Source organism: Streptomyces aurantiaciflavus, assembly GCF_049808595.1.
Taxonomy (GTDB): domain Bacteria; phylum Actinomycetota; class Actinomycetes; order Streptomycetales; family Streptomycetaceae; genus Streptomyces.
In genome coordinates this window covers 57,672-114,604 of the sequence record NZ_JBNCAQ010000011.1, presented here as the reverse complement: position 1 = coordinate 114,604, position 56,933 = coordinate 57,672, and the positions used below count along the sequence as shown (strand labels likewise).

Here is a 56,933-nt window from a genome sequence, read left to right as displayed (position 1 = left end):
CGGAGCTGGTGGCGGCGGAGTCGGTGTGACGTCCCGGGCCGGCGCAACGCTTGGTGAGGAGAGGGCACACGGCCGGAAAATCCCTGGCCAGAGCTTGAGGTGTTCATAGGATCTGTGGGCCGAGTGTGAGCCGGTCGATGGTCCGGATCACTTGTATCGGACACCTTTGGCGCTGAAGATGGGCATCCGAAGATTTCCTCCCCGTTCTCCGCAACCGTGCGGAGAGCGGGGAGCGTCTTTGCCGTCACCCTTCGGGGTGTGCGTGAGCTGTGATCCCGGCGCACAGGGGACGCCGTGATCCGGGCGTGGGGACGCCCGTACATATGGGATATAGGGGAAGAGCGGGACACATGAGGGCATGTGAGACGCCGTCATTGCTGCTGCCGGCCGGTACGAGACGGGCGTCCGGTGAGGTGCGGGAAGCGAGACAGGCGTCCGTTGCGCCGTGCTGCGCGAAAGTGACGTCCGACGCGTACAACCCCCACGGGGGGAAGCGTGTCCAACTGGCGTGGCAGAGGTACTCGAATTCAGCGCGGCAACCCGCGGTACGGCCCTGCGGCCGCCCCGCGCCGCCCTCCGGCCCCGCCTGGCCGGGGCGCCCGGTGGCATGCCGGTGATCGCGCCCATGCCCGCAGCGCGGCCCGCCCGCATACCCAGCCAGCGTGACAGCGCTGAAGACGTCGTGGCGGCGGGTACCACCGTCGACCACCTCACCGAGACCTACCGGGCCCACTACCGCTCACTGCTCGGTCTCGCCGCACTCCTCCTCGACGACACCGCCTCCTGCGAGGACGTCGTCCAGGAGGCCTTCATCCGCGTCCACTCCGCGCGCAAGCGCGTCCGCGACCCGGAGAAGACCCTCGCCTACCTGCGCCAGACGGTCGTCAACCTCTCCCGCTCCGCCCTGCGCCGCCGCATCCTCGGACTGAAGCTGCTGTCCAAGCCGATGCCGGACATGGCCAGCGCGGAGGAGGGCGCCTACGACCAGCTGGAGCGCGACTCCCTCATCAAGGCGATGAAGGGCCTGCAGCGCCGCCAGCGCGAGGTCCTCGTCCTGCGCTACTTCGCGGACATGACCGAGGCCCAGGTCGCCGAGACCCTCGGCATCTCCCTCGGCTCGGTCAAGGCGTACGGCTCACGCGGCATCGCCGCCCTGCGCGTCGCCATGGAGGCGCGGGCGTGAGCGGGCGAGCCGAGGGAGGGGACGGGCGTGAGCGGCCCGAGCCGGGCGCCGGCGGCGATCCGCTGCACGGGCCCGAGGCGCCGCCGCACAAGCAAGAGCCGAAGCAATCGCACGCTGGGAACGGAACCGTGAACCACCACCTCGACGACCAGAGCCCCGACGGGCTCGACTCGGACGAGCTGGCATTGCGCCGGATGCTGCACCAGGCGGTCCAGGACATGGAGCCGCGCGACGGGACGCTGGACCACCTCCGGCACGCCGTCCCGGCCCGCCGGGCCCGCAAGCGGCAGGCCGCCGTCGGCATGGCGGCCGCCGCGCTCTTCGTCGGCACCGCCGTCCCCGCCCTCTGGCACGTCTCGGGCGCCGGCGACGCCGACGCCAACCCCGCCATGGCCGGCCAGGCCTCCGAGGCCCAGGGCGGCGCCGGTGAGGGCAAGGTCCCCGACGGCGGCTCCTCCGGCAAGGCCGGCGGCTCGGCCGGACAGACCGGCGCGCCGGGCGGGGACACCACCAAGAGCGACGGCCCCGGCAAGGACCCCGGCGGCACCGACGGCTCCTCCAGCGCCAGCGACCAGGCCTCCCCCTCCGCGCCCGCCCTCCCCGCCTGTACGCCGTCCCAGCTCGGCCAGTCCACCGCCGACGTCCAGGTCCCCGACTCGGCCGGCATCGTCTACGGCACCTTCCGCGTCGTCAACGTCTCCGGCAGCGGCTGTGTCGTCGGCGGGAAGGTCTCCGTCACCCCCACCGCCCAGGGCGCCGCCGACCCCACGAAGATCACCGTCGTGGAGCACACCTCCGGCGACGCGGCGGCCGCCCTGCCCGACCCCTCCCTCTACGTCCCCCAGCTGTCCCTCGCCCCCGGCTCGGCGTACGACGTCAAGTTCGCCTGGGTGCCCTCCGAGACCTGCCCCACCACCGGCGGGAACGGCGGCGGCGACAGCGGCGGTTCGGCCTCCCCCGACCCGAGCCCCAGCGAGCAGGCCGGCCCGACCGGCGGCACCACCACCGGCACGGACAGCACCTCCACCCAGATGCTCGTCGAGGACGGCACGGCCGACGGAAGCGTCCAGGTGACGTACGCCGCCGAGGGCGGTGTCCCGACCGTCACCGCGACCGTGCCGAACGCCTGCGCGGGAGTGATCTACCGGACGGGTGTGCTGGCGTCGTCGTGAGCCGCTTCCCGTGACGGGCCGGTCTCCGGCTCCCCGTCGGGGACGATCCCCAGCTCCGCGTCCCGCGCGAACTCCACCTCGCGGCGCAGCAGCCGGAACCACATGAACACCACGAACCCGGCGAAGACGAACCACTCGCCGGTGTAGCCGAGGTTCTGGAACGCCTTCAGATCCAGACCCGTGCCGGTCGGCGCGGTCGCGGGCACCGCCGTCATCCCGGAGTCGGCGGTGTCGAGGGTGACCCAGGCGTCGTAGAGGTCGTAGGACACCAGATTGACCAGCGAGGCCGCGCTGATCGCGGCGGTCTGCCCGGCCGGCAGGCCGCCCCGCGCGCTCACGCCGTTGTCGCCGGGCGTCTCGGACGCCTGGAGGGCGCCGGTGACGGTGACCTCGCCGGCCGGCGGGGCCGGGGCCTTCGCGGTGTCGGCCGTGCCCGGCAGGAAGCCGCGGACCACGGGGAGGGCCTTGCCGGTGTCCGTCCGCAGCAGGGTCAGGACGTAGAAGCCCCGCTTGCCGTCGAGCTCGCGGTCGGGGACCAGCAGCTGCTCGCCGTACCGTCCGCTCGCCGTGACGCGTTTGCCGGACGTGGCCTTGTCCACGGGCAGCATCTCGGTCAGCGGGCGCGCCGCCTCCGTGCGCTCCGAGGAGGCCTGCTCCTGAGCGGTGCGGTGGTCGTCGACCCGCGACTCGAACCGGCTCAGCTGCCAGGACCCCATGAACAGGCAGAAGGGGATGGCCAGCAGCACGAAGACGTTGATCCCCCACCAGCGGGGCGTCAGCAGGAACCGGTACACGCCCTCCACGGTACGGGGCGGGGGTGGGGGAGTGGTTTGCGGGGTATGCGTGGGCGCCACGACACCCGTGCACCTGTACTCGTCCACAGGCTGGGGACCTTGGTGCTGCATTGTCGGCCGGGGCGGGCAGTATGGGCCCATGAGCGAGAGCAACGGGTCCGCCGCCCCGCAGCGGTACGAGGAGATGCCGGACTGGGAGAAGCGCTTCAGGGCGCCCCGGGTGTCGCTGCCCGACTGGGCGGAGGACGCGCCGGACCGATCCCTGTTCGTGTCCAACGCGACGGGGACGTACGAGCTGTACGCCTGGGACCGGTCCACGGGTGAGCAGCGTCAGGTGACGAACCGGGCGAACGGCACGACGGACGGCGTGCTCTCCCCGGACGGCGCGTGGATCTGGTGGTTCGACGACAAGGACGGCGACGAGTTCGGCGTCTGGCGCCGTCAGCCGTTCGAGGGCGGCGAGGACGAACTGGCGACGCCGGGTCTGGACCCGTCGTACCCGGCGGGCCTGGCCCTGGGCAGGGACGGCCGTACGGCGATCGTGGGCCGCTCCACGGACGAGGAGGGCACGACGATCCACGTGGCCCGCGTGGGCGAGCCCCCCTTCGAGCTGTACCGCCACCGCGAGTCGGCGGGCGTGGGCGACCTCTCCCACGACGGCTCCCTCATCGCCGTCGAGCACACCGAGCACGGCGACGCGATGCACTCCGCGCTGCGCGTCCTGCGCCCCGACGGTACGACGGTCGCCGAGCTGGACGACACCGACGGCGGCACCGAGGAGCTGGGCCTGGAGGTGCTGGGCTTCGCCCCCGTCGACGGCGACACCCGGCTGCTGATCGGCCACCAGCGCCGGGGCCGCTGGGAGCCGCTGGTGTGGGACGTGGCGACCGGTGAGGAGACGGACCTGGCGCTGGAGCTGCCGGGCGACGTCAGCGCCGAGTGGTACCCGGACGGCTCCGGCCTCCTGGTCGCCCACAGCTTCGAGGCGCGCAGCGAACTGTTCCGCTACGACCTGGCGAGCCGCGAGCTCGTGGAGGTGCCGACCCCGCCCGGCACGGTGTCCGGGGCGACGGCCCGGCCCGACGGCAGCGTCGAGTACCTGTGGTCCTCCGCCGCCCGGCCGCCGGCGGTCCGCTCGACGACCGGCGAGGTGGTCCTGGACCCGCCCGGCATGAAGTCCCCCGGGTCCGTCCCGGTGGAGGACGTGTGGGTGGAGGGCCCCGGCGGCCGCATCCACGCGCTGGTCCAGAAGCCGGAGGGCGTCAGCGGTCCCCTGCCGACGGTCTTCGACATCCACGGCGGCCCCACCTGGCACGACAGCGACTCCTTCGCGGCGGGCCCGGCGGCCTGGGTGGACCACGGGTACGCGGTGATCCGCGTGAACTACCGGGGCTCCACGGGCTACGGCCGCGCCTGGACGGACGCGCTGAAGCACCGGGTGGGTCTGATCGAGCTGGAGGACATCGCGGCGGTGCGGGAATGGGCCGTCTCCTCGGGCCTGGCCGACCCCTCCCGTCTGATCCTCACCGGCGGCTCCTGGGGCGGCTACCTCACCCTGCTCGGCCTCGGCGTCCAGCCGGACGCGTGGACCGTGGGCATCGCGGCGGTGCCGGTCGCCGACTACGTCACCGCGTACCACGACGAGATGGAAGCGCTCAAGGCCATGGACCGGACGCTGCTGGGCGGCACCCCGGAGGAGGTCCCGGAACGCTTCGAGGCGTCCTCGCCCCTGACGTACGTCGACGACGTCAAGGCGCCGGTGTACATCTCGGCCGGGGTGAACGACCCCCGCTGCCCCATCCGCCAGATCGACAACTACGTCAAGCGCCTGGAGTCCCGGGGCGCCGTCCACGAGGTCTACCGCTACGACGCCGGACACGGCTCTCTGGTGGTGGACGAGCGGATCAAGCAGGTGCGGCTGGAGCTGGAGTTCGCGGAGCGGCACCTGCGGGGGTAGTGGGGGCAGCGGGGGTGCGGAAGGGGGGCCGGGCCACTTCTTGTCCGAGCGAGTGGGGTGACGGGGCGGGAACGGGCCCGGGGTCCGGAGGGCCGAGCGTCCTGGCGGGCCGAAGGGGCAGGCCCCCTGGAGGTGCGGCGGGCAGGGGGCGGAGGGCAGGTGCGGCGGGGGCGAGAACCAGCGGCCCCCTACACTCCCGAAGTCCTCCGCCTGCGTCCCAGCAACTCCGCCAGCCCCCTGCGCGTGGCCGCCAGCACCACCCGGTCCTCGCTCTTCAGGACATACGGGTCGGGCAGGTCCCACACCAGCCCGGACCCACCCCGCCCTTCCTCCCCCGTGTCCAGCGCCAACACCCTCCAGTACCCCGCCCGAAACGCCTCCCCGACCGTCTTCCCGGCCAACTGCGGGTACCCGCCGACCTCCAGCGCGGCGAACAGCAGCACCCGCCGCTCCACCGGAATCGCCCCCAGGATCTGCCGCCCCATCATCGCCCCGGCGAAGGAGGGCGCCGCCAGATGGGACACGCTCCGGCTCCGGGTGAGCGCATGGGGATGCGCGGCCCGCAGGGTGCGGTACACGGCGGTCGCGAAGTCGTCGTCGTACAGCCGCAGCACCACCCGCAGATCGGGCCGCAGGGACCGCGCGTACAGCGAGGCCTCCAGGTTCGTCGTGTCGGAACTGGTCACCGCGAGCAAGGCGTGGGCCCGCCCGATCTTGGCGGCCTCGAGGACCCCCTCCTGCGTGACGTCCCCCAGCACGACCGGCACCCGCAGTCGCCGCGCCACCGCGACGCCGCGCGCCTCGGGCGTGGCCTCGACGCACACCACCGGGATGTCCAGCTCCCGCAGTCGCGTCAGCACCCGGGTGCCGATCTTCCCCAGACCGAGCAGCACGACATGCCCGCCCAGCCCCCGAGGCGGCTTCCGCAGGGCCCCGGCCCCGCGGAAGGTGCCGAGCGCCTCCAGCACGGCCGCCAGCAGCACCGGCAGCAACAGCAACCCGACCAACCCGGACAGGAGTTGCAGTACCTGTCGCTCCGTCGACGCGCCGAGCGCCGGGTCGTTGATCGCGAACAGGTCCAGCAGCGTCAGATACACCGCCCCGAGCGGATGGACCCCGGTCACCAGCCACAACGCCACTGCCAGCGCGATGACACACCCCACCAGCCCGGCCAGCGACCACCGCAACCGCCGGGAGAACAACGAGGCGAACGGCGCCACGAACCCGGCCCCGCGCCCCGTCGGCAACGCGGGGCCGGCCGCGTACGACACCTGTTCCAGGACGACACGGCCCCGTCCGCTCGCGGCGGCCACCGTCGCCGCGTCCGGCAGCAGTCGCGGCCCCTGCTCCCCGCTGGTCTCGGAACCGTCGGCGAAGGCGGGGTCGTTGCTCGTCGCGGAGAGCAGCGCGAGGGTGGCCAGTCCCGCGTCGGCCGCCCGGCCGGGGCCGGGCGCCGGGCGTTCGACGGCCCGCAGCAGCAGGCCGTCCGTCTGGACGACCTTGGTCGTGCCGGCGACGGCGGTCGCGGCCAGCGCGGGCGCGGCGGTGTCGGCGTCGGAGAGCACGGTCGTCGACGCGTCACCGGCCACGGCGTCCCCCGCCGCGTCGCCCGCGGCACCGCCCACCGCCAACGCGGCCGCCTGGTCCAGGAGTTCCTCGATGTGCTGCCCCAACCGCCGGTTGTACAGCCGCAGGACGAGCCGCAGCCGAGGATTGAGCCGGCGGGCGGTGAGGGCGGCGCGGATGTTCGTCTCGTCGTCGTCGTACACCAGCGCCAGGGCGGCGGCCCGTTCCACCCCGGCCTCCGCGAGCACGGCCTCGGTGGGCTCGGCCGCCTCCAGCACCCGCCCGGCGCCGGCGGTTTCACCGGAGCCGGAACCGGAACCGGAACCGGAGCCGGGTCCGGAGACAGAGGCGGATCCAAAACCGGAGCCCGTGCCGCCACCGGCGCCCGCCGAACCGTTACTGCCGTTGCCCGCCGCCCTGTTGACGGCCGCGCTCACCACCCGGTCCAGCCACGCCGTCGACACCGCCCGGGCGCGCCCCGCGACCGGCGGCGGTACCGCGCGCTCGGAGGGCGGTACGACCAGCGTGACCTGCTCCTCGTACACCTGCCGCAGCTCGGCGGCCAGCCGGTGCGCCAGACCGTCGTCGCCGCACACCACCATGTGCGCGCCGGCGTCGCCCGCCGGCGCACCCTGATTCGGAACGCTCCCCACGAGGGAGAAGACTGCCCCACCGTGACGCGTGGTTCCAGAAGTGCGCTGAACGCGGGGGGTCTTCCGTCCGTATGGGAGGGGAGGCAGTGGCAGGGAGAGGACACACACGGAACCCGGAGGTGCCCCGCGTGGCCATCACCAAGGCGCCCCCGCACGAGAAGGGTGTCCGGGAAGACGAACCCAGGGGTCCCCGGCGTCTCACCTCACCCCTCGCCCTGACCTTCCTCCTGCTCCTCATGGTGCTGCTGCAGGGCCTCCTGCGCCGTGCCCTCTCCGCACCCGTGATGCAGAGCTGGACGACCGTCTTCGTGGCGGTGGTCGTGCAGGCCCTGCCGTTCCTCGTCCTGGGCGTCCTGCTGTCGGCGGCGATCGCCGTCTACGTCCCGCCGTCCTTCTTCGCCCGCGCCCTGCCCCGCCACCCCGCGCTGGCGGTCCCGGTGGCGGGGGCCGCGGGCGCGGTGCTGCCGGGGTGCGAGTGCGCGTCCGTGCCGGTGGCCGGCGCGCTGGTCCGCCGGGGTGTCACCCCCGCCGCCGCCCTTGCCTTCCTCCTCTCCGCCCCGGCCATCAACCCGATCGTGCTGACGGCCACGGCCGTAGCCTTCCCCCGCGACCCCGAAATGGTCCTGGCCCGTTTCGTCGCGAGCCTGCTCGTGGCCTGCGCGATGGGATGGCTGTGGCACCGCCTGGGGCGTACGGACTGGCTGCGCCCGCCGACGCACGCGCCGCACGAGGGGCAGAGCAAGGGGGCGGCCTTCTGGGACTCGGTGCGGCACGACGTGATGCATGCGGGCGGCTTCCTCGTCGTGGGCGCCATGGCGGCGGCGACCCTCAAGGCCGTCGCGCCGGAGAGCTGGCTGCGCACGGCCGCCGACAACCCGGTCGTGGCCGTGCTGGCGCTGGCCGCCCTCGCCGTGGTCCTCTCCATCTGCTCGGAGGCGGACGCGTTCGTCGCGGCGTCCCTGACCCAGTTCTCGTTGACGGCCCGGCTCGCGTTCCTGGTGGTCGGACCGATGGTCGACCTGAAGCTGTTCGCGATGCAGGCGGGCACCTTCGGCCGCGCCTTCGCCCTGCGCTTCGCCCCCGCCACCTTCGCCCTCGCCGTCGTGGGGGCGGTCCTGACCGGGGCGGTGCTCCTGTGAACCGCCAGGCCCAGGCGGCGGTCCTGTTCCTCCTCGGCGCCTCCCTCCTGCACGCCGGGACCACCGACCTCTACCTCCGCTACGTCAAGGCAGGCCTGCAACCCCTCCTCCTCGCCTCCGGCGCCGTCCTGATCGCGACGGCGCTGGCGACGGCCTGGTACGAGTGGCGCAGGTCCAGGACGCTCCGCGAGCAGCAGCGGCAAGAGCAAGAGCAGAAGGATCAGGAACGGGAGCAGCACCAGCACCCCGAGCCCCGCGTCTCCTGGCTCCTGCTCCTCCCCCTCCTCGCCCTGATCCTCGTCGCCCCGCCGGCCCTCGGCTCCTACAGCGCGAACCGCACCGGTACGGCCCTGCAGGAGCCCGTCGCCTACCCGGCGCTGCCGTCCACCGGCACGCTCCGGCTCGGCGTGGCCGACTACGCGGGCCGCGCGGTCTACGACCGCGGCCGCGGACTCACCGGCCGCCGTATCGCCGTCACCGGCTTCGTGGCCCTCGACCACGACGGCACCCCGTACCTGGTCCGGATGGCCCTCAACTGCTGTGCGGCGGACGCCCAGCCGGTCAAGGTGGGGCTGGCCGGCCGGATCCCCCCGGTCCTCCAGCCGGACACCTGGCTCGAGGTCACCGGCACCTTCACCCCTCGCGTGACCCGCGACCCGGTCAACGACGGGCCGATCCCCTGGATCGAGGTGACGCGGGCCGAGCCGGTTCCGGCGCCCCGGGATCCGTACGACGAGACGTGGAACAACTAGCCGGCGGGCCGGTCGTCGTCGGCGGGCGGCCCGTCACCCCTCGCTAAAGCTCTGCTCAGGACTGGTACGGCTGCTGCTGAGGCTGCCCGTGCGCCTGGCCGCCGTAGCCGCCGGCGCTCTGCACCTGCAGCTGTTCCGCCTGCTCCTTGGTCACCTTCTGCTCGGCGCCGCAGAAGGTGCACTGCGTCATGTACTTGGTGGAGACCGGGAACAGCGGCACGAAGAACAGGGTGAACTTCGTGACGCGCTTCCTGAGCGTGTGCGCGGCGGGGTTGCCGCAGCGGCCGCAGACCAGCGTGAGTATCGCGAGCTGGTACAGGTAGCCCTTGGTGCCGAAGATGATCATGTGGTCGGTCCTTCCCGTTCGGTGCCCGGGGGCACATTGCCAGTCAACGGCAATCGGGAGGCCGGTGCCGTCCGGAGGGCCGGGTCTCCGCTGCCGAGAAGCTCATTCAACAGGGCCGGGGGGGGGGGGGGGGGGGGGGGGGGGGCGCCCGCCCCGGCCCCCCCCCCCCCCCCCCCCCCCCGCCCGCGCGGGCGACAGGGCCGGCGGGCGGCGCCGACCGCCGGCGCGGCCCCCGGCCCTGTCGCCCGCGGCTCTGGATAGCTGACGGTCCGTCAGATATGGTCCCCCTGCCGTACCGCTTCGAAAAGGGGTGAGCGCGATGGAGACCCGTCCCCAGAGCCCGCAGCCGCCGGGGGCTCCCCGCTGGGCCGCGATGTTCTACGACCCGGCCTCGGCGTCCTGGCGCCTGGCCGCCGAGTCGCCCGACCGAACGCCCGTGCTGTACGCGATCGGCGAGATGGCCCAGGTCAAGCGGGCGCGGGGCGACGAGGTGGCCGTCGCGCTGTGGGGGCCGCAGGACGGTGCCTGGCGGCGCTTCGACGCCTCCGCCTCCACCTCCGATGCTGTCCCCGACGCGGCGCCCCGGCCGCCCTCCTCGGAGGACGCCGTGCGGCCCGCCCCGGGCAAGCTCGCGGAACGCATGGAGGACCGCCGGCACCAGGTGCTCATGGCGGGCCTGAGCAAGGCCGGCCTCTACGACCTCGCCCCCGACGACGTCACGGCCGTACGGACCCTGGTGGACCGGCTGGACGAGACGACGCTGCGCCGGGTCGCGCACTGGATGGCCGTGGCCGGTTCCGGCCGGTAGCCGTCGGCCCGCCCGGTTGGGCGTGCGCCGCGCAGGGCAGTCACGTCCTGATGGTCTCCAGGGACACGGCGGTGACAGGAGGACGCATGAAGGTCTCCGTGGACCCCCACCTCTGCTACGGCTCCGGCGAGTGCGTCTACCGGATACCGTCCGTCTTCACCACGGTCGACGGCTTCGGAGCCGTCCTGCCGGGCCGCGAGGACACGGGCGGCGACCCGGAGGTCCGGGAGATGGCGGAGAGGTGCCCGTCCCAGGCCATCGTCGTCGAATAGGTGGGTCCGGGAGCGCTCAGTCAGCGGCCGGACAACGCCACCGCAGGGAGGCCAGCGCCCTCGCCCGCGCCTCCACGACGGCCATCCGGGCGTCGCGCTCCGCGGGATCGGTGTGCGCCGCCTGTCCCGTGACCTGCCCCTCCCACTTCCGGTACAGCAGCCCCACCTCCCGCGAGAACCATCCGCGGCTCACCGAGTTGAGCGCCAGCAGCAGCCCCGTGTCCTCGGAGGCGGGCAGCGCCATCCAGCCGCCGAGGGCGAGCAGCAGGTCCCGGCGTACGCACAGGGTCGCGGGGTGCACCTGGGCCCGGAAGTCGTGCGCCTTCCAGTGGTCGAGCACGTCCCCCCGCTCGATCGGGCCGTCGAGGGGATCGCCCGGGAAGCCGGCCGTCGAGCCGTCCGGGAGGAGGTCCAGGGCGCGGGAGGTCGCCCAGCCGAGGGCCGGGTCGGCTTCGAGGGCGGCCAGGTCGCGGTGCAGGGCGCCCGGCGTGAGCCGGTCGTCGGCGTCGAGGACCTTCACGTACTCGCCCTCGGCGTGGGCGAGCGCGATGGTGCGGGCGACGCCCGGACCGCCCGGTCGGCCCTGACGGAAGGTCACGCGTGGGTCGTCGGGGACGTGGGGTCCGACGGCGTCCGTCGTGCCGTCCTCCTGGATCACCCAGTGCCACTCCCAGCCGTCGGGCAGGTCCTGGCCGCGCAGTGACGCGTAGGCCTCGGGCAGGTAGGGGGCCGACGGGGCGTGGACGGCCGTGACGACGATGACGCGCCGGTTCACGGCGGCGCTCACCACCTTTCCAGGTGCGTGACGAAGAGCAGCTCGGTGCGGTCGCCGGGGAGGGTGACGTCGGAGACGTCGACCACGCGGTCGTCGGTGTCGTGCGACGTCTTGCGGAGCACGATCACCGAGGAGCCGTCCGGCAGGTCCAGTTCCCGTGCCTCCTGAGGCGTCGGCGGGCGGACGGTGAGGCGTTCCTCGACGCGGGCCACCTCGATGCCCACGGTGGAGAGCTGGTGCTGCGTGCCCCCGGGCCACGGCTCCCTGGTCTCGTCGAGGAGGCCGGGGTTCGCCGCGATCAGGTCGCGGAGGAGGTAGGAGGTCACGAGGTCGAAGGGCGCGCTCTCGGCCGCGTACCGGGTGCGGTAGGTGCGTTCGAGGAGTGCGGTGCCCTCCGGGACGCCGAACGCGTCCGCGAGGTGCCGGGGCGCCTCGATCTCGCGGTACCTCGCGTGGAAGACGAGGTCCCGGGAGTCCAGGCCGGTGTCGCGCTCCGTCGCCCCGGTCCCGGCCCGCTCGGCCCGTGGCGCCCGTGCCCGGTCCTTCTCCCACTGGTGCCGCAGGTTGTCGCGGACCGCCGGCCTGCGGGGACATCGGACGACGTCGCCGCCGCCGCTCTGCTTGTCTGGCACCGGCCCAGCCTACGACGCACGCGAGAGGCCGCCCTCCCACCGGAGGACGGCCTCTCGCGACGCTCACGCCCGGCCGCTGGCGACGGGGGATGCACCAGCGACCGAGCTGTGGCCAAGGCTAACAAGGCCGGTTGACCGGTGGGAGTGGACTGCTCGGCTGCATCGAGCCGATGTGACGCGGATCACTCCACTGCGGCTCGTCCGTCACTCCCCGCACGGCGGCTCGTACGAGAGGCGCGGCAGGTACTCGTGCCACTTGTCCTGCGTCAGAACGCCCCGTGTGGTCGAACAAATGTGCGCGATCGCCTGGTTGACGTCGAGGTTCCACAACCGGACGGTGTCCGTGCCGCTCGACACGCCGAGCATGTCGCTGGTGGGGCTGAACGACAGGAAGTTGCCGGTCTTGGCGTTCGGGCTCATCGACCGGCCGATGGGGGAGGCGTCGGACGGCTCGCCGACGTTCCACAGCCGCACCGTGTTGTCGTTGCCGCCGCTCGCCAGGGTGTCGCCGTCCTTGCTGAACGTCAGGGACACCACCGACTCGGTGTGGCCGGTGAGGGGCCGGTCCAGCGGGGCGGCGTCGAGGGGATCGGTGACGTTCCAGAGCCGGACCGTGTCGTCGTCGCTGCCGCTGGCCAGCGTGTGGCCGTCAGGGCTGTAGGCCAGGGCGTTGACCGGTCCGAGGTGACCCCGGAGCGGGGCGCCGAGGAGAGCGGGACGGCGTGGGTCGGTCACCCTCCACAGACGTACGGTGCCGTCCGCGCTGCCACTGGCGAGGGTGCGGCCGTCCGGGGAGAAGGCGAGGGCGTTGACGTAGCCCCGGTGGCCGGTGAGCGGGGCGCCGAACGGCCGGGGGCGGGACGCGTCGGCCACGTTCCACAGCTGGATCGTGCGGTCGTCGTAGGCGGTCGCCAGCGTGCGGCCGTCGGGGCTGAACGCCAGCGCCTCGGGCCCCATGAACCGGGTCCGCAGGACGAGGGGCGGCCCGTAGGAGACCGGCCGGGCCGGGTCGGCGACGTTCCACAGGTGCACCTCCCGGCTGCCCGTCAGCACCGCGAGGGTGCGGCCGTCGGGGGAGAACACCAGCGAGCGCTGGCCGCCGTCCCCGGGCATGAACGGCTCGTGCAGCAACACGGGCCGGTCGGGCGTCTCCACGTTCCACAGCCGCACGCTGCCGTCACGCGCGGCGGTGGCGAGCACCCGCCCGTCCGGGCGGAACGCCCCGCTGCGACCGATCATGTCCGACGTCGGTATCGACCACAGGCGGACCTTGCTGTCGCCGCTCCCGGTCGCCAGCGTCCGGCCGTCGGGGCTGAAGCCCAGGGCGTACATCTCGCCGCTGCTCCCGGCCAGGGGCTCGCCGACCTGCGACGGGTACGCCGGATCGCTGACGTTCCACAGGCTGGCCGTGCTGTCGGCGCTGGCCGCGGCGAGCATGGTGCCGTCGGGGTCGAACGCCACCGACCAGACGGGACCGGTGTGGCCGGTGAGCGGCGCTCCGAGCTGGCCGGCACGGCGGCGGTCGGACACGTCCCAGAGCCGGATCGTGTCGTCCGCGCTGCCGCTGGCGAGGATGCGGCCACTGGGGCTGAAGGCCACGGAGTGCACCAGATCCGTGTGCCCGGTCAACGTGTCGAGCGCCTGGGGCCGGCCCGGCTCGGCCACGTCCCACAGCCGGATCGTGTGGTCGTCGCCACCGGCCGCCAGCGTCCGCCCGTCCGGGCTGAACGCCACGGACCGTACGGCGGCGGTGTGGCCGGTCAGCGCACCGAGCGCCCTCGGCCGGGCCGGCTCGGCCACGTTCCACAGCCGTACGGTGTGGTCCTCGCCGGCGGAGGCCAGCGTCCGTCCGTCCGGGCTGAACGCGAGCAGGTAGATCGTGCCCTCGTGCCCCGTCAGGGACGCGCCGATCTGCCGCGGCCGGCCGGGATCCCGTACGTCCCACAGCCGGATCGTGCCGTCGTCCCCGGCGCTGGCGAGGGTGCGCCCGTCCGGGCTGAAGACCGCGCTGCTCACCCAGCTCGTGTGACCGGCGAGGGGCTGGCCCAGCGCCTTCGGCCGCGTCGGATCGCTCACGTCCCACAGCCGTACGGTCCGGTCGTAGCTGGCGGTGGCCAGGAGCCGGCCGTCGGGGCTGAACGAGGTGAGGTAGACGGCGCCGGTGTGGCCGAGCAGGGGCGTGGCCAGCGGGGCGTTGACGATCGCGATCAGCCGGTTGTTGGTGCCGGCGTCGTCCGGCCGCAGCTGGTGCGCCACCAGGTCCAGTTGGGCGGACAGGGACGGGTCGGTGTACTGGACGCGGTCGGCCTCCGCGACCACCTGCTCGAACACGGCGTCGTTGCGCTGCTGCCACGCGACGACGGCCGCGCCGACGGCCACCATCGCCAGGACGACCAGGGTCGACACCGCGGCCCGGCCGATCCACACCGTGCGCTTGCGCAGCCTGACGGACGCCGCCAGGAAGTCCACGGCGCTCCGGGTCAGATACGTGTCGCCGGCGGTCTTCGCCCAGGCGCGGGCCTGCTCGAGCCGGGAACCCCGGTAGAGCAGCGACGCGTCGCGGTTCGAGCTCTCCCAGGCCCTGCCGTCCTCCTCCAGCCGCTGACGCAGCAGGTTGCCGTGGCGGTCCTCGTCGATCCAGTCGCGCAGGCGCGGCCAGGCGTGCAGCAGCGCCTCATGGGTGATCTCGACGGTCTCCGCGTCGAGCGTCACCAGCCGGGCGCGCACCAGCGCCTCCAGCGACTCCTCCGTCTTGTCCGGATCCGTCGACTCCGCCGCCAGCCGGCGCCGCGTGCTTCGCCTGCGCGTGGCCTGGGTGTCCTCCCCGAGCCGCACCAGCCGGAGCAGCAGCAGCCGCGCGGCCGTACGCGCCGCCGGATCGAGGCCGGACCAGGCCCGCTCGGCGGTCGCCGCCACCGCGCCCTGGATCCCGCCGGCCGCCCGATAGCCCGCCAGGGTCAGCTTTCCCGCCTTCCGCCGCTGCCAGGTCGCGAGCAGGGCGTGGGAGAGAAGCGGCAGCACACCGGCGTCGTGGGCGCCGCGCGGACCGTCGGCGCTCACCTCCCGGACGATCAGCTCGGCCAGCCCCGGCTCCAGCTCCAGCCCCACGGCCCTGGCCGGCCCGGTCACCGCTTCGCGCAGCTCCGCGGTGGTGAGCGGCCCGAGGACCATGTGCCGGTGCTGCAGCGCGTCGGCCAGCTCCGGATGGGCGAGGCACTGCTCGTAGAAGTCGGCGCGGATGCCGAGGACGACGAGCACGGGCGCCGGGTCCCCGTCGGCGGGCGTGCAGGCGGCGTGGAGGAGCTGGACGAAGGCGCGCCGGGTCGCCTCGTCGGGGCAGAGAGTGAACGTCTCCTCGAACTGGTCCACGATCAGGACGGGCCGGGCGGAGCCCGTGGCCGGGGCGTCCCCATGCGCCCATGCCGTGACGGCTTCCCGGACGGCCCGCGCGAAGCCCGGAGCGCCGGGCCGCGTCGCCTCCCCGGCGGCGGCGACGACGGGAGCGAGCTCGGGGATCGATCGGGTCAGCTCGGCCGGCGGATCGCCACCGGGGACGAGCTGCAGCACCTTCCGGCCGGGGCCGTCCTCGTCACCCGGAGCGCCCGTCGCGACCGTCCCGCCGCCGCTGTTCTGCAGCGCGGGCACGAGACCGGCGCTCAACAGGGAGGACTTCCCGGCCCCCGAGGCGCCGACGAGCACGACCAGGCCCCCCGTCTCCTCCGCCGCCCGCAACTGCGCGACGAGGGCCTCCGTGCTGCGCTCCCGCCCGAAGAACCAGCGGGCGTCCTGACGCCGGTACGAGGCGAGCCCCCGATACGGGCACACCCCACCGGGGACGGCCGGGGTCTCAGCCGAGGGCTGCTCCTCCTCGGACGGCGCCGGACCCTCCCCGACCGGGTCGGCGACGGCGCGCTCCCACAGACGCTGCCACTGGACGAGGTCGTACAGCCCCGGGGAGACCGGCGTCGGCCGCAACCGCCGCGCGTCGGGGATCAGCACCTGCAGCACCGCCGCCAGCGCGGTGAACTGGGCGGGCACGTTCCTGGCGCGCCGCCAGTCACTGATCCGCTGGGCCGACACCCGCACGGGCCGCCCGCGCTCGTCGACCCGCTGGAGCCGGGCGACCGCCTCGGACACGCGTTTGAGCGGAGGGTTGCCGGCCTCCCTGTACAGCAGCGCGAGACGTTCCGCGAAGGCCGTGCGTGCCCCTGAGCCGGAACTCAAGGTCTCCACCCCTCACTCCCTCGCCCTCTGGTGCCCGGCTCCGGCATCCGGACCGGAAAAGTCACTTTATACGGCTGACCTGCGGTTAAGTCGGTGACCGGACACCGCGCCCTCCTCGGTTCCGGCCACAACTGGCAGGATCCCGGGGTACGTGCGCAACGCCGGACGCCGCTCGGCCGACCCCGCGTGAGCTCGGGAGATCCACGGCCCGGCCCCGTGCGACCGCCGTCGCGCCGTCCACGGATCCAGCCAATCCTCGGTCCGCCCCGACCCGGCGCGGATCGACGTCACCCGCACCGTTCGGCAGCGGTCCGCACGAGGGGAGGGACCGGTGCCGAACGGTGCGGCGTGTGGGCGCCACGGCGGGGTGACGCCGGGCGGGTACCCCTGAGGGGCCGGTGACGGTGACCCGGGATCGCTCAGGTCCGCCAGCGTGACTCCGCGGCGCGTCGCGCCAGTGCGTCGAAGACCACCGCGGTGAACAGCACCCCGCCGGTGATCATGAACTGGATCGGGGGTTCGACTCCCAGCAGCGCCATGCCCGAGGCGATCGACTGGATGATGAGCACCCCCAGCAGCGCGGACCAGGTCGAGCCGCGCCCGCCGAACAGGCTGGTGCCCCCGATGATGGCGGCGGCGATGGCGCTGATCAGCAGCATGCCGGAGCCCGGCACCTGGCTCGCCGAGGTGAGCCGTGACGCGACGAACAGGCCGCCGATCGCGGCCAGGGTCCCCGACGCCGTGAACACCAGGACCCGCACCCGCGCCACATCGACGCCGGCCCGCCGCGCGGCCTCCGCGCCGCCGCCGAGTGCGAGGACCTGCCGGCCGTAGGGAGTGCGGCGCAGGAAGAGGTCCGAGCCGACGATGACGGCGAGGAAGAGCAGGAGCGCCAGCGGCAGGCCCTCGAACCGGCCCAGGACGTGTACGGCGGTGAACGCGACCACCGCGAGGAGGGCCGTACGCGCCCAGATCTCGGCCACCGGCCGGTACGGCATCCCGACGGCGCTGCGGCGCCTGCGGTCGTGGTACGAGACGAGGAGGTACGCGGCCGTGCCGAGCGCCGCCAGTCCGTAGGTGACGACGGCGGCGCTGAAGTGGCGGCTGGTCAGCATGGCGACCAGTCCGTCCTCGCCGAAGTGGATGGTGCCCTCCGGCCCCAGCAGGTAGAGCATCAGGCCGTTCCAGGCCAGCAGGCCCGCGAGGGTGACGACGAACGCGGGTACGCCGATCCTGGCGAAGGAGTACCCGTGGAGGGCCCCGGCGGCCGCACCGCAGCTCACCGCGAGGATCACGGCGAGCCACTCCGGCATCCCGAGGTTCACGTTCAGTGCCGCGAACACGGCGCCGGCCAGACCGGCGAGCGAGCCCACCGACAGGTCGATCTCACCGATCAGCAGCACGAAGACGACGCCGACGGCGATGACGCCGGTGCCGACGATGTCCACGCTGAGCACGGACAGGTTGCGCGGCGAGAGGAACCTGTCGTTGAGGCTCTGGAAGACCACCCAGGTCACGACGAGAGCGAGCAGGGCCGGGGCCGGACCGAGCTGGCTCTCGTGCAGTCTGCGGCGCACCGCGTCGGCGGCTGCGCCGATCCGTTCGGCGTACCGGCGTCCGTCGCCGCGCCGGCCGGAGGCGGCCGGCTCGGCGTCGGTGGCGCGCGCCCGGCTCCGCCTCCCCCTCACGGCCACGCCTCCTTCGGGCGGGCCGGGCGCTGGGCGACGGCGTTGTCCGCCGCGCCCGTGATGGAGGAGATGATCTGCTCCTGCGAGGTGGTGTTCACGTCGAACACGCCGTTGTTGCGGCCGAGGCGCAGGACGGCGATCCGGTCGGCGACGGCCTTGATGTCACCCATGTTGTGGCTGATGAGGAGCACCCCGAGACCCCGGTCGCGCAGCTCTTCGATGAGATCGAGGAGCTGACTGGTCTGCTCGAAACCCAGGGAGGCGGTGGGCTCGTCGAGCAGGAGCAGCCTGGGCGAGCCGAGGAACGAGCGGGTGATCGCGACGACCTGCCGCTGGCCGCCGGACAGGGCGCCGAGCGGCACCCGCACGTCGGGGATGCGGATGGACAGGGTGTGCAGCAGCTCGCGGGTGCGGCGCTCCATCTCCACCTCGTCGAGGATGCCGAGCCGGTGGATCTCCCGGCCGAGGAAGAGATTGCCGACGACATCGAGGTTCCCGCACATCGCGAGGTCCTGGTAGACGGTCGCGATCCCCAGGACCTGGGCGTCCTGGGGACGCCTGATCTGGACGGCTCTGCCCTGCCACTCGATGACGCCCTTGTCGGCGGGACCGACCCCAGAGATCACCTTGACCAGGGTGGACTTGCCGGCGGCGTTCTCGCCCACCAGGGCGACCACCTCCCCGGCCCTGATCTCCAGATCGACGTCCACCAGCGCCTGGACGGCGGCGAACCGCTTGGAGACGCCGCGCAGCGCCAGCAGGGGCTGAGCCGGCACGGGGCCACCTCCTTCCGCCTTCGGTCATGCTCATGGGGTGAGTCCGGCCCTGTCGCAGGCGGGCCGGAGCTTCGGGGTACAGACCTGCCCGATGGTGTACATACCGTCCTTTATCACGGTGTCCTTGATGGTGCTCGCGGTCACCGGGACGGAGGGGAGCAGGACCGCCGGGATGTCCTTCGTGGTGGCGTTGTCCACGGTGCCGGTGGCGATGGACCCGACCGCCTCGCCGCGTGCCAGGGCGACGGCCATGTCGGCGGCGGCGTCGGCCGCGGGCTTGTAGGGCTTGTAGACGGTCATGTACTGCTCGCCCCGCACGATGCGACGTACGGCCGCGAGGTCGGCGTCCTGGCCGGTGATCGGGGGCAGCGGTCTGACCTCGGCGGCGTGGAGGGCGGAGACCACGGCGCCGGCGAGGCTGTCGTTGGCGGCCAGAACGCCGTCGATGTCGCCCGCGCCCAGGGCGGCGATGGCGCCGGTCATGTTGACGTAGGCGTTCTCCGGCCGCCAGCCGGCGGTGTCGTACGACTTGCCGATCTTCACCTTGCCCTTGAGGACGGAGAGCGATCCCCGCTTGAACCAGCCGGCGTTGGGATCGGTGGTGGCGCCGTTCATCATGACGATCTGGCCGCCCCGGGCCTTCGTCCCCATGGCCTGCAGGAGCGCCTCGCCCTGGAGCCTGCCGACCTGCGCGCCGTCGAAGGTGATGTAACCGGAGATCGGACCCTGCGCGAGCCGGTCGTAGGCGACGACCGGGATGCCGGCCCGGTGCGCGGCCTCGACCGACGGGCGCAGCAGCTGGGGGTCGACGGCGGCGACGATCAGGGCGTCCACACCCCTGGTGATCATGGCCTCCAGCTGCTGCTGCTGGACCGCCGGCTCGGGCGTGGCGGCGACGGTCGCCGCCGGACACTCCGCGCACAGCTGCTTCAGCCTCTTCTCGATCAGCGGCCTGTCGAACTGCCCGAAGCGGGAGGCCCCGCCGCCCGGGAGCAGCACCCCGACGGTGAGACCGCCGTCCCCCTCCCCACCGTCCTCGCCGCAGGCCCCGGCCAGGACCAGACCGGCGGCCAGCACGATCGCCGCGGAAGCACGGGTGAGGGGCCCACGCTTCACGGCCGAAAGGCCGGCGCCGAGACCCATCTCCGGTCCCCCATCGATCTGTCATCAATATGTACTACTTTGCCCCGTAACGAGAGCTTAATCCTCAAACTCTTCAAGGCCGGAAGGCGCCCCTGGCGCATCGCATCGGACGAGGCGGCCCCGGCCCCGTCGGCGGACGCCCTGGAAAGGCCGTACAGAGATCCGCGGACGGGCCCGCTCCCTCTGCCCAGAACGGCCCCCACCTGCCAAGCTCGGCTACGTGACGTACGTAGTGACCGTGGACACCTGCATCCCGGAGGGCACTCCGGAGATGGACCCACTCCAACGAGCGGGCGCCGTGGCGCTCATCGAGGACGGATTCGACTCCGTCAAGTCCGTCGAGGGACCCGACGGGGTGAAGGTCGATCTCCTCGACAGCATCGTGGCCGTCCACCCGGGCGGCGCCCTGCTGAAGGTCGTCGTGGACGCCCCGGCGCTGGAATCCGCCGAGGACGCGGTGCAGACGCTGGTGGACGAGCTGCTGGAGCGCTCCGAACCGCTGGCGGACTGGAGGATCGAACGCTGTGAGGTCGAGCTCCACCAGGGTCTGGCCAGGGAGAGCCTCGACGCGGCCGACGGTCCCGACGCCCCGCCCGACGACCCGGCCGCTCGCAAGGCCCGCCACACCGAGAGCGTGACCACCGAGAGCGCCGACGACGGCTACGACGCCGAGGCGGAAGCCACGGCCGTGCGAAAGCGGATGCTGGAGTCGGCCGACGAACTTCGTTCCTTCTCCCCCGTGATGTTCGGTGTGCCGGAGGACGGGGACGAGGCCCACGAGGACGGGGGCGAGGCGTTCGCCGTCTCGCCGGAGGGTGCCGCACTCGCCGCCGGCGCCCTGGTCCACGCGACCGACATCCTGGTGGACAAGCTGTTCGAGGACGTACAGGTCCTGACCCAGGAGGACACCAACGTCGCGGAGTGCGAGGGCCCCTTGTGGCACTTGGAGCACCTGCCCGACCGGTACGCCCTCCGCTACGACGCCCGGTTCGCCCGCCGTTTCCTGGTGACCGTGATAGCCATGACCACCCGCTTCACCGACGGGAGCTTCCGGCGGCTCAGCTGTGTGGCCGAGGAGCTCGCCCTGAGGTTCCTGCTGGGCGAGGCGACCACGACCCTGGAGCTCCACGGGCTTCTCGACGACGAGGTGTCGGCCGCCCTCGACGCGTTCGCCGGCAACCTGTACGAGGACATGGACCACGAGTGGCTCTACGACGGCTCGCTGGACGGCATCGACGAAGGAACCACCGGCACGACGCTGGGGATCACGCCCCTGGCCTTCGGCTCCTGGTTCACTCCGTTCAACGAAGGCCGATACGTCCACCCGTCCGCGTCGGACGAACCCGAGTCGGCGCTGCAGTGAGGCTTCCGGTTCTCAGACGGGATAGGCGTGGGTCTGCGTCGCCTTCACCGTCGCCCAGACCTCCGCACCCGGGTGCAGACCGAGTTCGGCGGCGGCGACCGTGGTGAGGTCGGCGGCGAGGGGGAGTTCGCCGGTGAGGCCGGCGCGGATCTGGTCGCCGTGGGTCTCCAGGCCGGCCACCTCGCAGCGCCAGAGGTTGCGGGCGCTGGAGCCGGTCGGGCGGTCACGGTGGAGGGTGACGGCGCTCGGCGGGAACGCCACGAACACCGGGCCGGACAGGACCTCCGTGGTGGTGACGGCCGGGCCGGTGTCGAGGCGGACGGTGTGACCGTCGGCCTCGCCCCGGTAGAGGTTCAGACCGACCAGCTGCGCGATGTAGTCCGTGCGAGGGTGCCGCGCGATGTCGGAGGGGGCGCCCTCCTGGACGACCCGGCCGTGTTCGACGACGACCAGCCGGTCGGCCAGGACCATGGCGTCGAGCGGATCATGGGTGACGAGTACGGCGACGGCCTCGAAGTCGGCCAGATGACGCCGGAGTTGGGCGCGGACCTCCAGTCGGGTACGGGCGTCCAGCGCCGCCAGCGGCTCGTCGAGGAGCAGCAGGCGGGGACGGGTGGCCAGGGCGCGGGCCAGGGCGACGCGCTGGGCCTGACCGCCGGAGAGGCGACGGGGCTTGACGCCGGCGTGGTCGGCGAGACCCATGCGGTCCAGCCACTCGGCGGCCTGCGCGCGGGCCTCAGCCCTGGACGCGCCCTGGCAGCGCGGCCCGAAGGCCACGTTGTCGAGGGCCGTGAGGTGCGGGAAGAGCAGATAGTCCTGGAAGACGACGCCGACGGGGCGGGACTCGGGCGGCGTACGGTCCAACTCGGTACCGTCCAGCCGCAGATGGCCGCCGGTGAGCGGGGTCAGCCCGGCGAGGGCACGCAGGGCGGTGCTCTTGCCGGCGCCGTTCGGGCCGAGCAGGGCGACCACCTCGCCGGGCGCGACGGTCAGTGCCACGTCGAGGCGGAAGGCGCCGCGGTCCACCACGAGGCGGGCGTCGAGCCCGTCCGGAGCGGCGCCGGCGTGGACGTCGTGGGTCTCGGTCATCCGGCTGTCATCCAACGATCGCGCAACCCGGCCAGCACCGCGACCGACACGGCCAGCAGCACCAGGCTGAGGGCGATCGCGGCCTCCGGGTCGCTCTGCAGGGCCAGGTAGACGGCCAGCGGCATGGTCTGGGTCCGGCCGGGGAAGTTGCCGGCGAAGGTGATCGTCGCACCGAACTCGCCGAGCGCCCGTGCCCAGGCCAGGACGGCGCCCGCCGCGACGCCCGGCGCGATCAGCGGCAGCGTGACCCGGCGGAACGCGGTGAAACGGGAGGCTCCGAGCGTCGTGGCCGCCTCCTCGTAGCGCGGACCGGCGGCACGCAGGGTGCCCTCGACGCTGATGACGAGGAACGGCATGGCCACGAACGCCTCCGCGACCACCACCCCCGCCGTGGTGAACGGCAGCGTGACCCCGAACCACGAGTCCAGCCACTTCCCGACGACACCGTTGCGGCCGAGCGCCATCAGCAGCGCCACACCACCGACGACCGGCGGGAGGACGAGGGGAAGGGTGACGAGGGCCCGTACGAGACCGCGGCCGGGGAACTCCACCCTGGCCAGCAGCCAGGCCAGCGGCACGCCGACGACCAGGCTCACCGCGGTGGCGGCGGTGGCGCACACCAGGGACAACTGGAGCGCCTGCCACACGTCCGCGCTGGTCAGCTGCTCGGGCAGGCTGCGCCACGGGGCCCGTACGAGCAGGGCGATCAGCGGCACGATCAGGAACGCCAGGCCGATCAGCGCCGGGAGGAGCAGGGGCAGCGGGACGCCCGTCCGGACGTGCCGGCGCCGCGGACCGCCCCCGAGGGTGTCGGTCGCGGCGTCGGCCTTGTCGATCGGGGTCACGGCTTGAGGAACCCGGCCTCGGTCAGGACCTTCTGGCCCTCGGCGGACCGCACCAGCGCGATGAACGCCTTGGCGGCCTCGACGTTCTGCGCGTCCTTGAGGAGGGTGATCGGGTAGTCGTTGACGGCGTCGGCGGACTCGGGGAACTCCACGCCCTCCACCTTGTCACCCGCCGCGTGCACATCGGTCTTGTAGACGACGGCGGCGTCGGCCTCCTTCAGCTCCACTTTCGTCAGCGCGGCCTTGACGTCCTGCTCGTAGGAGACCGGCGTCAGCTGGAGCTTGCTCGCCTCCAGCGCCTTCTGGGCGGCGGCGCCGCACGGCACCTCCTTGTCGCAGAGCACGACCTTCAGGCCCGACTTGGTGAGGTCCCTGAGGGAGGAGACCTTGTCCGGGTTGCCGGGCAGGGTGGCGATCTCCAGCTGGTTGCGCGCGAAGACGGCGGGCGTCCCCTCCGCGTCCCCCGCATCCGTGACGATCTTCATCGTCCTGGGGCTGGCCGAGGCGAACACGTCCGCCGGAGCACCGCCGGTGACGCTCGCGGCGAGCGAGTCGCTGCCACCGAAGCTGAAGGTGACCTTCGTACCCGGGTGCTCCTTCTCGAACTCCTCGCCCAGCGTCGTGAAGCTCTCCTTCAGCGAGGCCGCGGCGAAGACGGTCACCGTGCCGGACAGCTCGTCCGACGAGGAGGCGGAGGCGGAGGAGCCCGATTTCCCCGACGCGGAGTCCGAGCCGGACGACGAGCAGGCACTCAGGGCCAGCACGGCGGCGGCGCCCGCACCGACCACCTGCAGGGTCCGGCGGGTCCGGCGGCTCCGGCGCGCGGTACGGATCATCACGGTTCCACCCCTCCGGCCCTGACGGACGACCGTCCACGGCCTCTCGACGACCACGTCGGTCGACTTGGTCACGGCAACCGCCGGAACACCGGGCTCCAGCCTCCCCGAGGGGCACGCCGGTGACGATGCCGGAGAAGCGGTTGCGGGCCGAGGAACTGGTCTCCCGCCGGCCGCGTCCCCGATCCGGTAGGTGTGCACGGGCCGATGATAATCCCGCAGATGCAAGGAGAACCCACCTTGTGACGTGGCACAAGCTGGAACAGCGATCCATGGAGCTGGCATGTGCGTTTGCACGGAACGTGGGTCCGGGTACGGTCATGCGGGAGGTGGAAGGCCGTGAGCCAGTCCCTCGCAGCCGCCGGTACGACCGCCCGTCCGGCGGCGGAACTCGCCCTCACCGGCGATCTGCACCGTCCGGCCCGCCTGACGGTGCCCGACCTGCCGACCTGGCCGCAGCACGAGGCCGACGTCAGCTTCGAGTGCGCCACCAGCGGCATGCAGCACCACCGGTTCACCGGCCCGCTGCTGCACGACGTCCCGTCGGCGGCCGGTCCCGCCTTCGACCCCGCCCGCCGCAAGGACCGTCTGCGCTTCCTGATCGCGGTCTCCGGCACGGACGGCCACCACGCCCTGCTGTCCTGGGCGGAGATCGACCCCGACTTCGGCCGCGCCCAGGTCCTCCTCGCGGTCACGATCGACGACGCCCCGCTCGACCACGCCGGCCCCCAACTGGTCCTGCCCCAGGACCGCTGCGGCGCCCGGCACATCAGCCGCGGAGCCGGTGGAGTGGACGTCCGCCTTGGTGGTGGTGCGACCCCGGTGGACCGGCCCGAGGCGACGAATCTGCATCTGCGATCTGAATCTGGAACTGGATCGGGATCCATAACGGGATCTGGAACGGGATCTGGAACGGCCGCTGTGCGAAAGCGACGTGGCCGTCGAGCTGCGCCCGTTCCAGATCCGCCCGCCGCAGATGCGACCGGAGCGACTACTCGCGTCCCACGCCCTTCTCACCGATGTGGAAGATCCTGTGGCTGGTGCGGGTCATGTCGACGACCAGCTTGGTGGTGGTGTCGCCCCAGGTGAGGGTGACGACGGCCTCCGTGTGGTTGCCGACGGTGCCGTTGTCGGTGACCTTCCAGGCGAGCGGGACGTTCTGGGCGCGCAGGACGCCGTCGGCGTGCTCCCGGTCCTCCCAGGCCGCCAGCTCCTTCTGGAAGGCGGGGGTGAGGTAGTGGCTGCGCAGGGCCTTCTCGAGGCTGCCGCCGTCCTCGTCCAGCACCGCGTCGATGTAGGTGCCGTAGAAGTCGGCGATGCGAGTGATGTCGTCGGACGGCTTGCCGCTGACGCTGCGCGGGGCGCCGGCGGAGGCCTGGACGGTGGCGCCGAGGCCGAGGGCGACGGCGAGGACGCCGGCGGTCAGGACGGTGCGGGTCTTGCTGCTCATGTCTGTTCCCCGTTTTCGAAGGAGTGCCGACTCGCGCCGAACGGCGCTGTCGGTGGTCGGTGGGCCGCTCTCCCCACCCCCGCGGCGGAGAGCGGCCCGGTCATGCGGTCAGCGGCGCTTGTTCACGGCCGTGACGGTTGTCTTCTCGAAGGCCGGATGTCGGAGGCGCCTCAGGAGATCACCGTGCGCAGGCAGCGGTCCTGTTCCGCCGCCCCGGTACGTCGGCGGTGACCTCGCCGGCCGTTCACGAAGAGCTCAGGTGCGGCGGAAGATCGGCCGCCGCGAGGAAGCCGGGAGCCCTGGCCGCGACGTTCGCCGGTGTGGCGGGCGTCGCGCCGAGGGCAAGGCCCGTGAGGCGAGTGTGCGGAGCGCGCCTACTCGATTGCGCTTGGGCATGGGTGTCCCCCGTGGTGAGTGCATGGGTGTCGTCTGTCGCCCGCCGTCGGCTGGTCGGTCCGGCCCTGCCCGGTGCGACAGCAAGAGCATCAGCCGTCACGGTGGCCCGACGCAACGCCGGACGCCCGTCCGGCGACGGTGGAACCATCCCAGCCCATCTGACGTGCAGGTATATGGACGCCTGGGATACGGGGACATGGGGGAGGACGGGGGAACGGTGTCGAACGGGGAGGATGTCGAGCAGTTCGCGGCACTGCTGCGCCGGCTGAAGGACCGCACGGACCGGAGCTACGGCTCCCTGGCCCGGCACCTCCACATGAACACCTCCACGCTGCACCGCTACTGCGCGGGCGAGGCGGTCCCGCAGGACTACGCCCCCGTGGAGCGCCTGGCCGCCTTCTGCGGGGCGACACCGGAGGAACGCCTCGAACTGCACCGCCTGTGGCTGCTCGCGGTGACGGCACGACAGCGGTCTCGGGCGGGCGAGGGGGCGGCGGAGCCGGGAAGGGCCGAGGCGGCGGACGAGTCCGGAAGGGCCGAGGAGGCGGCGGAGCCGACAAAGGCCGAGGGGGCGCTGGAGCCGGCAGGGGGCGACCGGGCTTCGGGTCCGGACAGCCGGACGGTGCGGAGCGTGGGTGGCGGCGCGGACGGCATGGGTGGTGACGGGGGCGGCACGAGCGGCGTCGGTGGTGACGGGGGCGGCACGAGCGGTGCACCGCCGCGACGCGACGCGGGCGCACCCGACGCAGGGCCGCCCTCCCCCCTTGCCTCAAGGGCATGGGAGGCACCCCCATCCGGCGCTCCCGGACCGGGAAGTCCCGAGCCGACGGCCCAGTGGGATGCGGCCCGCTCGACCGGACGGCCCTGGTACCGCCGTCGCGGCACCGCCATCGGTGCCGCCGCGGCGACCGTGCTGCTGGTGACGCTGGGCAGTCTCCCGACGCTGTCGGCCGATCGGTCTCACGACAACTCCGCCAAGGCCCCCGGTCAGTCCCGTACGACAGGAACCGGCACGTCACACCACCCCCCTGCCACTGCGACCAGCCCCTCCCCCTCCTCCAGCCGTTCGTCGGCCTCGCCCTCCGCGGGAGTACGGGCTTCGGGGAGCCCCGAGCCGAAGGGCGGACCGTCGGCGGACACGAAGAGCGACGCCCCCGTGTCGACCGGTGTGCCGCTCGCCTGGACCGCCGACTCGCAGATCTGGCAGGGCGGTTGCGGGCACGACTACATCATCGAGAAGAAGCCGGCCCAGGTGCCCCCGCCGCCGGTGCAGCAGGACGCCGGGCTGTGGGCGGCGACGCAGGGGGCGGTGCCCGGGCGGCAGACGATGGTGCAGATCTCGGTGCAGGGGACGTCGTCCACGGCCGTGGTCCTGGAAGCGCTCGAGGTCCGTGTCGTCAGCCGCGGTACCCCGGTCACCGGCAACACGTACGCCATGGGCCAGGGCTGCGGCAGCGACCTGACGCCCCGTGAGTTCTCCGTGAACCTGGACGTCAACCGCCCGATCGCCCACGCGCGCCCCGGCAACGACCGCGGAAAGCCCGTCCCCGCGGTGCGGTTCCCCTACCGCGTCTCCGCCGAGGACCCGGAGGTGCTGCTGGTCACCGCGACGACCGAGGCCTACGACTGCGCCTGGTACCTGGAACTCCACTGGTCCTCCCAGGGCCGCACGGGCACGGCCCGCATCGACGACCACGGCCGCCCGTTCCGCACCAGCAGCATCAAGGGCCTGCCCCACTACTGGTACGGCACGAACAGCGACGGCGTGCGTCAATGGGTGCCCCTCGACTCCTAGACGGCAACGGAGCTTCTTCTGACTGCCGACGGGGTTCAGACCCGGCGGGCTCTCCGCAAGCGCGGCAAGGCGCTGGGGGCGGCAGCAAGCAGACGGAAAGGACGGAAAAGAAGGGCAAGAGTCATAGCGGTTGCTGTTTCCGCTGCTGTACGCACGACAGAGGCCCATTCACGATCACGTGAATGGGCCTCTAACCTGTGTCGGGGTGGCGGGATTTGAACCCACGACCTCTTCGTCCCGAACGAAGCGCGCTGCCAAGCTGCGCTACACCCCGATGTCGCTGCTTGTCGCGGCGACGACGTTTACTTTAGCCCACCGGTGGCTGTAGGCGAAATCCGGTTTTGGCGCGGTGGCGGGTCGGGTGGGGGCGGGCGTGGTCGAGGGCCACCAGGAGGAGCCCGAGGGCGTAGAAGGACAGGCCGATCAGGAGGGCGTTGGTGAGGGTGTGCTCGTGGCCGTGGGGGGCTGCGTCGAGGAAGGGGTAGAGGTGGCGGCCCGGTGTGCCCGGTGTGATCAGCTCGGCTCGGATCAGGGAGAACGCCAGGTAGGACAGGGGGTACAGCAGCCACAGTGCTGCCTGGTGCAGGCGCAGGCGGCCGGGTGGCGTCAGCAGCAGCCAGTCCAGGACGGCCGCCGCCGGTGTCACCGTGTGCAGGAGGTGGCTCGCGACCATGTGCCGGCCGGTGGGCGTGCCGGTCGTGGTCGGCACGGAGAACGGGGTCGCCGTGTCCGCCAGGAGCAGGTGGTACCCCAGGCCGGTGATCGTCGTGCAGAGCGGCGCCGCCCCGGTCAGGACGGAGGGGACGGGCCGGCCGGCTGTCCAGGCGCTGCGGGCCGACAGGAGGGTGACCAGTGCCAGCAGGATGCTGCTCTGGACGGCGAAGTGGCTCAGCACGCGCAGTGGGCTGCCGAGCAGCAGCGCCAGGGTGACACCCGCGGCCGCCGTGGCGGCGATCAGGAGGCGGAGCACCGCGGTCAGGGGGCGGCGTGCCGGGGGCCTCACCGCTGCGGCGGGGACGAAGGAGGGGAGAAGCGTGTGGGTCCGCCGGAGGGGCGGCAGGTCGGGGATGTCCCGGGGTATCGGGGCGGTCATGCCCTCACGCTGGGCAGGGGGGAGAAAAGGGGCCATATGGGTGGGTCCGTACGGGGGGACCCACCCGTCCCATGGGCCCCGGCCCCCTTTCTGCCTGCAGGCCCCGCCTCCCCCTTACTCCTTCTCCACCAATGTCAACAACGTCGCCTCCGGCGGGCACGCGAAGCGGACCGGGGTGTACCGGTTCGTTCCGCACCCCGCCGACACGTGCAGGTAGGCCGTACGACCTTCCGCCGTGTGCGTGGACAGGCCCTTCACCCGGTCCGTGTCCAGGTCGCAGTTGGTGACCAGGGCGCCGTAGAAGGGGATGCACACCTGGCCGCCATGGGTGTGGCCGGCAAGGATCAGGGGGTAGCCGTCCGCCGTGTACGCGTCCAGGACGCGCAGGTACGGCGCGTGCACCACGCCCATGGAGAAGTCCGCCGAGCCGGAGGGGCCGCCGGCCACCTGTGCGTACCGGTCCCGTTTGATGTGCGGGTCGTCGAGGCCCGTGAGCTCGACCGACATGCCGTCGACCTTGAGCGTGCCGCGCGTGTTCGTCAGGTTGAGCCAGCCCGCGCCGTCGAAGCCGTCGCGCAGGTCCTCCCACGGGTTGTGGACCACGCCGACAGCCGGCGGGTTGCCGTTCAGGCCGTGGCGGCCCTGGGCCTTCTCCAGCAGGTAGCGGGCCGGGTTGCGCGGCCTGGGGCCGTAGTAGTCGTTGGAGCCGAAGACGTACGCGCCCGGGAACTCCATCAGCGGGCCGAGCGCGTCGAGGACCTCCGGGACGCCCTCCGGGTCGGAGAGGTTGTCGCCCGTGTTGATCACGAAGTCGGGGCGCAGGCCGGCCAGCGAGCGCAGCCAGCGCTGTTTCTTGCGCTGCCCGCTCACCATGTGCATGTCGGAGACCTGCAACACGCGCAGGGGACGCATCCCGGCGGGGAGGACGGGGACCGTCACCCGTCGCAGGCGGAAGGAGCGGGCCTCGAAGCCCGCCGAGTACAACAGACCGGCGGCACCAACCGCCGCGATTCCTACGGGTACTGCGTATCGCGCGCGCATACGTCCATCGTGTCAGACCCACCGCCCCTTAAATGAAGCGGCGTCGGGCTGTCTGCACCTGCGACAATCAAACCCATGACCACGCTCAAGTCGAAGCTGCAGGAAGACCTCAATGCCGCGATCAAGGAGCGCGACGAGCTGCGCTCCTCGACGCTCCGGCTGACGCTCGCCGCGATCACCAAGGAGGAGGTCGCGGGCAAGGAGAAGCGTGAGCTCTCCGACGACGAGGTGCAGAAGGTGATCACCCGCGAGGCGAAGAAGCGGCGTGAGGCGGCCGATGCCTTCGCGCAGGGTGGTCGTGCCGAGTCCGCCGAGCGGGAGAAGGCGGAGGGCGAGGTCCTTGCCGCGTACCTGCCCAAGCAGCTCAGCGACGACGAGCTGAACGACATCGTCGCCCAGGCCGTCGAGGAGGCGAAGACGGCCGGGGCCGAGGGGCCGCGCGCCATGGGCGCCGTCATGAAGATCGTGAACCCGAAGGTGGCCGGCCAGGCCGAGGGCGGGCGTGTCGCCGCCGCGGTCAAGAAGCTCCTCGCCGGCTGACCCACCGGCACCTCGCCGGCTGACCCACAGGTCCTCGCCGGCGACCGTCCCAGGCCCACGCCGACGACCGCCACAGGCACCTCGTCGGCCGGCCCGGCGGACGGTGCCTGAGAACGGCGAACGGCCCCTGCCTCCTCGTACGGGAGGCAGGGGCCGTTCGGCTGAACCCCTCAGGACGAGCCGCTCAGGCGCAGGCCCGCCATCAGCGACGCCCCCCGTTCCCGTTTCCGTTGCCTCCGCCGTTGCTCTGCCCCTGGAACAGGTTGTCCGGGAACGTGATGCCGCCGTTGTTGCCGCCGTCCGACGTGCCGCCGTCGATCAGGCCGCCGATGAAGCCGTCGTCGCCGTTGTCACCGTCGTTGTTGCCATTTCCGTTGCCGTTGCCGTCGTTCCCGCCGCTGCCCTTCTCGGGAGGCTGCGGGATGTTGACGAGGTTGAAGGGCGGGGCCTCCTTGCCGTCGAGGGCGCCGGTCATGGCGTCGCGCCAGATGGGGCCGGGCGTGTCACCGCCGTAGACCTGGGAGTGGTAGACGCCGCCGATGGTGATGTCGGTCATCTTGACCTTCTGGGTGGCGCTGCCGACCCAGACGGCCCCCGAGAGGTTCGGGGTGTAGCCGACGAACCAGGCGTTCTTGCGCTCGTCCGTCGTACCCGTCTTGCCGGCGTTGTCGCGGCCGGACAGACCGGCCTGCTTGCCCGTACCGGAGTCGGTCACACCGCTGAGCAGCGTGTTGATGCTGTCGGCGGTCTTCTCGCTCATCGCGCGCGAGCAGGTCGACTTCGGGACCTCCAGCGACTTCTTCTGACCGTTCACGGTCTGGATGATCGACTCGATGGCGATCGGCGTGCAGTACATACCGCGGCTGGCGAAGGCGGCGTACGCGCTCGCCATCGTCAGCGGCGAAAGACCGGTCGAGCCGAGCGTCATCGAGGACGGCACCTCGGGGACCTTGGTGCCGTTGCCCTGGACCACGCCGAGAGCGTCGGTCATCTTCACCACCGGGCACATGCCGATGTCGGCGAGCATCTGCACGAAGTAGGTGTTGACCGACAGCTCCATGGCCTTCTTGAGCTCGTACGGCCCCTTCTCGGACTCGCTCTCGTTCTCCAGCCTGTACTTCGGCCTGCCGTCGTTGACCCACGGCTTGCCGCTGCACGTCTGGACCGTGTCCGGGTACTGCATCTCGTACGGCGCGGGGTAGGCCTGGTTTATGGGCCGGCCCTGCTCCAGCGCGGCCGCCGCCACGAACGGCTTGAACGTCGAACCGGTCGGGAAGCCGAAGTTCGAGCCGCCCATCGCCGCGTTGACCGAGTAGTTGTACTCGGTCTCGTTCTTGCCGTAGCCGTACGGCTTCGACTGGCCCATCGCGAGGATCTTGCCGGTGCCGGGCTCGACGAGCGTGGCGGCCGCGGCGACCTTGTCCGACTTGTAGACGTGCTCCTTGAGCGAGGCCTGGACGGACTTCTGGGACTGCGGGTCGAGCGTCGTCTGGATGGTGAGGCCGCCCTGGTTCCAGAGCTTGGCGCGCTCCTCCTTCGTCTTGCCGAAGACCGGGTCGCTCTTGAAGACCCGCTCGACGTACTTGCAGAAGAAGCTGGCGCCCTGCACGGCGGTGATGCAGCCGTTCTTCGGCTGGGTGACCTTCAGGCCCAGCGGGGCCTTCTTCGCCTTGTCGGCCTCGGCCTGCGAGATGTCGCCGACCTCCGCCATGCGCTCCAGCACGACGTTGCGGCGCTTGGTGGCCTCGGCGTCGTCGTTGAGCGGGTTGTACTTGCTGGGCGACTGGACGAGGCCGGCCAGCAGGGCCGCCTCGGGCAGGGTCAGGTCCTTGGCGTGCTTGGAGAAGTACCGCTGGGAGGCGGCCTCGACGCCGTAGGCCTGCTGGCCGAAGAACGTGATGTTCAGGTAGTTCTCGAGGATCTTCTTCTTGCCGAGTTCCTCCTCGACCTGGATCGCGTACTTCAGTTCGCGGATCTTGCGGCCGATGGTCTGCTGGGTGGCCTGCGCGACCTTCGTCGGGTCGTCGCCGGCCTCCTCGACGAAGACGTTCTTCACGTACTGCTGGGTGAGCGTGGACGCGCCCTGGGAGACACCGCCGCTCTGCGCGTTCCTGTTGAGCGCGCGCAGGACGCCCTTCAGGTCCACCGCGCCGTGCTGGTAGAAGCGCGAGTCCTCGATCGCGACGATCGCCTTCTGCAGGTACGGCGAGATGTCCTTGAGGGCGACGACCGTGCGGTCACGGGAGTAGACCGTGGCGATCTGCTTGCCCTTGGCGTCGAGGATCGTGGTGCGCTGGCTCAGCGGCGGCGTCTTGAGGTTGGCCGGGAGCTCGTCGAAGCTCTCGACCGAGCCCTTGGCCGCCAGGCCCAGCGCGCCGACGGCGGGCAACGCGATGCCCGCCAGCACGGCTCCCGCGAGCACACTGACACCGAGGAACTTGGCGGCCTGCTGCGTCGCCGTCAGACCGCCGCCCGAGCGCTTGTTTGGCATGAGGGCAGCCTACGTTCTCATTCGCCGGACACGCGTATATGCCTTGGCCTAAGCTGCTCCCAACTGTCACAGCAGCAGGGCTACGTATCAATACGTCCGGCGACCCCGAATCGTTCCGGAAGTTCTCCACTTTTTTGGTGGGGGCGTGCCCGAATTCGCCTTGTGTGTCATCGGGCGTCCGTTGTGACCTAACAGAACTGTCCCGTTTTGTCGGGAAGGTTGTGTATGTCGCAGGCTCACTCCCCCGGGTGATCTGCCGCTTACCCATAGTCCGTTCGGGCCATTCAAGATTGGGCCCGAAGGGGGTGTTGCGCTGTGCCCGCCTTCCGTAACGTCCTCAACTGGCGGCGGTGAATATGCCGCTGCCGCCGTGGGGGAGCCTCGATTCGGGAGAGGACGGCGCCGGTATGGGCTGGGTAATCGACTGGAGTGCGCAGGCTGCCTGCCGCACTACCGATCCGGATGAACTGTTCGTTCAGGGAGCAGCGCAGAACAGGGCCAAGGCGGTGTGCACCGGATGCCCGGTACGCACCGAATGCCTGGCCGACGCGCTCGACAACCGCGTCGAGTTCGGCGTCTGGGGAGGCATGACGGAGCGCGAGCGACGCGCCCTGCTGCGCAGGCGGCCGACGGTGACGTCCTGGCGCCGACTCCTGGAGACGGCGCGCTCGGAGTACGAGCGCGGGACGGGCATCGTCCCGCTCGACGACGACCAGGTGTACGAGAACTACGCGGCGGTGAGCTGAGGGCACCCCTCGGCTCAGTCGGCGGGCAGCTCCGGCCGGTTGGCCGCGAGCCGGTTGCCGATGTCCCGCAGCCCCGCGAGGTCATGGACGTCACCGGGCAGCGCGGCCACTTCGGTCACCGCCACCTCGGGGTGGAGCGCCGTGAAGCGGTCACGCGTGCGCTGCTCGCGGGAGAGCAGGTGCATACGGTCGGCGTGCAGCCTCAGCAGGCCCGCGGTGAGCTGATCGGCGCTGTGATCCGCCTGATCCGTGTGGTGGTCAGTGCTGCGATCAGTGCTCCGGCCTGTGCTCTTGTCGCCCGCGTCCGTGGTTCCGTCGACGCCCGGGGGGTCGGGCTCGGAGCCGGGTGCGGGTGATGCTGCGGAAGATTCTGAACTGCCGTACGTGTCGGGAGAGTTACGAAGTCCAGCTTTCCCGCCGTCCTGATCCACAATGCGGGAATCTTCAAGATTTTCGGCCGCGGCGAACGCCCGCTCGGCGGACAGCTGGGCGGCGCCGCTGCCATGGACCCGGTTGAGCACCAGCCCCGCCAGCGGCATGTCCTCGGCGGCCAGCCGCTCCACGAAGTACGCGGCCTCCCGCAGCGCGTCCCGCTCGGGGGCCGCCACCACCAGGAACGCCGTACCGGGTGCCTGGAGCAGCTTGTACGTGGCGTCCGCGCGCGTACGGAAGCCGCCGAAGGTCGTGTCCATCGCGGCCACGAACGTCTGCACGTCCTTCAGCAGCTGACCCCCGAGCAGCTTGCCGAGGGTGCCGGTCATCATCGACATCCCGACGTTCAGGAACTTCATCCCCGCACGCCCGCCCAGCTTCGCCGGCGCCGTCAGCAGCCTGATCAGCCTGCCGTCCAGGAACGACCCGAGCCGCTTGGGCGCGTCCAGGAAGTCCAGGGCCGAGCGGGACGGTGGCGTGTCGACGACGATCAGGTCCCACTCGTCCCTCGCCCGCAGCTGCCCCAGCTTCTCCATCGCCATGTACTCCTGCGTGCCCGCGAAGCCCGCCGAGAGCGACTGGTAGAAGGGGTTGCCGAGGATCGTGGCCGCCCGCTCGGGGTCCGCGTGCGCCTCGACGATCTCGTCGAAGGTGCGCTTCATGTCGAGCATCATGGCGTGCAGTTCGCCGTCGCCCTCGATGCCCTTCACCCGGCGCGGGGTGTTGTCGAGCGAGTCGATGCCCATGGACTGCGCGAGCCGGCGCGCCGGGTCGATGGTGAGGACGACCACCTTGCGGCCCCGCTCGGCGGCCCTGAGGCCCAGCGCCGCCGCCGTCGTCGTCTTGCCGACCCCGCCCGAGCCGCAGCACACCACGATGCGGGTCCTGGGATCGTCGAGCAGCGGATCGACGTCCAGCACGCGCGCGGGGGAGAGGCCGTGACGGGCGCTCCCCTGGTCCTGAGTCTGGTCCGGACTCATGACATCCCCTGCTTCCGCAGCTCGGTGGCGAGTTCGTACAGGCCCGCGAGGTCCATGCCCTCGGCGAGCAGCGGCAGTTCGTGCAACGGCAGGCCCAGCTCGGCCAGGACGGACCGCTGCTCCTGCTCCAGCGCGTGCCGTTCGGCGTACTCCTCGGCCTGCTCCAGCAACGGGTCCACCAGCCGCTCCGCGTGCCCGCCGCGCCGCGCGCCGCCGAGCCCCGCGGCGGACAGCGACCGGGCGACAGAGGAACGCTCCACCGTGTGCAGAAGTTCCAGCGCGTGGGCGTCCAGCACCTGCGGGCGGACCATGTTGACGATGATCCGGCCCACCGGCAGCCTGGCCGCGCGCAGTTCGGCGATGCCGTCCACGGTCTCCTGGACGGGCATCTCCTCCAGCAGCGTCACCAGGTGCACGGCCGTCTCCGACGACTTCAGCACCCGCATCACGGCCTGCGCCTGATTGTGTATCGGGCCGATCTTGGCGAGCCCCGCGACCTCGTCGTTCACGTTCAGGAAGCGGGTGATGCGGCCGGTGGGCGGCGCGTCCATGACGACGTAGTCGTACACGAACCGGCCGTTCCTGTCCTTGCGTCGCACCGCCTCGCACGCCTTGCCCGTCAGGAGTACGTCCCTGAGGCCGGGCGCGATGGTGGTGGCGAAGTCGATGGCGCCGAGCTTCTTCAGGGCCCGGCCGGCGCCGCCCAGTTTGTAGAACATCTGGAGGTAGTCCAGAAGGGCCAGTTCGGGGTCGATGGCGAGGGCGTACACCTCCCCGCCCCCGGGAGCGACGGCGATCTTCCGCTCCTCATAAGGCAGCGCCTCCGTTTCGAAGAGCTGCGCGATGCCCTGCCTGCCCTCGACCTCGACGAGAAGCGTCCGCTTTCCCTCTGTCGCGAGGGCCAACGCGAGGGCGGCGGCGACCGTCGTCTTTCCGGTCCCGCCCTTACCGCTGACGACCTGGAGCCTGCTCACGTCTTCGAGCGTAACCAGTCGGCGCCCGAGCCAATCGGGAGGCTGTGGATAACCGGGCCGCAATCGGCCGCCCGGCCGGAGACGGGCGCCGCTGTCCACAGCGGATACAGTCGGCCCATGACCAAGTGGGAATACGCAACCGTGCCGCTGCTCGTCCACGCCACGAAGCAGATTCTGGACACCTGGGGCGAGGACGGCTGGGAGCTCGTCCAGGTCGTGCCCGGGCCGAACAACCCCGAGCAGCTCGTGGCCTACCTGAAGCGGGAGAAGGCGTGAGCGCGGTAGAGGCCAGGCTCGCCGAGCTGGGCCTGACCCTGCCGGCGGTCGTTCCGCCGCTGGCGGCGTACCAGCCCGCCGTGCAGTCCGGGCCGTACGTGTACACGGCCGGCCAGCTGCCCATGGTGGACGGCAAGCTGCCGGTCACCGGCAAGGTCGGCGCGGAGGTCACCGCCGAGGAGGCCAAGGACCTCGCCCGCACCTGCGCGCTGAACGCCCTGGCCGCCGTCAAGTCCGTCGCGGGCGACCTCGACCGCATCGCGCGCGTGGTGAAGGTCGTCGGTTTCGTGGCGTCCGCCGCGGACTTCACCGGTCAGCCCGCCGTCCTCAACGGCGCGAGCGAACTGCTCGGCGAGGTTCTCGGCGACAAGGGCGTGCACGCCCGCAGCGCGGTGGGCGTCGCCGTCCTGCCGCTGGACGCGCCGGTCGAGGTGGAGATCCAGGTCGAGCTGGCGTAGGGCGACCCCGGTTTCCGCGGCACCTGACTGGGGCCGCGCCGGGCTCGCGGCTCATCCCGTACGACGGGTGCACAGGGGCCGCCGGGCGTGTGCGAGCAGGTCGCCCGCGCGTCGCGCGGGTTGGTGGCGGGCCCGTCCGCCCGACGCGGCCGTATGGGCCGTCGGGCGGTCCGGCGTCGCATGGGCGGGGGCGCCCGCGCGGTGCCGGCGTCGGCTCGCCCGCACCGGCCGCCGCACCGCAGGCACCTCTCGAACATTCGCGCACCACGGGATAGCCTCCGGCCATGGCGAATGGGCAGTGGTTTCCAGCGGACTGGCCGGAACGGATCCGTGCGCTCGCGGACGGCACCCTCGAGCCGGTCGCGCCGAAGCGTGCGGCCACTGTCATGTTGCTGAAGGACACCGACGCAGGTCCCGTCGTCCACATGCTGCGCAGACGGGTCTCCATGGCCTTCGCCGGAGGCGCGTACGCCTATCCGGGAGGCGGCGTCGACCCGCGGGACGACGACCGGCATGTGCGCTGGGCGGGCCCCACGCGCGCGTGGTGGGCCGAGCGGCTCGGGGTGGACGAGACGGCGGCCCAGGCGATCGTCTGCGCGGCCGTACGGGAGACGTACGAGGAGGCGGGCGTCCTGCTCGCCGGGCCGACCGCCGATTCCGTCGTCGGGGACACCACCGGCGCCGACTGGGAGGCGGACCGGGCGGCCCTGGTCGGCCGTGAGACGTCGTTCGCGGAGTTCCTCGACCGCCGAGGTCTGGTGCTGCGCTCCGATCTGCTGGGCGCCTGGACGCGGTGGATCACCCCGGAGTTCGAGCCCCGCCGCTACGACACCTGGTTCTTCGTGGCGGCGCTCCCCGAGGGCCAGCGCACCCGCAACGCCTCCACGGAGGCCGACCGCACGGTGTGGATCCGCCCGGCGGACGCGGCGGCCTCGTACGACAAGGGCGAGCTGCTGATGATGCCGCCGACCATCGCGACCCTCCGCCAGCTGGCCCCCTGCGCCACGGCGGCCGACGCGCTGGCCGCCGCGCGTGGGCGCGACCTCACGCCCGTTCTGGCGCAGGCGCGCCTGGAGGACGGCCAGGTCGTGCTGTCCTGGCCGGGCCACGACGAGTTCACCAAGCACATCCCCACCGGTGGAGCCCCCGCATGACGGACGCAGCAGCCCTTCCCGGCCAGCCCCGCGGCGGGGCCCTCTCCGGTCCCGCCACCCCCCGGGCGGTCAACGTCCTCGCACCCAACGCCTCCGCGATGACCCTGGACGGCACCAACACCTGGATCGTCTCCGAGCCCGACTCCGAACTGGCCGTCGTCATCGACCCGGGCCCGCTGGACGACGCTCACCTGCGCACGGTCGTCGACACCGCCGAGAAGGCCGGCAAACGCGTCGCCCTGACCCTGCTCACCCACGGCCACCCCGACCACGCCGAGGGCGCCGTCCGCTTCGCCGGGCTGACCGGCACCAAGGTCCGCGCCCTGGACCCGGCGCTGCGGCTGGGCGACGAGGGCCTGGCCGCCGGGAACGTGATCACCGTCGGCGGCCTGGAGCTGCGCGTCGTCCCGACCCCCGGCCACACCGCCGACTCGCTCTGCTTCCACCTCCCGGCCGACCGCGCGGTCCTGACCGGCGACACGATCCTCGGCCGCGGTACGACGGTCGTGGCGCATCCCGACGGCCGCCTGGGCGACTATCTGGACTCGCTGCGGCGACTCAGGTCCCTCACGGTCGACGACGGCGTCCACACCGTCCTGCCGGGCCACGGCCCCGTCCTGGAGGACGCCCAGGGCGCCGTCGAGTTCTACCTCGCCCACCGCGCCCACCGCCTCGCCCAGGTCGAGACGGCCGTCGAGGACGGCTACCGCACCCCGGCGGAGGTCGTCGCCCACGTGTACGCCGACGTGGACCGCTCCCTGTGGCCGGCGGCGGAGCTGTCCGTACGGGCGCAGCTGGAGTACCTGCAGGAGCACGGGCTCATCTAGGCGCTCAGTCCGGTCGCGGCGCCTTCACGCCGTGCACGCGCGCGTACTCCTCCGCGAGCCAGGGCCCGAGGTCGTCGACGTACGAACGCAGGACGGCCGGGTCTCCCGTCGGCTCGTAGCCGCGTACGGCCGCCGCGCGCGCCTGCTCCGCGCGCGCCGGGTAGTACGCGGCGAACGCCTCGGCCATCTCGTGCAGGTCGCTGGTCCAGCCGTTCCAGCGGGGCATGACGAGGGTGAACGCGGTGCGTACGAGGTGCCGGGACATGAAGCGGACCAGGGGGCGCCGGGCCTCGTCGGTGTCGTCCGCCTCGGCGATGCGGGCGCGCCAGCGGGGGAGGAGCAGCGCGAGGTCGCCGTTGGTCTCCCGCGCGAGCAGGGAGTCGGGCCGGTAGCGGGGCAGGCACTCGGCGAGGTCGTCGCCGAGGAGGGGTGTGCACAGGCACGCCAGGAACCATCCCAGGTCGTACGTCTCCAGGTCGCTCAGCAGCCGTTGACGGCCGTGGAGCAGCGTGCCGACCCCGTCGATCTGCGGGAACCGTTGGTCGAGCGCCTCGCCCAGCGCACGGGCGTCGGCCCGGTCCGCGTCGGTCGGCTCAGCGCGCAGGGCGATCAGGAGGTCCAGGTCACTGCGCCCCACGCGCGCGGTGCCGCGCGGGATCGACCCGTAGAGGTACGCGCTGTGCAGCCGCGTCCCGAACACGTCGAGCACCCGGTCGCGGGCCGCGGCGACGACGGGACGGAAGGCGTGCGGCACGCGCGCGAGGGAGCCTTCGCGCGCGATGTACCCCTGGGCGTCCAGACCCCGGTGGTGAGCCGTTTCGGTCATGGGGCCACTGTGCACCGGAGGTGGCGGTGGCGGCCGCGAATTTCGGCGCCGGGCAGGTGTCTCAGCCTGTCCGGCGCGAGACGACGGGCCGTTCAGGCCCCGGCGGGGATCCGGGGACGACTGCCCCCGGATCCGGTCACCGCGAGCGCTTCGCCAGCCGCTCCACGTCCAGCAGGATGACCGCCCGTGCCTCCAGGCGGAGCCAGCCCCGCTGCGCGAAGTCCGCCAGCGCCTTGTTCACGGTCTCGCGGGACGCGCCGACCAGCTGGGCCAGCTCCTCCTGCGTGAGGTCGTGGACGACGTGGATGCCCTCCTCGGACTGCACGCCGAAACGGCGGGAGAGGTCCAGCAGGGCGCGGGCCACACGCCCGGGGACGTCCGAGAAGACCAGGTCGGACATGGCGTCGTTGGTCTTGCGCAGGCGCCGGGCGACGGCGCGCAGGAGCGCGGCGGCCACTTCGGGGCGGGCGTTCAGCCAGGGCTGGAGGTCGCCGTGGCCGAGACCCAGCAGCTTGACCTCGGTGAGCGCGGTCGCCGTGGCCGTACGCGGGCCCGGGTCGAACAGCGACAGCTCGCCGATGAGCTCACCGGGGCCGACGACGGCCAGCATGTTCTCGCGGCCGTCGGGGGACGTGCGGTGGAGCTTGACCTTGCCCTCGGTGACCACGTAGAGCCGGTCGCCCGGGTCGCCCTCGTGGAACAGGGAGTCGCCACGCGCGAGCGTCACCTCACTCATGGAGGCGCGGAGCTCCGCGGCCTGCTCGTCGTCGAGAGCCGCGAAGAGCGGGTTGCGCCGCAGAACGTCGTCCACGAGTTCTCTCCTTGTCGACCTGCTCAGGGGATCTTGCTCCCCCGTGTGCCAGGGGACCGTGTTCCCCATTTTGCCGGACGGTCCAAACAGTGTGATCTGTCACAAGGATGCCGCACAGGTGTCCTGAGGTAAGCGGCAGGGGTCCAATTGGGGGCTGATCTTTGGGGTCCGGGGCGGATGTCGGTGGTGGGCTTTAGGCTGGCCGGGTGTCCAAATCGCCGGTAGAGCACAGGCCAAGGGGGCTGGGCGGGTGGTTGTACGTCGCGATTCCGCTGTGGGCGAACAAGGTTCCGGCGAGGGTGAGAAGGCGGCGAAAGCCGTGAAGGGGACATCTGTGCGGAAAGCGACGACTTCTACCAGTAAATCCAAGGAAGCTGCTCCTGAGAAGCCTGTGCGGTCGGCGAAGCCTGCGACGCCCCCGAAGTCCCAGAGTTCCCCCACGCCCCAGAAGTCGCCGAAGCCTCCCAGGCCCTCGAAGCCCCCGAAGAACGAGTCCCGTACTGCTCTCGTCCGACGTGCCCGCCGGATCAACCGCGAGCTCGCCGAGGTCTACCCCTACGCCCATCCCGAGCTGGACTTCGAGAACGCCTTCCAGCTGCTGGTCGCCACGGTCCTGTCCGCCCAGACCACCGACCTCAGGGTGAACCAGACGACTCCCGCCCTCTTCGCGAAGTACCCCACCCCCGAGGACCTGGCCGTCGCCAACCCGGAGGAGGTCGAGGAGATCCTCCGGACCTGCGGCTTCTTCCGGGCCAAGACGAAGTCGGTCATAGGGCTGTCGAAGGCCCTGGTGGAGGAGTTCGACGGCGAGGTCCCCGGCCGCCTGGAGGACCTCGTGAAGCTGCCCGGCGTCGGCCGCAAGACGGCCTTCGTGGTGCTGGGCAACGCGTTCGGCCGGCCCGGGATCACCGTGGACACGCACTTCCAGCGGCTGGTGCGGCGCTGGCAGTGGACCGAGGAGACCGAGCCCGACAAGATCGAGGCCGCGGTCGGCTCGCTGTTCCCCAAGAGCGAGTGGACGATGCTCTCGCATCACGTGATCTTCCACGGCCGCCGCATCTGCCACGCCCGCAAGCCCGCCTGCGGCGCCTGCCCCATCGCCCCGCTCTGCCCCGCGTACGGCGAGGGCGAGACGGACCCCGAGAAGGCGAAGAAACTCCTGAAGTACGAGAAGGGCGGCTTCCCCGGCCAACGTCTGAACCCTCCGCAGGCCTACCTGGACGCCGGCGGCCGCCCGGCTCCGCCGCTGGGGGCCACCGGGTGACGCAAGCGCGGAACACGGGGCTGATGAGCTGCCGGACAGCGGTGATGCCCGGGCCGACCGCCGGGCGGAACACGGGCGGGGCGGCAGACCCGAGCCCAGCGGAGGCACCGGGGCCGGCGGCTGGTCGGAGCGCGGGCCGGACGCCTCGGCCGACGGTGGATCCGCGGGGGCGGCCGGTGCCGCGGACGGTCATGGGCCCGGCGCCGGATCCCCTGGCCGGCTCGACCACGGGCCCGGCTCCGAAGCAGGCGGTGGGTGTGAGCACGGGCCTCCCGTCAGGGGTGACGGCAGGCTCGATCGCAGGCGGCGCGCCCGGGCGGGTGCCGCACGTCGGGGCCCAAGGCACGGCGGCGCGTGTCCTGGAACGATCTACGAAGCCTCGGGCGTTGGACTGGGCAGGACGGGGGTGGTGGCGATGACACGCGCCAGTGACACACAGGGCGGGCCGGTGGTGCTCAGCAAGGACGGGCTGCCCGGCTGGCTGGATCCGGTCGTGCATGCCGTGGAGACGGTCGAGCCGGTCCAGCTGAGCCGCTTTCTGCCGCCGGCGGACGGAGCGGGGCGGCAGTCGGCCGTCCTCATCCTCTTCGGGGAGGGGGAGCGGGGCCCGGAGCTGCTGCTGATGGAGCGGGCCGGCTCGCTGCGCTCGCATGCCGGGCAGCCCTCCTTCCCGGGCGGCGCCCTCGACCCGGAGGACGGTGATCCGCACGGCGACGGGCCGCTCAGGGCGGCCCTGCGCGAGGCCGAGGAGGAGACCGGCCTCGACCCCACCGGCGTGCAGCTCTTCGGCGTGCTGCCCAAGCTGTACATCCCGGTCAGCGGCTTCGTCGTGACCCCCGTCCTGGGCTGGTGGCGCGAGCCCAGCCCGGTCGGTGTGGTCGACCCCAACGAGACCGCCCGCGTCTTCACGGTCCCCGTGGCGGATCTCACGGATCCCGAGAACCGCGCCACGGCCGTCCACCCCAGTGGTCACCGCGGTCCGGCATTCCTGGTCGAATCGGCCCTTGTGTGGGGCTTCACGGCAGGCCTCATCGACCGTCTGCTGCACTACGCGGGATGGGAGCGCTCCTGGGACCGGGACAAGCAGGTCCCGCTGGACTGGCGGTCATGACAGGGTGTCCCCCGTGCTGTGTCTGACCGGGGGACCACCCCCGGAGACCCCTGGCCGGCCTGCCCTGGCCGGGGAAGAAAGAGGCGAGGCCTGAAACGGTGAACGTGCTGGACATCCTGTTGCTGGTCGCGGCCGTCTGGTTCGCGGTGGTCGGCTACCGTCAGGGCTTCGTCGTCGGCATCCTGTCGGTGATCGGGTTCCTGGGCGGCGGCCTCGTCGCCGTCTACCTGCTGCCCGTGATCTGGGACGCGCTGACCGACAACTCCGAGGTGAGCACGACGGCCGCCGTCGTCGCGGTCGTCGTCGTGATCGTCTGCGCGTCCGTCGGCCAGGCTCTCACCACGCACCTGGGCAACAAGCTGCGCCGGTACATCACCTGGTCCCCGGCCCGCGCGCTGGACGCGACGGGCGGCGCCCTCGTCAACGTCGTCGCGATGCTGCTGGTCGCCTGGCTGATCGGCTCGGCCCTCGCCGGCACGACCTTGCCCACGCTGGGCAAGGAGGTCCGTAGCTCCAAGGTGCTGCACGGGGTGTCCCAGGCGCTGCCCGACCAGGCGGACACCTGGTTCGCCGACTTCTCCTCCGTCCTCGCGCAGAACGGCTTCCCGCAGGTCTTCAGCCCGTTCTCCAACGAGCCGATCACCGACGTCAAGCCGCCGGACCCGGCCCTCGCCCGCAGCGCGGTGGCGGTCCGCGCGCAGCGCTCCATCGTCAAGGTCATGGGCACCGCGGAGAGCTGCGGCAAGGTCCTGGAGGGCACCGGCTTCGTCTTCGGCGAGCGCCGTGTCATGACCAACGCGCACGTCGTGGGCGGCGTCGACGAGCCCACCGTCCAGATAGGCGGCGAGGGACGCAAGTACGACGCCACGGTCGTGCTGTACGACTGGAAGCGCGACATCGCCGTCCTCGACGTACCCGATCTCGACGCACCCGTGCTGCGGTTCACCAGCGAGGACGCGGCGAGCGGCGACAGCGCGATCGTGGCGGGCTTCCCGGAGAACGGGGCGTACGACGTGCGTGCCGCGCGCGTGCGCGGGCGCATCACGGCCAACGGCCCGGACATCTACCACCGAGGCACCGTCCGCCGTGACGTCTACTCGCTGTACGCGACCGTCCGCCAGGGCAACTCCGGCGGCCCGCTGCTCACTCCGGACGGCGAGGTGTACGGCGTGGTCTTCGCCAAGTCCCTCGACGACGCCGAGACCGGTTACGCGCTCACCGCGGACGAGATCCAGGAGGACATCGTCCGGGGGCGTTCCGCGAACCAGGAGGTGGACAGCGACAACTGCGCGCTGTAGAGCCGTAGAAGCGCTGTGGCGTCGTCGGAGGGTGTCAGCCGCGCGGGTGACGCAGGCGTACCGAGACCCAGCGGGCCCGGCGGCGCAGGATGCGCGGAATGCCCACCCGGAGATCGCTGCCCGGCTGCGGGTCGGCACCTCGTTGGTGGGAGCTCAGCCCAGCGGCCGAGCGGCGGTTGCGTGCTGCGTCACTGTAGTCGTGCGTCCAGCCCATACCCCGACGTCTGCCCCTGCCCCAAGGTCGATAACCGCCTGGGGGCCCGCCAATTGGCCTATGCGCCGGGCAATTGGCTGTTCGTAGTGCAGGTGTTCAGGATCGGATACCGGGCGCGATGGCTCGGTCACCTGTCGGGTTCGGGATCCTTCAGCCAACTGACCAGTTCGGTCGAGAATGCGACCGGATCTTCCTCATGGGGGAAATGTCCGAGTCCGTCGAACAGGCGCCAGCGGTAGGGCGCTTCCACGTACTCGCCGGAGCCGGCCGCGCTGCGGGTGCGCGTCACCGGATCGAGCGACCCGTGCAGATGCAGCGTCGGGACGCGCACGGGCCGCTTCATGCGCCGGTAGAACTGGATGCCGTCCGGCCTGGCCATCGACCGCACCAGCCATCGGTACGGCTCCACCGAGCAGTGGGCGGTGGAGGGGATGCACATCGCGCGCTGATACGTATCGACCGCCTCGTCCTCCGGCTGCCGCGGCCCGGACCAGTCCCGGATCAGCCGGCCCACCAGCTCCCCGTCGTCGGCGGTCAGCCGGCGTTCCGGGATCCAGGGCCGCTGGAATCCCCAGATGTGGGAGCTCGCGGTGGTCTGCCGGACGTCGGCGAGCATGGCCGAGCGCCAGCGCCGGGGATGCGGCATCGAGGCGACCGCGAGCCGTCGTACGAGCTTGGGGCGCATGACGGCCGCCGTCCACGCCAGGTAGCCGCCCAGGTCGTGGCCGACCAGCGCGGCGTCCGGCTCACCGAGGGAGCGGATCACGCCGGTGATGTCGAGGGCGAGGTTGGCCGGGTCGTAGCCGCGGGGCGTGCGGTCGCTGCCGCCGACGCCCCGCAGATCCATGGCGACGGCCCGGAAGCCCGCGTCGGCCAGCGTGGTCAGCTGGTGCCGCCAGGCCCACCAGAACTGGGGGAAGCCGTGCACCAGCATCACCAGGGGGCCGTCGCCCAACTCGGCGATGTGGAAGCGCGCGCCGTTGGCCGCGACCTCGCGATGGGTCCAGGGGCCGTCCGGCCGTACGACCGAGGCAGGCTGCGCCGAAGCGCCGGCGGGGTCAGTCATGACGACGAGCGTGCCACAGCCTCGATGGCCTTCTGGCCCCGGTCCTGCGCGAGCTCGGGCCGCGGGTGCGGCCTGGCCTTCTGCAGGACGCCCGCCGACTCCTTCACCGAGGCGGCGACCTTCTGCGGCCCCTTGCTCTTCTTCGCCTTCTTCGCGAAGACCACGCCGATCAGCACGAGCAGGACGGCGACGAGGACGTTCGCCGCGAAGGACAGCAGGAAGCAGACCGCGAGGTTCCAGTCGCTCCAGGTGCGGATGCCGTAGGCGAGGGCGAAGTTCAGCATCGGCAGCGAGAAGAGCAGGACCGCGCCGGCCAGGGTGAACGCGCCGCCGCTCGTCGCGCCGCGCTTGACGTCCTGCTTGAGCTGCGCCTTGGCCAGCGCGATCTCGTCGTGCACCAGCGCCGACATCTCGGTCGTCGCGGAGGCGAACAGCTGGCCGATGCTGCGTTCGGCGCCGACCGGGCTGCCGTCGGGTGCGCTCATCGCGGTCTCCCTCGTCTTGTACGGTTCCGCCGTCTTCTGCCTGACTGCGTACGGTCCCGTCTTTTGTACCGTCCCGTCAGATCATGCCGGACGGTCGCCCTCCTCGCCCGCCCCGCCCGGCACTTCGGCAAGCCCGGGCCGCGCGGCGGCCTTCTCCGCGGCGATCCGGCGGTGCTCGGCGGCCTTGGCGTCGTGGATGGCGGCCATGCGCAGGTGGTACGCCGGGTCGTCCTGCTCGTAGACGTCCGGGATGCCGTCGCGGTCGTCGTCGCGCTCCTCGGCCTCCCACAGCCTGCGGTACTTGGCGTTGCGCACCTTCAGCAGGGCGGTCGCCAGGGTCGCCGCGATCAGCGAGCCCAGGAGGACAGCGGCCTTGACCTCGTCGGTGAGGGCCGCGTCGCCGTCGAAGGCCAGCTCTCCGATGAGCAGCGAGACGGTGAAGCCGATACCGGCCAGCGACGCGACGGCGAAGAGGTCCGCCCAGGCGAGGTCCTCGCTCAGCGAGGCCCGGGTGAAGCGGACGGTCAGCCAGGTCCCGCCGAAGATGCCGATCGTCTTGCCGACGACGAGACCGAGGACGACGCCGAGGGTCTCCGGCTGGGTGAACACGTCCCCGAGCGCCCTGCCCGAAACCCCCACACCGGCGCTGAACAGGGCGAACAACGGAACCGCCAGGCCGGCGGACAGCGGGCGCACGAGATGCTCGATGCGCTCGCCGGGGGAGCGGTCCTCGTCCTCGCGCCGGGTGCAGCGCAGCATCAGGCCCATGGCGACGCCCGCGATGGTGGCGTGGACGCCGCTGTTGTACATCAGCGCCCAGATGACGACACCGAGCGGGACGTACACGTACCAGCCGCGGACCCCCGTGCGCAGCAGCAGCCAGAACACGGCGAGGCCGGCGACCGCGCCGCCGAGCGCGGCGAAGTCGAGGGTGTCGGTGAAGAAGACCGCGATGATCAGGATCGCGAACAGGTCGTCGACGACGGCGAGCGTGAGCAGGAAGGCGCGCAGGGCGCTCGGCAGGGACGTGCCGATGACGGCGAGCACGGCGAGCGCGAAGGCGATGTCGGTGGCGGTCGGGACCGCCCAGCCGTTGAGCGATCCACCGCCGGTGAGGTTGGTGAGGGCGTAGACGAGCGCCGGTGCTGCCATGCCGCACAGGGCGGCGACCACGGGCAGCGCGGCGGCCCTGGGGTCCCTGAGATCACCGGCGACCAGCTCGCGCTTGAGTTCGATGCCCGCGACGAAGAAGAAGACGGCGAGGAGGCCGTCGGCGGCCCAGTGCGCGATCGACAGGTTCAGTCCGAGGGCCGCGGGGCCGAGGTGGTGGTGGCTGACGGTCTCGTAGCTGTCGTGCAGCGCGGGTATGTTCGCCCAGACCAGCGCGGCGACCGCGGCGAGGAGCAGCAGGACACCGCCGACGGTCTCGGTGCGCAGCGCGTCCGCGACGAAGGTCCGCTCGGGCAGGGACAGACGTCCGAGGACCTTGCGAGGAGCGGGGGTGCGGGGCGCGGGCACGGGGACCTCCGGGTCGGTGGGCAGGGCGGAACTCATGCCGACCAGACTTCCCGGCGCCCCTCTTTTTGCTTAGGTTACCTAAGGTGCGCGGGGAGGAATCCGGCGATCCCTACGTTAGGTGCGAAAAGGGCACCCGGCGCGCTTGTCGCCGGGTGCCCTTCACAGCCGTACTCAGTCCTCTCGGGCAGTCCCCGTCTTCCGGGACCGGTCCTCGGTCGAGTCCTCTGGAGTGGGTGCTCAGTCCTCGCTCGGCGCCGCCGGCAGCTTCGCCTGGATGAGGTCCATGACGGTCGAGTCGGTCAGGGTGGTCACGTCACCGAGCTGGCGGTTCTCGGCGACGTCACGCAGCAGACGGCGCATGATCTTGCCGGAGCGGGTCTTCGGCAGCTCGGCCACCGGCAGGATCCGCTTGGGCTTGGCGATCGGGCCGAGGGTGGCGCCGACGTGGTTGCGCAACTCGTTGACGAGGCTCTCGTCCTCCGACGCCGTACCGCGCAGGATGACGAAGGCGACGATCGCCTGGCCCGTCGTCTCGTCGGCCGCGCCGACGACGGCCGCCTCGGCGACCGACGGGTGCGAGACGAGCGCGGACTCCACCTCGGTGGTGGAGATGTTGTGGCCGGAGACGAGCATCACGTCGTCGACGCGCCCGAGGAGCCAGATGTCGCCGTCGTCGTCCTTCTTGGCGCCGTCACCGGCGAAGTACTTGCCTTCGAAGCGCGACCAGTAGGTGTCGATGAACCGCTGGTCGTCGCCCCAGATGGTGCGCAGCATCGACGGCCACGGCTCGGTGAGGACCAGGTAGCCACCACCGCCGTTGGGCACCTCGTGCGCCTCGTCGTCGACGACGGTCGCGGAGATACCGGGCAGCGGGGTCTGCGCGGAGCCGGGCTTGGTCGCCGTCACGCCCGGCAGCGGCGAGATCATCATCGCGCCGGTCTCGGTCTGCCACCAGGTGTCGACGATCGGGGTGCGGTCCGCGCCGATGTGCTTGCGGTACCAGATCCAGGCCTCGGGGTTGATCGGCTCACCGACCGAGCCCAGCACGCGCAGGCTGCTGAGGTCGAACTTGGCGGGGATGTCGTCGCCCCACTTCATGAACGTACGGATCGCGGTCGGCGCCGTGTACAGGATGGTGACGCCGTACTTCTGCACGATCTCCCAGAAGCGGCCCTGGTGCGGGGTGTCGGGCGTGCCCTCGTACATGACCTGCGTCGCGCCGTTGGCCAGCGGCCCGTACACGATGTAGGAGTGCCCGGTGACCCAGCCGACGTCGGCGGTGCACCAGTACACGTCCGTCTCCGGCTTGAGGTCGAAGACGGCGTGGTGGGTGTAGGCGGTCTGCGTGAGGTAGCCGCCGGAGGTGTGCAGGATGCCCTTCGGCTTCCCCGTCGTCCCGGAGGTGTAGAGAATGAACAGCGGGTGCTCGGCCTCGAACGCCTCGGGCGTGTGCTCGGCGGACTGGCGGTCGACGATCTCGTGCCACCACACGTCGCGGCCCTCGGTGAAGGCGACGTCCTGGCCGGTACGGCGGACCACGAGCACGTGCTCCACGTTGTCGACCTTGGAGATCGCCTCGTCGACGGCCGGCTTGAGCGCGGACGGCTTGCCGCGCCGGTAGCCGCCGTCGGAGGTGATGACGACCTTGGCGTCCGCGTCCTGGATACGGGTCGCCAGCGCGTCCGCCGAGAAGCCGCCGAAGACCACGGAGTGCGCGGCGCCGATCCGGGCGCACGCCAGCATCGCGACCGCCGTCTCGGGGATCATCGGCATGTAGACGGCGACCCGGTCGCCCTTGCGGACTCCCAGCTCCAGCAGGGCATTGGCGGCCTTGGAGACCTCGTCCTTCAACTGGGCGTAGGTGATGGCGCGGCTGTCGCCGGGCTCGCCCTCGAAGTGGATCGCGACCCGGTCGCCGTGCCCGGTCTCCACATGCCGGTCCACGCAGTTGTACGCGACGTTGAGCTCGCCGTCCTCGAACCACTTGGCGAACGGCGGGTTCGACCAGTCCAGCGTCTCCGTCGGCTCCTTGGCCCAGGTCAGCCGACGGGCCTGCTCGGCCCAGAAGCCGAGCCTGTCAGCCTTGGCCTGTTCATACGCCTCCGCCGTGACGTTGGCGTGGGCGGCCAGGTCGGCGGGGGGTGCGAACCTGCGCTCTTCCTTGAGCAGGTTGGCCAGGCTCTCGTTGCTCACGACATCTCCCTCTCGAAGGGTGTCCGTTGTGTCCCAGACCACACCTCATCAGACCCAGGGGCCTGGTGACAAGGGTCGTCGGAAGATTGGTTTAGACCTATCGGGGTCGGTTGTGGGGTCGTCCTCGGGGGTCGCTTCGGCCGGCGTCCGTCTGCCGGGGGTCATCCGTACCCACGGACGCCGACCGGGCGGGGTTCACCAGGTGTAACCCCTTTCACTATCCCGCCCAAGCACAGGTGACGTGCCACCCAGGAGGGGGGAGTCCACCCAGGAGAGGGGAGCCAGCATGGACCGGGTGGAAGCGATACGGAGGGCCGGTTGTCGCGGCTCGGGACCCACAGCTCTTCGAGGAGTTCCACCGACGGCACGTGGACGCGGTGACGTCCTTCGTGGTCCGGCGCGTCACCGACCCCTACACGGTGCCTTCCTCGCGGTCCTGGACTCCGCCCACCCCTACCAGCCGGGGCTGGGCAGCGAGCGGGCCTTCCTCTACGGCATCGCCCTCCCCCAACTCTCGACTTCGCCCGAGAACTCTCTGCTTCGCCCGAGCCCGGAGGCACCCCCGTCGTCGTCTCCTCGCAGCGCCGGCGGGCCGCCCGTGAGACCCGGCGCGACCTGCGCATCTCGGGTCCGCGGCTGCTGGAGCCGGACGACATCGCCCGCCTCCAGGGCAAGCTCGACGCCGAGAGCCCCGGCCGCCGTGCCCTCGCCGCCCTCGGACGGCTCCGGAGAGCGAACGGGCCGTCCTGGGACTCATCGTGATCGACCAGCTCACCGTCACCGAGGTCGCCGCGGCGCTCGGCATCCGCCAGGTCACGGCGCGGGTGCGGCTGCACCGCGCCCGCAAGGCGCTGCGGGCCCACGCGGACCCGGGGGACGCGGCGGACGCGGACTCACGCGGCCCCGCGCACTGTCAGGGCAAGGAGGCTCCGTGCGTCCCGGTGAGCGGGTGGCCGCAGCTCAGGAGCAGTGACGGCGCCGGTGCGCGCCCCCGCCCCGACGGGAACCGCACACCGGCACCGGGTTCATGCCGACACGTCCACCACCCCCACGTGGTCGAACAACTCTGTGTCGCCCCCGCCCGTGTCGGCGAGCAGGTACGCCTGTGCCTCGCCCACGTGGAAGTACATCCCGTGCAGCTCCAGCACCCCGGCCCGCAGTGCCCGGGCCACCGACTCGTGGGCGCGCAGGTGGTCCAACTGCTGGACCACGTTGGTCAGGCAGAGCTGCTCGACCGCGTCGGCGGGCGCCCGCCGGGCCAGCCGGACCCAGGGACGGGTGCCGTCTGCCATCCGCTCCAGGCTGGGCAGCCCGTGCCGCAGCCACCGCTTCAACGGGGTCTGCGCGCCACCGGGTTCGGTGCTGAGCAGCGCCTGCATGGCCCCGCACCCGGAGTGTCCGCACACCGTGATGGACCGCACCTTCAGCACGTCCACCGCGTACTCGATCGCGGCCGCCACCGAGTCGTCCCCGCTCTCCTCACCGGGCAGGGGCACGAGGTTGCCCACGTTGCGCACCACGAACAGGTCGCCCGGACCACTGGAGGTGATCATCGACGTGACCAGCCGTGAGTCGGCGCAGGTGAGGAAGAGCTGGCACGGCCGCTGCCCCTCCCGGGCCAGCCGCGCCAGCTCGCCCCGCACCAGCGGCGCGGTGTTGCGCTGGAACGCGCTGATGCCACGGACGAGTTGGTGCGCGCTCGGCTCGGACTCGGCGGACCTTCCCGAGTCGGCCGGCCCGTCGGGCTCAGCGGACCCGTCGGACTCAGCGGACCCGTCGGACTCATCGGGCCGTGAGGATCCGTTGGATCTCGCGGGCCCGGCGGGAGGCTCGCCGGACTGCCCGGCCGGTTCCCCGGACGACCGGCCTTCCGCCGGGTGCCCGTCGTCGCCGTGGCCGGGTGCGGTGGCGGACCGGGGGTCCTCGCACTGGTGGTTGCGCCAGGGCGTCCAGGGGCCGCAGCGGCAGTCTGCGAGGGGGACGCCCGCCGCCGGGGTGGGGTCGGGAGCCTCGGTGGCGGTGGGCTCGGCGGCCTGGCCCCCGGTGCCGGAGCGACGGCCGGTCAGCTCGACGGAGCCGCCCTGCGCGGTGTGCGTCTTCTGCCAGTCCTGCAGGGTCTCGTACGCCGCGTGGTCCATGAAGGAGCCGTCCAACTCGACCACGACCTGCGTTCCCTGGGGCACGAGGTGCAGGGCGCGGCTGAGCCGCGGCACCGCGAGGAACGTCAACTGTCCTCGTACGTGCACGTGATGGACTCCCTCCTTCTCGTCGTGGGTGATACGGGTGCGGGTGAGGCGGTGCAGGGAGACGGCGACGGCCACGGCGATTCCGAGCGCCACGCCCTCCAGGACGCCGAGGAACACCACGCCGAGGGTGGTGACGGCGTACACCAGCACCTCTCGGTGGCGGGTCACCGTGCGAATGTGGTGCAGGGACACCATCTGGATGCCGACGGCCATCACCAGAGCGGCGAGCGAGGCGAGCGGGATGAGCTCCAGGACCGGGACCATCAGCAGCGCGGCGACTACTACGAGAACGCCGTGCAGCATCGTGGAGTTCCGGCTGACGGCCCCGGCTTGCACATTCGCCGAACTGCGCACGGCCACGCCCGCGACGGGCAGTCCGCCGAGCGCGCCGGAGACGACGTTGGCGGCGCCCTGACCGAGCAACTCGCGGTCGAGGTCGGAGCGGGCGATGTGCGGGCCGGGGCGGGAGGCGATCAGCTTGTCCACGGCGACCGCGCCGAGCAGCGACTGCACGCTGCACACCAGCGTGATGGTGAGCACGGCGGCGACGAGGCCGAGCACCGGCCCCTCGGGCAGCCCGGCCAGGGCATGACTGCTCCAGGACGGCAGCTCGACTCTGGGCTGGGTCAGTCCGGCGAGCGCGGCGATCGCGGTGGCCCCGGCGACGGCGACGAGCGCCGCGGGCACCTTGCGCAGCAGCCGGCCCACGCGGCCGGGCAGGCGCGGCCAGAGCAGCAGAAGAGCGAGTGTCAGCGCGCTCACGGCCACGGCGGCGGGCTGCAGGTCCGCCAACTGGGCGGGCAGCGCTCGGAGGTTGTCGAGGACGGAGCTCTGTGGGCTGCCGCCGAGAACGATGTGCAGCTGGGCGACGGCGATGGTGACGCCGATGCCGGCGAGCATGCCGTGCACGATGGCGGGGCTGACGGCGAGCGCGCTGCGTGCCACGCGCAGGCAGCCGAGGCCGAGTTGGGCGAGCCCGGCGAGGACGGTGATGGCGCACGTCGTCCGCCAGCCGTAGCGGTGGATGAGGTCGGCGGTGACGACGGTCAGTCCCGCGGCGGGCCCGGTGACCTGGAGCGGAGCACCGCCGAGCCATCCGGCGACGAGCCCGCCGACGGCGGCGGCGACGAGGCCGGCCTGCAGGGGCGCGCCGGTGGCGAGGGCGATGCCGAGGGACAGCGGCAGAGCGATCAGAAAGACCGCGATCGAGGCGGAGGCGTCGGCGCCGGCGATACGGAAGCGGCGGGGTGGGTGCGGTGGGGGACTGTGGGGCGGGCGGATGCGCTGGGTGTGCGTCGGGTCTGAGGTGCGAGTGGGGACGCAAGCTGACATGGTTCCCGTCTCCTCCGGGGCAGCGCGGTCGCGGAACAAGTGGTCCCCCGTCGACGCGGGGGCGGTCGCGGCCGTGGGTCACGGCGTGCAGCGGCGGGATGAATCAACGCTCGGTAAATGAATCGTAATGCAGAGTAAAGGCCAAGCATGGATTTTCCTGGCAAATAGGTCAATTAATCACCCGCAGGAGTGAAGCAGGCATTTGATCGGCTTGTCGTACTAATTCCTTCTCGGCCCCGTGCGACCTTGGCGGCGCTGTCGGCTCGTCCCGGCATGCCACCCGAGAACGCCCTTGCCGGCGTTGGCCCGAGAGAAGGAAGAGGTGGGCGGGAGATGGCCGCCAACCAGAGGATCGCCGCGGGCGCCTTGGTCGCCGCGGCCGTCGCCGCATCGCTCGCCGGTTGCATGTCGAGGACCGGTGTTTCCCACAGGCCCGAAGGGGCGCCGGGTCCGCAGAAGGCGATGCCCGGCGCCAAGAGCGCGGTCCGTCTGATCGGGGACGGCTCCACCGCCTTCACCGGGCCACAGCCGCACCTGCCCCGGCCCGAGCGCCTGAAGCCGGGCCAGAAGCCGCCCCAGTTCGTCGTCTTCTCCTGGGACGGCGCCGGTGAGGACAGCCAGCGGCTGTTCTCCCACTTCCGCAAGGTGTCCAAGGCCAACAACGCCACGATGACGTACTTCCTCAGCGGCGTGTATCTCCTGCCGGAGGAGAAGCGCGACCTCTACAAGCCGCCGCAGCACTCGCCGGGCCGCTCCGACATCGGCTTCAACGACGAGCAGGGCATCGCCGACACCGTGCAGCAGCTGCGCCTGGCGTGGCTGGAGGGCAACGAGATCGGCACCCACTTCAACGGCCACTTCTGCGGCAAGGGCGGCGGCGTCGGCGAGTGGTCGGTCGAGGAGTGGAAGGACGAGATCGCCCAGGCCAAGCAGTTCGTGAAGACCTGGAAGACCAACACCGGCAGGACGGAGGCGGCCCCGCTGCCCTTCGACTACGACCAGGAACTCATCGGCGCCCGCACCCCCTGCCTCGAAGGCCGGAACAACTTCCTGAAGGCGGCCCGCGAACTGGGCTTCCGCTACGACACCAGCGGCGTCAACAACCAGCTCTGGCCCGGCAGGAAGGAGGGCCTGTGGGACCTGTCGATGCAGCTCGTGCCCTTCCCCGGCCACTCCTTCGAGCAGCTGACCATGGACTACAACTTCATGGTCAACCAGTCCGGCACCAACAGCCAGGGCGACCCCGCCAAGCACGCCTTCTGGGGCAACCAGATGCGTGACGGCCTGCTCAAGGGCTTCCAGCGGGCCTACGACGGCAACCGTGCGCCACTGATCATCGGAAACCACTTCGAGTCCTGGAACGGCGGCACGTACATGCGCGCTGTCGAGGAGGTCGTGGAGCGCGTCTGCACCAGGACGGAGGTGCGCTGCGTCTCGTTCCGGCAGCTGGCCGACTGGCTCGACGCCCAGGACCCCAAGACCCTCGCCAAGCTGCGGACTCTCGGCGTCGGCGAGGCCCCGAAGCAGGGCTGGGCGTCCTTCCTCGCCGCCCGCCCCGCGCCGGCCCCGAAGGGCGTGCCGGGGGCGCCGGCGGTCAGACAGTAGGCGCCGGGCCGGTCGGCCGCGCAGCCGTCGTCACACGGAGGCGGTGACGCTCTCGCGGAGAACGAAGCCGGGGTCGACCTGCGCGGCCAGGTCGGCCCCGGTGCGCTCGTTGCCCCACGACTGGGCGTTCTTCAGGTGGAAGTGCACCATCTGGCGCGTATAACGCTCCCAGTCACGCCGCTCGTACGCCGAGTCGACGACCGTGCGCAGCTGGTTCAGGGCATGGCGGTTGGTGTCCTCCAAGGCGTCGAACCGGGGCGGCCGGCCCTTCTCCATGGCGCGCACCCAGTTCGAGTGCCCGACCGTCACGAGCAGGTCGTCCCCGACCTCGGCGCGGAGGAAGTCGAGGTCGTCCTGACCCTGCACCTTGTTGCCGACGACCCTCAGCTCGACGCCGAAGTCGCGGGCGTACTCCTTGTACTGGCGGTAGACGGAGACCCCCTTCCGGGTCGGCTCGGCGACGAGGAACGTGACGTCGAAGCGGGTGAACATGCCGGAGGCGAAGGAGTCCGAGCCCGCCGTCATGTCGACCACGACGTACTCGTCACGGCCGTCCACCAGGTGGTTCAGGCACAGCTCCACCGCTCCCGTCTTGGAGTGGTAGCAGGCGACCCCCAGGTCGGCGTCCGTGAAGGGGCCCGTGACCATCAAACGGACGGCGCCGCCGTCGAGTTCCACCGCCCGGGCGCAGGCGTCGTAGACCGCGTTGGTCTCGCGCACCCGCAGGAGCCGGGAACCCTCGCCGGGCGGGGTCGTCTTGATCATCGTCCCGGCCGAGGTGATGCGGGGGTTGGAGCCGCGCAGGTAGTCCTTGATCAGCGGCAGCCGGTCACCCATCGCGGGCAGTGCGGCGGCCTCGGCCTCGTCGAGACCGAGCGCGGGTCCCAGATGCTGGTTGATGTCCGCGTCGATCGCGATCACGGGCGCGCCCGCGGCCACGAGATGCCGGATGAACAGGGAGGACAGGGTGGTCTTGCCGCTGCCGCCCTTGCCAACGAAAGCAATTTTCATGTTCACGAAGCGTAGTGTCGTGATGCCTGTCAGTGGCGGGGTGCGTGAAGAAGACCACTCCTTCGAGGGGTGTGGGCTGTGGTTGCGTAGTGTCGTACTCATGAGTACGACAGGCGCTACCGCCGATCCGCTCGCGGCCCTGGGCGCGCTGCCCGGCGTGGCCGAGTCCGTGGAGACCGTGCGCAAGGCCGTGGACCGCGTCTACGGGCACCGCATCATGCGACGCCGCAGCACCGCGATCACCTCCGAGGCGGCCCTGCGCGGCGCCCGTGGCTCGGCGGCGCTGTCCGGCGCGGACTGGGCCCTGGAGGAGGTGCGCCGGCGCAGCGACTTCAGTGCCGACGACGAGGCACGCGTCGTGGGCGCCGCTCTGCGGCTGACCGCCGAGGCGGGCCAGCTGCTGTCCATCTGGCGGCAGTCCCCCCTGCGGGTGCTGGCCCGACTGCACCTGGTGGCCGCGGCGAGCAAGGGCGACGAGGTCGGGCGGCCCCGGCAGACCGGTGAGCCGGTCGACGAGCCGCTGATCGAGCTGCCGCTGCCGGGCGCGGACGAGGTCTCCGGCCGCCTGGAGGGGCTGTCCGAGCTGATCGTGGCGGGCAGTTCCGCTCCCGCCCTGGTGACGGCGGCCGTCGTCCACGGCGAACTGCTCGCCCTGCGTCCCTTCGCCTCCCACAACGGCCTGGTCGCGCGCACGGCCGAGCGCATCGTCCTGATCGGCAGCGGACTCGACCCCAAGTCGGTCTGCCCGGCCGAGGTGGGCCACGCCGAACTGGGGCGGGCGGCCTACCTGGCCGCCCTGGACGGCTACGTCTCCGGGACCCCGGACGGCATGGCGGCCTGGATCGCCCACTGCGGCCGGGCGGTCGAGCTGGGCGCCCGTGAGTCGACAGCGGTGTGCGAGGCGCTGCAGCGCGGGGCGGCCTGACGCGGCCACGCGCGCGTGGAAGCGGGCATGCGTGCGTGAAGGCATGAAAAAGGCCCCCGAAGGGGCCGGACAGGGTTGCGGCGGTACGAGTATTCGTACCGCCGCTGGCATGCTCACCGGGTTACCAAGCGTCCTCGATATGTCGCCCATCAGGTCGGGATCTCTGCCCGTCACCTGGTGCGGCTGGCCCGTAATCGACGGGTCGACGTCGCGTGGGTGCCCAATGTCCATGCACCGGTCCGTGGGGCCAAATGCGGTTATTAAGGTGATCCTCTCGGATGTCCTTGGTCTCGCGGGCCGTTAAGTCCTTTGTACTCCAGGCCCAGGACAAGCGGAAGTCCGGGCACCGGTTCTTTACTTTT

48 protein-coding genes, 1 tRNA gene and 2 pseudogenes (1 of these 51 only partly in view) are annotated in these 56,933 nt (G+C 71.9%); 23 read left to right on the top strand and 28 right to left on the bottom strand.

Annotation, left to right across the window (positions count from 1 at the left end; translation table 11 throughout):
* The 3 genes from ACPT94_RS15280 to ACPT94_RS15270 all read left to right on the top strand — a co-directional run.
* Positions 1-29, top strand: the end of a protein-coding gene (locus tag ACPT94_RS15280; protein WP_425246046.1) for an aspartate-semialdehyde dehydrogenase. It extends 1,039 nt beyond the left edge of the window; 29 of the gene's 1,068 nt are visible here — the last part of the coding sequence; its start codon lies beyond the left edge, outside the window; the stop codon is at positions 27-29.
* A gap of 479 nt (positions 30-508) precedes the next feature.
* Positions 509-1,183: a SigE family RNA polymerase sigma factor gene (locus ACPT94_RS15275; RefSeq protein ID WP_360332525.1), complete on the top strand. Its 675-nt coding sequence runs from the start codon at positions 509-511 to the stop codon at positions 1,181-1,183.
* 128 nt (positions 1,184-1,311) lie between these two features.
* Positions 1,312-2,355 (top strand): hypothetical protein, encoded by a 1,044-nt coding sequence (locus ACPT94_RS15270; protein ID WP_425246045.1) that lies wholly within the window; start codon positions 1,312-1,314, stop codon positions 2,353-2,355.
* Here the strand turns inward: ACPT94_RS15270 and ACPT94_RS15265 are convergent.
* Positions 2,325-3,149: an SURF1 family protein gene (locus tag ACPT94_RS15265; protein ID WP_360332519.1), complete on the bottom strand. Its 825-nt coding sequence runs from the start codon at positions 3,147-3,149 to the stop codon at positions 2,325-2,327. The two genes, ACPT94_RS15270 and ACPT94_RS15265, sit on opposite strands and share 31 nt — an antisense overlap.
* A gap of 139 nt (positions 3,150-3,288) precedes the next feature.
* Between ACPT94_RS15265 and ACPT94_RS15260 the strand changes: the two genes are divergently transcribed.
* Positions 3,289-5,106 carry a S9 family peptidase gene (locus ACPT94_RS15260; RefSeq protein ID WP_360332516.1) on the top strand — a complete coding sequence of 606 codons (1,818 nt, stop codon included), beginning with the start codon at positions 3,289-3,291 and terminating at the stop codon, positions 5,104-5,106.
* A 188-nt stretch (positions 5,107-5,294) separates the two neighbouring features.
* Here the strand turns inward: ACPT94_RS15260 and ACPT94_RS15255 are convergent, their stop codons facing one another.
* On the bottom strand, positions 5,295-7,274 hold the full coding sequence (locus ACPT94_RS15255) for an NAD-binding protein (RefSeq protein WP_425246114.1): 1,980 nt from the start codon (positions 7,272-7,274) through the stop codon (positions 5,295-5,297).
* Positions 7,275-7,453: 179 nt separating this feature from the next.
* Here ACPT94_RS15255 and ACPT94_RS15250 point away from each other — a divergent pair, with 179 nt between their 5' ends.
* Entirely contained in the window at positions 7,454-8,464 is a 1,011-nt protein-coding gene (locus ACPT94_RS15250) for a permease (RefSeq protein ID WP_425246044.1), read from the top strand.
* Complete coding sequence (locus ACPT94_RS15245; protein ID WP_360332513.1) at positions 8,461-9,216, top strand: TIGR03943 family putative permease subunit; 756 nt, start codon at positions 8,461-8,463, stop codon at positions 9,214-9,216. Before ACPT94_RS15250 ends, ACPT94_RS15245 begins: the two co-directional genes overlap by 4 nt.
* Positions 9,217-9,271: 55 nt before the next feature.
* Here ACPT94_RS15245 and ACPT94_RS15240 read toward each other — a convergent pair whose 3' ends face one another.
* Positions 9,272-9,562 (bottom strand): zinc-ribbon domain-containing protein, encoded by a 291-nt coding sequence (locus ACPT94_RS15240; RefSeq protein ID WP_360332510.1) that lies wholly within the window; start codon positions 9,560-9,562, stop codon positions 9,272-9,274.
* Positions 9,563-9,881: 319 nt separating this feature from the next.
* On the opposite strand from ACPT94_RS15240, the gene ACPT94_RS15235 reads away from it, so the two are divergent.
* Complete coding sequence (locus ACPT94_RS15235; protein ID WP_360332507.1) at positions 9,882-10,370, top strand: hypothetical protein; 489 nt, start codon at positions 9,882-9,884, stop codon at positions 10,368-10,370.
* Between the two features lie 86 nt (positions 10,371-10,456).
* Entirely contained in the window at positions 10,457-10,642 is a 186-nt protein-coding gene (locus ACPT94_RS15230) for a ferredoxin (RefSeq protein ID WP_360332504.1), read from the top strand.
* 16 nt (positions 10,643-10,658) lie between these two features.
* Here the strand turns inward: ACPT94_RS15230 and ACPT94_RS15225 are convergent, their stop codons facing one another.
* The 6 genes from ACPT94_RS15225 to ACPT94_RS15200 all read right to left on the bottom strand — a co-directional run bounded on the left by ACPT94_RS15225 (position 10,659) and on the right by ACPT94_RS15200 (position 19,880).
* Positions 10,659-11,417, bottom strand: a complete 759-nt coding sequence (locus tag ACPT94_RS15225; RefSeq protein ID WP_360332707.1) for a glycosyltransferase family 2 protein — start codon at positions 11,415-11,417, stop codon at positions 10,659-10,661.
* Positions 11,418-11,425: 8 nt separating this feature from the next.
* Positions 11,426-12,049, bottom strand: coding sequence for a UTRA domain-containing protein (locus tag ACPT94_RS15220; protein WP_360332501.1), 624 nt, complete (start codon positions 12,047-12,049; stop codon positions 11,426-11,428).
* A gap of 204 nt (positions 12,050-12,253) precedes the next feature.
* Positions 12,254-16,282, bottom strand: a complete 4,029-nt coding sequence (locus tag ACPT94_RS15215) for an nSTAND1 domain-containing NTPase (RefSeq protein WP_425246043.1) — start codon at positions 16,280-16,282, stop codon at positions 12,254-12,256.
* 410 nt (positions 16,283-16,692) lie between these two features.
* Positions 16,693-17,967, bottom strand: coding sequence for a sugar ABC transporter permease (locus ACPT94_RS15210; protein WP_425246042.1), 1,275 nt, complete (start codon positions 17,965-17,967; stop codon positions 16,693-16,695).
* Entirely contained in the window at positions 17,958-18,737 is a 780-nt protein-coding gene (locus tag ACPT94_RS15205) for an ATP-binding cassette domain-containing protein (protein ID WP_360332495.1), read from the bottom strand. The genes ACPT94_RS15210 and ACPT94_RS15205 overlap by 10 nt, the downstream gene beginning before the upstream one ends.
* A gap of 30 nt (positions 18,738-18,767) precedes the next feature.
* Positions 18,768-19,880, bottom strand: a complete 1,113-nt coding sequence (locus tag ACPT94_RS15200; protein WP_425246041.1) for a sugar ABC transporter substrate-binding protein — start codon at positions 19,878-19,880, stop codon at positions 18,768-18,770.
* A gap of 220 nt (positions 19,881-20,100) precedes the next feature.
* Here ACPT94_RS15200 and ACPT94_RS15195 point away from each other — a divergent pair, with 220 nt between their 5' ends.
* Positions 20,101-21,243, top strand: coding sequence for a hypothetical protein (locus ACPT94_RS15195; protein WP_425246040.1), 1,143 nt, complete (start codon positions 20,101-20,103; stop codon positions 21,241-21,243).
* Between the two features lie 12 nt (positions 21,244-21,255).
* Here the strand turns inward: ACPT94_RS15195 and ACPT94_RS15190 are convergent, their stop codons facing one another.
* The 3 genes from ACPT94_RS15190 to modA are packed head-to-tail and all read right to left on the bottom strand — an operon-like array spanning position 21,256 to position 24,013.
* Positions 21,256-22,332 carry an ABC transporter ATP-binding protein gene (locus tag ACPT94_RS15190; protein WP_360332486.1) on the bottom strand — a complete coding sequence of 359 codons (1,077 nt, stop codon included), beginning with the start codon at positions 22,330-22,332 and terminating at the stop codon, positions 21,256-21,258.
* A complete protein-coding gene (gene modB / locus ACPT94_RS15185; protein ID WP_360332483.1) occupies positions 22,329-23,177 on the bottom strand; it encodes a molybdate ABC transporter permease subunit in 849 nt (282 codons plus the stop codon). The genes ACPT94_RS15190 and modB overlap by 4 nt, the downstream gene beginning before the upstream one ends.
* Positions 23,174-24,013, bottom strand: coding sequence for a molybdate ABC transporter substrate-binding protein (modA, locus tag ACPT94_RS15180; protein WP_425246039.1), 840 nt, complete (start codon positions 24,011-24,013; stop codon positions 23,174-23,176). Before modA ends, modB begins: the two co-directional genes overlap by 4 nt.
* Positions 24,014-24,352: 339 nt before the next feature.
* Between modA and ACPT94_RS15175 the strand changes: the two are divergent.
* Positions 24,353-24,832, top strand: a pseudogene (locus tag ACPT94_RS15175) (molybdopterin-dependent oxidoreductase); the annotation flags it as partial.
* A 172-nt stretch (positions 24,833-25,004) separates the two neighbouring features.
* Here the strand turns inward: ACPT94_RS15175 and ACPT94_RS15170 are convergent.
* A complete protein-coding gene (locus ACPT94_RS15170) occupies positions 25,005-25,463 on the bottom strand; it encodes a hypothetical protein (RefSeq protein ID WP_360332477.1) in 459 nt (152 codons plus the stop codon).
* A gap of 592 nt (positions 25,464-26,055) precedes the next feature.
* Between ACPT94_RS15170 and ACPT94_RS15165 the strand changes: the two genes are divergently transcribed.
* Entirely contained in the window at positions 26,056-27,654 is a 1,599-nt protein-coding gene (locus tag ACPT94_RS15165; protein ID WP_425246038.1) for a helix-turn-helix domain-containing protein, read from the top strand.
* Positions 27,655-27,854: 200 nt separating this feature from the next.
* On the opposite strand, the gene ACPT94_RS15160 is transcribed toward ACPT94_RS15165, so the two are convergent.
* The 3 genes from ACPT94_RS15160 to ACPT94_RS15150 form a co-directional block, all read right to left on the bottom strand.
* A tRNA-Pro gene (locus ACPT94_RS15160) sits at positions 27,855-27,928 on the bottom strand.
* A 33-nt stretch (positions 27,929-27,961) separates the two neighbouring features.
* Positions 27,962-28,747: a Pr6Pr family membrane protein gene (locus tag ACPT94_RS15155; protein ID WP_425246037.1), complete on the bottom strand. Its 786-nt coding sequence runs from the start codon at positions 28,745-28,747 to the stop codon at positions 27,962-27,964.
* A gap of 114 nt (positions 28,748-28,861) precedes the next feature.
* Positions 28,862-29,788: a metallophosphoesterase gene (locus ACPT94_RS15150; RefSeq protein ID WP_425246036.1), complete on the bottom strand. Its 927-nt coding sequence runs from the start codon at positions 29,786-29,788 to the stop codon at positions 28,862-28,864.
* A 75-nt stretch (positions 29,789-29,863) separates the two neighbouring features.
* Between ACPT94_RS15150 and ACPT94_RS15145 the strand changes: the two genes are divergently transcribed.
* A complete protein-coding gene (locus tag ACPT94_RS15145; protein WP_360332468.1) occupies positions 29,864-30,328 on the top strand; it encodes a GatB/YqeY domain-containing protein in 465 nt (154 codons plus the stop codon).
* A gap of 202 nt (positions 30,329-30,530) precedes the next feature.
* Here the strand turns inward: ACPT94_RS15145 and ACPT94_RS15140 are convergent, their stop codons facing one another.
* Complete coding sequence (locus ACPT94_RS15140; RefSeq protein WP_360332465.1) at positions 30,531-32,819, bottom strand: transglycosylase domain-containing protein; 2,289 nt, start codon at positions 32,817-32,819, stop codon at positions 30,531-30,533.
* A gap of 407 nt (positions 32,820-33,226) precedes the next feature.
* Here ACPT94_RS15140 and wblA point away from each other — a divergent pair, with 407 nt between their 5' ends.
* A complete protein-coding gene (gene wblA, locus ACPT94_RS15135; RefSeq protein WP_360332462.1) occupies positions 33,227-33,565 on the top strand; it encodes a transcriptional regulator WblA in 339 nt (112 codons plus the stop codon).
* Positions 33,566-33,579: 14 nt separating this feature from the next.
* Here wblA and bagB read toward each other — a convergent pair whose 3' ends face one another.
* Together bagB and bagA are read right to left on the bottom strand one after the other, a co-directional pair.
* Positions 33,580-34,977, bottom strand: coding sequence for an ATPase BagB (gene bagB / locus ACPT94_RS15130; RefSeq protein ID WP_425246035.1), 1,398 nt, complete (start codon positions 34,975-34,977; stop codon positions 33,580-33,582).
* Complete coding sequence (gene bagA, locus ACPT94_RS15125) at positions 34,974-35,951, bottom strand: ATPase BagA (protein WP_360332456.1); 978 nt, start codon at positions 35,949-35,951, stop codon at positions 34,974-34,976. The genes bagB and bagA overlap by 4 nt, the downstream gene beginning before the upstream one ends.
* 117 nt (positions 35,952-36,068) lie before the next feature.
* Between bagA and sp36 the strand changes: the two genes are divergently transcribed.
* From sp36 to ACPT94_RS15105, 4 genes are all read left to right on the top strand, one after another.
* Positions 36,069-36,227 carry a Sp36 family protein gene (sp36, locus tag ACPT94_RS15120; RefSeq protein ID WP_003967454.1) on the top strand — a complete coding sequence of 53 codons (159 nt, stop codon included), beginning with the start codon at positions 36,069-36,071 and terminating at the stop codon, positions 36,225-36,227.
* Positions 36,224-36,685, top strand: a complete 462-nt coding sequence (locus ACPT94_RS15115; RefSeq protein ID WP_360332453.1) for a RidA family protein — start codon at positions 36,224-36,226, stop codon at positions 36,683-36,685. The genes sp36 and ACPT94_RS15115 overlap by 4 nt, the downstream gene beginning before the upstream one ends.
* A 284-nt stretch (positions 36,686-36,969) precedes the next feature.
* Positions 36,970-37,839, top strand: coding sequence for an NUDIX hydrolase (locus tag ACPT94_RS15110; RefSeq protein WP_360332450.1), 870 nt, complete (start codon positions 36,970-36,972; stop codon positions 37,837-37,839).
* The gene (locus tag ACPT94_RS15105) at positions 37,836-38,666 is read left to right on the top strand and encodes an MBL fold metallo-hydrolase (RefSeq protein WP_425246034.1); all 831 of its coding nucleotides are present in this window, start codon (positions 37,836-37,838) and stop codon (positions 38,664-38,666) included. The genes ACPT94_RS15110 and ACPT94_RS15105 overlap by 4 nt, the downstream gene beginning before the upstream one ends.
* A gap of 4 nt (positions 38,667-38,670) precedes the next feature.
* Here the strand turns inward: ACPT94_RS15105 and ACPT94_RS15100 are convergent, their stop codons facing one another.
* Together ACPT94_RS15100 and ACPT94_RS15095 are read right to left on the bottom strand one after the other, a co-directional pair.
* Complete coding sequence (locus ACPT94_RS15100; protein ID WP_425246033.1) at positions 38,671-39,492, bottom strand: nucleotidyltransferase domain-containing protein; 822 nt, start codon at positions 39,490-39,492, stop codon at positions 38,671-38,673.
* Between the two features lie 136 nt (positions 39,493-39,628).
* Positions 39,629-40,303, bottom strand: coding sequence for a Crp/Fnr family transcriptional regulator (locus ACPT94_RS15095; RefSeq protein ID WP_029382547.1), 675 nt, complete (start codon positions 40,301-40,303; stop codon positions 39,629-39,631).
* A 391-nt stretch (positions 40,304-40,694) separates the two neighbouring features.
* Between ACPT94_RS15095 and nth the strand changes: the two genes are divergently transcribed.
* The 3 genes from nth to ACPT94_RS15080 all read left to right on the top strand — a co-directional run bounded on the left by nth (position 40,695) and on the right by ACPT94_RS15080 (position 43,976).
* Positions 40,695-41,567: an endonuclease III gene (gene nth, locus ACPT94_RS15090; RefSeq protein ID WP_425246032.1), complete on the top strand. Its 873-nt coding sequence runs from the start codon at positions 40,695-40,697 to the stop codon at positions 41,565-41,567.
* Positions 41,568-41,982: 415 nt separating this feature from the next.
* Positions 41,983-42,678, top strand: a complete 696-nt coding sequence (locus ACPT94_RS15085) for an NUDIX hydrolase (RefSeq protein WP_360332440.1) — start codon at positions 41,983-41,985, stop codon at positions 42,676-42,678.
* A gap of 98 nt (positions 42,679-42,776) precedes the next feature.
* Entirely contained in the window at positions 42,777-43,976 is a 1,200-nt protein-coding gene (locus ACPT94_RS15080; RefSeq protein ID WP_360332437.1) for a MarP family serine protease, read from the top strand.
* Between the two features lie 34 nt (positions 43,977-44,010).
* Here the strand turns inward: ACPT94_RS15080 and ACPT94_RS15075 are convergent, their stop codons facing one another.
* The 5 genes from ACPT94_RS15075 to acs all read right to left on the bottom strand — a co-directional run bounded on the left by ACPT94_RS15075 (position 44,011) and on the right by acs (position 49,452).
* A complete protein-coding gene (locus ACPT94_RS15075; RefSeq protein WP_360332434.1) occupies positions 44,011-44,190 on the bottom strand; it encodes a hypothetical protein in 180 nt (59 codons plus the stop codon).
* A 127-nt stretch (positions 44,191-44,317) separates the two neighbouring features.
* A complete protein-coding gene (locus ACPT94_RS15070) occupies positions 44,318-45,256 on the bottom strand; it encodes an alpha/beta fold hydrolase (RefSeq protein ID WP_360332431.1) in 939 nt (312 codons plus the stop codon).
* A complete protein-coding gene (locus tag ACPT94_RS15065) occupies positions 45,253-45,741 on the bottom strand; it encodes a phage holin family protein (RefSeq protein ID WP_360332428.1) in 489 nt (162 codons plus the stop codon). Before ACPT94_RS15065 ends, ACPT94_RS15070 begins: the two co-directional genes overlap by 4 nt.
* An 81-nt stretch (positions 45,742-45,822) precedes the next feature.
* A complete protein-coding gene (nhaA, locus tag ACPT94_RS15060; protein WP_425246113.1) occupies positions 45,823-47,259 on the bottom strand; it encodes a Na+/H+ antiporter NhaA in 1,437 nt (478 codons plus the stop codon).
* A gap of 237 nt (positions 47,260-47,496) precedes the next feature.
* Positions 47,497-49,452, bottom strand: a complete 1,956-nt coding sequence (gene acs, locus ACPT94_RS15055) for an acetate--CoA ligase (protein WP_425246031.1) — start codon at positions 49,450-49,452, stop codon at positions 47,497-47,499.
* Between the two features lie 368 nt (positions 49,453-49,820).
* Between acs and ACPT94_RS15050 the strand changes: the two are divergent.
* Positions 49,821-50,330: pseudogene (locus ACPT94_RS15050) on the top strand (RNA polymerase sigma factor); the annotation flags it as partial.
* A gap of 147 nt (positions 50,331-50,477) precedes the next feature.
* Here the strand turns inward: ACPT94_RS15050 and ACPT94_RS15045 are convergent.
* Entirely contained in the window at positions 50,478-53,030 is a 2,553-nt protein-coding gene (locus tag ACPT94_RS15045; protein ID WP_425246030.1) for a bifunctional SulP family inorganic anion transporter/carbonic anhydrase, read from the bottom strand.
* Positions 53,031-53,363: 333 nt separating this feature from the next.
* Between ACPT94_RS15045 and ACPT94_RS15040 the strand changes: the two genes are divergently transcribed.
* A complete protein-coding gene (locus tag ACPT94_RS15040) occupies positions 53,364-54,635 on the top strand; it encodes a polysaccharide deacetylase family protein (protein ID WP_360335015.1) in 1,272 nt (423 codons plus the stop codon).
* 30 nt (positions 54,636-54,665) lie between these two features.
* On the opposite strand, the gene ACPT94_RS15035 is transcribed toward ACPT94_RS15040, so the two are convergent.
* Positions 54,666-55,646 (bottom strand): ATP-binding protein, encoded by a 981-nt coding sequence (locus ACPT94_RS15035; protein ID WP_360335017.1) that lies wholly within the window; start codon positions 55,644-55,646, stop codon positions 54,666-54,668.
* A gap of 100 nt (positions 55,647-55,746) precedes the next feature.
* Here ACPT94_RS15035 and ACPT94_RS15030 point away from each other — a divergent pair, with 100 nt between their 5' ends.
* Positions 55,747-56,571: a Fic family protein gene (locus ACPT94_RS15030; RefSeq protein WP_360335019.1), complete on the top strand. Its 825-nt coding sequence runs from the start codon at positions 55,747-55,749 to the stop codon at positions 56,569-56,571.
* The last annotated feature ends 362 nt before the right edge of the window (positions 56,572-56,933 follow it).

Bases quoted from the DNA above. Each gene is read 5' to 3' on its own strand.
- ACPT94_RS15260 (WP_360332516.1), top strand. From the start codon at position 3,289: ATGAGCGAGAGCAACGGGTCCGCCGCCCCGCAGCGGTACGAGGAGATG.
- ACPT94_RS15255 (WP_425246114.1), bottom strand. From the start codon at position 7,274: ATGGTGGTGTGCGGCGACGACGGTCTGGCGCACCGGCTGGCCGCCGAG.
- ACPT94_RS15240 (WP_360332510.1), bottom strand. From the start codon at position 9,562: ATGATCATCTTCGGCACCAAGGGCTACCTGTACCAGCTCGCGATACTC.
- ACPT94_RS15235 (WP_360332507.1), top strand. From the start codon at position 9,882: ATGGAGACCCGTCCCCAGAGCCCGCAGCCGCCGGGGGCTCCCCGCTGG.
- ACPT94_RS15230 (WP_360332504.1), top strand. From the start codon at position 10,457: ATGAAGGTCTCCGTGGACCCCCACCTCTGCTACGGCTCCGGCGAGTGC.
- ACPT94_RS15200 (WP_425246041.1), bottom strand. From the start codon at position 19,880: ATGGGTCTCGGCGCCGGCCTTTCGGCCGTGAAGCGTGGGCCCCTCACC.
- ACPT94_RS15190 (WP_360332486.1), bottom strand. From the start codon at position 22,332: ATGACCGAGACCCACGACGTCCACGCCGGCGCCGCTCCGGACGGGCTC.
- modA (WP_425246039.1), bottom strand. From the start codon at position 24,013: ATGATCCGTACCGCGCGCCGGAGCCGCCGGACCCGCCGGACCCTGCAG.
- ACPT94_RS15170 (WP_360332477.1), bottom strand. From the start codon at position 25,463: ATGAGCAGCAAGACCCGCACCGTCCTGACCGCCGGCGTCCTCGCCGTC.
- ACPT94_RS15165 (WP_425246038.1), top strand. From the start codon at position 26,056: ATGGGGGAGGACGGGGGAACGGTGTCGAACGGGGAGGATGTCGAGCAG.
- ACPT94_RS15155 (WP_425246037.1), bottom strand. From the start codon at position 28,747: ATGACCGCCCCGATACCCCGGGACATCCCCGACCTGCCGCCCCTCCGG.
- ACPT94_RS15150 (WP_425246036.1), bottom strand. From the start codon at position 29,788: ATGCGCGCGCGATACGCAGTACCCGTAGGAATCGCGGCGGTTGGTGCC.
- ACPT94_RS15145 (WP_360332468.1), top strand. From the start codon at position 29,864: ATGACCACGCTCAAGTCGAAGCTGCAGGAAGACCTCAATGCCGCGATC.
- ACPT94_RS15140 (WP_360332465.1), bottom strand. From the start codon at position 32,819: ATGCCAAACAAGCGCTCGGGCGGCGGTCTGACGGCGACGCAGCAGGCC.
- wblA (WP_360332462.1), top strand. From the start codon at position 33,227: ATGGGCTGGGTAATCGACTGGAGTGCGCAGGCTGCCTGCCGCACTACC.
- bagB (WP_425246035.1), bottom strand. From the start codon at position 34,977: ATGAGTCCGGACCAGACTCAGGACCAGGGGAGCGCCCGTCACGGCCTC.
- sp36 (WP_003967454.1), top strand. From the start codon at position 36,069: ATGACCAAGTGGGAATACGCAACCGTGCCGCTGCTCGTCCACGCCACG.
- ACPT94_RS15110 (WP_360332450.1), top strand. From the start codon at position 36,970: ATGGCGAATGGGCAGTGGTTTCCAGCGGACTGGCCGGAACGGATCCGT.
- ACPT94_RS15105 (WP_425246034.1), top strand. From the start codon at position 37,836: ATGACGGACGCAGCAGCCCTTCCCGGCCAGCCCCGCGGCGGGGCCCTC.
- ACPT94_RS15100 (WP_425246033.1), bottom strand. From the start codon at position 39,492: ATGACCGAAACGGCTCACCACCGGGGTCTGGACGCCCAGGGGTACATC.
- ACPT94_RS15085 (WP_360332440.1), top strand. From the start codon at position 41,983: ATGACACGCGCCAGTGACACACAGGGCGGGCCGGTGGTGCTCAGCAAG.
- ACPT94_RS15075 (WP_360332434.1), bottom strand. From the start codon at position 44,190: ATGGGCTGGACGCACGACTACAGTGACGCAGCACGCAACCGCCGCTCG.
- ACPT94_RS15070 (WP_360332431.1), bottom strand. From the start codon at position 45,256: ATGACTGACCCCGCCGGCGCTTCGGCGCAGCCTGCCTCGGTCGTACGG.
- ACPT94_RS15065 (WP_360332428.1), bottom strand. From the start codon at position 45,741: ATGAGCGCACCCGACGGCAGCCCGGTCGGCGCCGAACGCAGCATCGGC.
- ACPT94_RS15045 (WP_425246030.1), bottom strand. From the start codon at position 53,030: ATGTCAGCTTGCGTCCCCACTCGCACCTCAGACCCGACGCACACCCAG.
- ACPT94_RS15040 (WP_360335015.1), top strand. From the start codon at position 53,364: ATGGCCGCCAACCAGAGGATCGCCGCGGGCGCCTTGGTCGCCGCGGCC.
- ACPT94_RS15035 (WP_360335017.1), bottom strand. From the start codon at position 55,646: ATGAAAATTGCTTTCGTTGGCAAGGGCGGCAGCGGCAAGACCACCCTG.
- ACPT94_RS15030 (WP_360335019.1), top strand. From the start codon at position 55,747: ATGAGTACGACAGGCGCTACCGCCGATCCGCTCGCGGCCCTGGGCGCG.